The organism is Nonomuraea sp. NPDC050643 (assembly GCF_040654715.1).
Classification (GTDB): Bacteria; Actinomycetota; Actinomycetes; order Streptosporangiales; family Streptosporangiaceae; genus Nonomuraea.
In genome coordinates this window covers 1-56,451 of record NZ_JBFAIM010000027.1, presented here as the reverse complement: position 1 = coordinate 56,451, position 56,451 = coordinate 1, and the positions used below count along the sequence as shown (strand labels likewise).

Here is a 56,451-nt window from a genome sequence, read left to right as displayed (position 1 = left end):
GGGCAACGTCGTCGAACGGACGCGTACCGTGCCCGGGGAGGCCGCGCCGTTCGTGACCCGGTTCGCCTACGACCGGCTGGGGCGGGTGACCACGGTGACGTACCCGGACGGGCACGCCGTCGGCCACGACTACGGCTCCGGTTTCCTGGTGCGCCGGCTGCCCGGCTACGTCGACGACATCGACTACTCCCCGACCGGGGTGCGGACCGCGGTGGCCTATGCCAACGGCGTACGCACCGAGTACGGCTACGACGCGACGACCAGCCGCCTGAGCTCCATCCGCACCTGGCACCCGCAGTCCGGCCAGGTCCACCACCACACCGCCTACACCCTGTCGGTGGGCGGCAACGTCACCGCCATGGACGACCTGCGCGCCGCGCCGCCCCCGGGCTCGCCCGGCAGGACCCAGCGGTTCGGCTACGACTCGTTCGACCGCCTGGTGCGCGCCGAGGGCACCGCGGACGGCGGCGCCTACACCCACGAGCACTCCTACGACGCGGTCGGGAACATGCTGCGCAACCCGCTCGTGTCACCCCATCCGCTGGTCCACGCCCCGAACACCAACCAGCTCGTCGGGTACGACGACGGCGGCGGCACGACGGTGCTGTTCGGCCACGACGCCAACGGCAACCTCACCTCCATGCCGGGCCGTACGCTGGCGTTCAACCCGCGCGGGCAGCTCGAGTCGGTGACGCTGGCCGATGACACGGTCGTCCACTACACCTACGACCACCAGGGTTTCCTGGCCCGCAAGCGCGTCGTGCCGCCGTCGGGCCCGGCCCGGCGCGTGCTCTACTTCGAGCACGGCTTCGAGCTCGACGGCGCCGACGCCGTCCGGATGGTGCAGGCCGGCGGGCTGCTGGTGGCGATCGACCGCGGCGGCCAGCGGCTGTTCGCCCACGGCGACCACCTCGACAGCACCGTGGTGCTCACCACGACCGGCGGCGGTGTGGCGAGCGAGCTGGCCTACTTCCCGTTCGGCGCCATCGCCGCCGCGGCGGGCGCTCCGGGCACGCCGACGTTCGCCCGCCGCCGCCACGACCCCGACACCGGCCTGTACTACTTCCAAGCCCGCTGGTACGCCGCGGACCTCGGCCGGTTCGTCTCCCCCGACCCGCTCTACCTCCTTCATCCGGAACGGGGTTTCCAGCAGCCGCAGCGGCTCAACCCCTACGCCTACGCCGGCAACAACCCGCTGCGTTTCACCGACCCCAACGGCCTCGGCTTCTGGGACGTCCTCGGCGCCATCGCGATCGTCATCGTGATCGCCGCGGCCGTCGTGGTCACCGCCGGGCTCGCGGGCGCGGCCATCGCCGGGATCGGGCTGGGCAGCGCCCTGGCCTACGCGGGCGCCGCCGGGCTCGCCGGAGCCGTGATCGGCGCCATCGCCGGCGGGATCGCGTACGGGAGCTGGCAGGGCGCCCTGACCGGGGCGATGATCGGCTTCACCGCCGGGGCGAACGCCATGCTCGGCGGCATGATCTTCGGCCCGGTGGTCGGCGGCATCCTCGGCGTGCTCAACCTCCTCGCGCTGATCCCGCCCGTCGCCCGCAACGACGTCTTCCAGGGCTTCCTCGGCTGGTCCAGCTACCTGATGCCGATGAGCTGGCCCGGGCACGCCCTCGGGCTGCTCCTGTTCGTCGCCAACGTGGTGCCGTATCTGGTGACGTTCGGTCAGGTCGACGCGGTACGCATCCGTGACCTGCGCGTCGACTGGAAGACCGGGAACATCTTCACCGTCGGCGGCTGGATCGGGCAGATGCCGGCGCGGGCGTTCAACTTCGGCGCCTTCACCTTCGTCAACACCTCCCGCTACATCGGCGGCGAGATCGCGCCCGCGACGTTCGAGCACGAGTCCGGCCACATGCTCAACAACGCGGTGTTCGGCTTCTTCCAGGCGGCCCGCGTGTTCGAGGGGGACGGACTCAACTCCTACTGGGAGCGGCTGGCCGAGAGTAACGTGCCACCCGGCCTGCGCGGACTCGACCCCACCGAGCCCGAACCCGACCGGCCGAAGATCCCGCTGTGGAGCTCATGACGGAGGGAGTGAGAGGGCGCTTCAGATGGTGACGGCGAGCTTGCCGACGGTCCCGGCGGTGAAGTCGGAGATCGCGCGCGGGGCGTCGGCCAGCGGGTAGGAGCGGGCCACCGGCACCCGCAGGCGTCCTTCGGCCGCGTCGGCGGCCAGGCGGGTCAAGGTGGCCGGGCTCGGGTCGGCCATCACCGCCGTGGCCTCGATGGGGCGGCCGTCCTCGCCGGGCAGGTAGTGCAGGGTGGAGGCCAGCCGCCCGCCGTCGGCCACCAGGGCGGCGACGGCCGGGCCGTCGCCCGCCAGGTGCAGCGCGGCGGCCACGCCCCCGGGCGTGATGGCGCGCACCTGGGCCGCCAGTTCGGCGTGGTCGACCGCCCAGGTGGCGCCCAGGCCCGTGACGAAGGCGGCCTCGGTTCCCGGCCGCGCGGTGGCGATCACGCGGGCGCCGCGCGCGGCGGCCAGTTGGACGGCGAAGGCGCCGACGCCGCCGGTCGCGCCGGAGACCAGGACCGTCTCACCGCGGGCAGGGGCGATGGCGTCGACGGCGTTCAGCGCGGCCGTCCCCGCCAGGGCCAGCGCGGCCGCGCGGGTGTGGCCGAGCCCGCCGGGGATCGCGGCCAGGCCGTACGCGGCGCCGACCACCAGGTACTCGGCGAAGCCGCCCTGGCCCAGGGTCGGGCGGGTGACCACGCCGAACACCTCGTCCCCCGGCGTCCACCCGGTCACGTCCGGGCCGACGGCCGCGACGGTGCCGGCGAAGTCCTTGCCGAGCACGACCGGGAACTCGTAGTCGTACACGCCTTTGAGCCGGCCGCCGAGCACGCCCAGGTCGAACCCGTTGACCGAGGAGGCCAGCACCTTGACCAGCACCTCGCCGGGCCCCGGCTCCGGTACGGGCAGTTCGGTGGCCGCGAGGCCGGCGCCGAAGCCGGGAAAGGCCATGGCACGCATGATGATCACTCCGTTTCCGTGGCAGGTGAGGTGGCCGCCTGCTGCCACGAGGCACGCAGGACGGCGCGGGCGACGGCCAGTTCGGCCTCGTCGCGGGGGGCGTAGAGCATCACGATCGTGCCGGGCCATTCGGGGGGTGCAGGAACGCCTCCCAGGGCCCGGCGGGCTCGTGCAGCCGCAGAGCCAGGGACGCCGGCTCGGACACCTGGCTGGGTCCGGTGAACACGCCCGCCAGCGTCTGCGCCTCCGTCACCAGGGCGGCCCTGATGTGCGCCGGGGAGAACTGGTCGAGCTGGTCATGGGGGATCTCCAGGCCCGTCGTCCGCGGGCGGGGCCCCGGACGGGTCGGAGGATCGGTCAGGTCGAGATTCATCGCTACAGCACTTTCTGTGCGCTGGTTACTTCTTGTGCGTGTGGTCGAGTCTCGTCCAGAATGCCCCCATGGCGGAAGACGGCACTTTGACCAGCGCAAGGCACACCGATGTTCGCGAGGCGGTCACCGAGGACCACCCCATCTGCCAGTTGCGCGACGTCCTCGACCGCGTCGGGGACAAGTGGAGCGTGCTGGTGATGGACCTGCTCGGCGGCGGTCCCAAGCGCTACTCCGAGCTGCGGCGCGCCGTCGAGGGCATCTCCCAGCGCATGCTCACCCTGACCCTGCGCAGCCTGGAGCGCGACGGCCTGGTGGCGCGTACCGTCACCCCCACCTCGCCGCCCCGGGTGGACTACGCCCTGACCCCGGTCGGGCAGACGCTCTCGGCCGAGGTCTCGGGGCTCATCGCGTGGGCGGAGCGGCACCGCGACTACGTGGCCACCGCCCGCCTGCGCTACGACAGGTCCTGAGAGCGCGCGGTCACATCTCGGCGGGCGACGACAACATCACGGTGTGGTTCAGGAACAGCGCCGGAGCCATCGACTCTGAGCCCCGAGGCGCGGACCCGCCGGGCTCCAGCAGCTCGTCCTCTGCCGGTCGGTGACGCCCGCCGTCGTGCCCGTGGTCCGGGCCCTGAACGCGGACCAGGCCGTACGATCGGCCGCCTGCCGTGCCGGTAGCATGCGTGCATGCCACCGACCCGCGAGCACGCCGAGCTGAAGCTGCAGCCGTTGCCGCACGCGGGGCGTTCGCTGGCCGAGCAGGTGATCTCCGAGGTGCGCCGGGCGGTGCACACCGGCGCGATGGTCCCCGGCCGGCTCTACTCCGTCTACCAGGTGGCCGAGCAGCTCAACGTCTCCAGGAGCCCCGTGCGCGAGGCGCTGCTGCGGCTGGCGGAGGCGGGCCTGGTGCAGGTCGAGCGCAACCGCGGCTTCCGCGTCGTGCTGCCGCACCCACGGGAGATCGTCGAGATCTTCGGGGTGCGGCTGGCCCTGGAGCTGCCGGCCGTGCGCCGGGTCGCCGCCGGAGCCGCTGGAGCCACCGGAGCCGCCGCCGATCTGGGCGGTGCGCTGCGGGCCACCATGGACGAGATGGCGGCCGCCGTGGGCAAGGGCGACGAGGGGCTGTTCTTCCACCTCGACCAGGCGCTGCACGACCACATCCTGGTCGCGGCGGGCAACGGCCGGTCCCGCGCGATCGTCGGCGGCCTGCGCGACACCATGCGGATCCTCGGCACCTCCACCGACGACCACTCGCGCACGCTGCGGCAGGTGCACGAGGAGCACGAGCCGATCGTGGCCGCCGTCGCCGCGGCCGACCCCGAGGCCGCCGAGCGGGCGATGCGCTCCCACCTGACCAGCACCGGGCTCATCCTGGCCGGTCAGGCGGCCAGGATGCAGGGCGAGCCGGTCGACGTGGCCGCCCTGTGGGCGTCCATCGTCAACTGACCTCGCCGGGCGGGCCCAGCTCCGCGCGGACCTGGGCGAGGGAGTCCGCCTGGATGGCCGCGTACAGCCCGTACGCGTCGTGCAGCGGCCGGCCGAGCACGCCGGCCAGCGCCTCGGGGCCCAGCTCGGCGCCGGCCACGGTCATGTCCTTGGAGCCGTCGGAGGTCAGGTTCGACTGGAAGATGCCGGCGGCCGAGCGGGGCAGGAAGTCCTCGTACACGATGGGCCGGGCGGTGATCCAGCCCTCCGCGAGCAGGGCGGCCAGCTCGGCCGGGTCCACCGGGCGGAAGGCCGTCGAGACCACGGGCACCGAGCTGCCCGCGGCCTCGCGCAGGTCGTAGTAGCCGACCGGGTACATGCCCATGGCGCCGAAGATCCGCGCGACCTGCTCCAGCTCGGCCGGGGTGCCCACGCGGATGGCGCCGTGCCGCTCCGCCGTGACGCGTTCGATGGAGCCCAGCCGCTCGGCGTCGGTCCCCGGAGCGCGCGAGAACCTCGCGGTTCACCTCTTGGGCGACGTCGACCAGGGTGTTGTACGCGGGGACCTCGGTGCCCTACATCGTGGACAGCCGCTGGGCGAAAGCCGCCCGGAGTGCGGTGGAATCAACCATCTTTCTCCTCCATGGGTACCTTGGTAGCATGTTACATGCGAGGCTGGCGAGATCTCCGGGCCTTGAGGGGCCCGCACGTAGCATGTAACATGCTACGTATGGACCGTGTCACCTCCCTGGCCACCGACCTGCGCCGACGCGGGGTGACCGACGTGCTGACCGGCATGACCGCCCGCTCGGCCCACTCCTCCGACGCCTCCCTCTACCGGGTGCCGCCGCTGCTGATCGCCCGCCCCCGCGCGGCGGAGGACGTGGCGGCGGTGATCGAGCTGTGCGCGCGCCACGAGGTCCCGGTCACCGCGCGCGGCGGCGGCACCTCGGTCGCCGGCAACGCGGTGGGCCCCGGCCTGGTGCTGGACTTCAGCCGCCACCTGAACCAGGTGGTCGGCGTCGACCCCGGCACCGCGACGGCGGTGGTCCAGCCGGGGCTGATCCAGGCCGACCTGCAGCGGGCGGCGGCTCCGTACGGGCTGAGGTTCGGGCCCGATCCGTCCACGCACACCCGCTGCACGATCGGCGGGATGATCGGGAACAACGCGTGCGGATCCAGGACCCTGGGCTACGGCCGCACCTCGGACAACGTCGTCGCGCTCAAGGCCGTCACCGGCGCGGGCACGGCGCTCGACCTGACCTCGCCCCTCGGTGACCCAGAACAGGCGGGCGAGCCGGCCGAGCTCACCGCGCTGCGCCGGCTCGCCGCCGCCAACCTGGCCACGATCAGGACCGGGTTCGGCAGGTTCGGCCGCCAGGTCTCCGGTTACGCGCTTGAGCACCTGCTGCCCGAGCGGCGTTTCGACGTGGCCCGTCTCCTGGTGGGCAGCGAGGGCACCCTGGCGGTCCTCACCGAGGCCACCGTGCGGCTGGTGGGCGATCCCGCGTACCGTGTGCTCGTGGCGCTCGGCTACCCGGACATCGCCGCCGCCGGCGACGCCGCGCCCGCGCTGCTGGAGCACCGGCCCACCGCGTGCGAGGGCCTCGACGCCCGCATCGTGGACGTGGTGCGCGCGCGGCGCGGCCCCGGGGCGGTGCCGCCGCTGCCGCCCGGAGCGGCGTGGCTGTTCGTCGAGGTCGCGGGCGATGACGAGAGCGAGGTACGCGACCGCGCCGCCCGCGTGGCCGCCTGCGGCGCGAGCTCCTTCGTCGTCACCGACCCCGCCCAGGCGGCGGCGCTCTGGCGCATCAGGGAGGACGGCGCCGGCCTGTCCGGCCGCAGCCCGGCCGGCCGGCCCGCGCACGCCGGCTGGGAGGACACCGCCGTCCCGCCCGCGATGCTGGGCCGCTACCTGCGCGACTTCGAGGCCCTGATGGCCGGCTTCGGCGTGACAGGGCTGCCGTACGGGCACTTCGGCGACGGCTGCCTGCACATCCGGCTCGACGTGCCCCTCGACCGGCCCGGCGGGACCAAGGTGTTCCGCGACTTCCTGACCGCCGCCGCCGAGCTGGTCGCCGGATACGGCGGGTCGCTGTCCGGCGAGCACGGCGACGGGCGGGCCAGGAGCGAGCTGCTGCCGCTCATGTACCCGCAACCGGCGATCGACCTGTTCGCCCAGGTCAAAGGCATCTTCGATCCTGGCGACGTGCTCAATCCCGGGGTCCTGGTGCGCCCGCGGCCGTTCGACGCCGACCTGCGCGTGCCCGCCGCCCCGCCGGTGCGCGCCGGTCTCGCGCTGGCCTACCGGCACGACGGCGGCGACTTCTCCCAGGCCGTGCACCGCTGCACGGGCGTGGGCAAGTGCCGCGCCGACACCACCGCCGCCGGTGGCGTCATGTGCCCCTCCTACCTGGCGACCCGGGAGGAGAAGGACTCCACGCGCGGGCGGGCCAGGGTGCTGCAGGAAATGGTCAACGGCACGGCCGTCACGGGCGGGTGGCGCTCGCGGGAGGTGCACGAGGCGCTCGATCTGTGCCTGTCGTGTAAGGGGTGCGCGTCGGACTGCCCGACGGGGGTCGACATGGCGGCGTACAAGTCGGAGATGTTGTACCAGAGTTACCGGGGCCGGCCGCGTCCGCCCGCGCACTACTCGCTCGGCCGGTTGCCGCTCTGGGCGCGGCTGGCCGCCAGGATGCCCAGGGTCGTCAACGCGGCCCTGCGCGTGCCCGCCCTGCGCCGCCCGGCGCTGGCCATGGCCGGGGTGGACCGGCGGCGCACGCTGCCCGCGTTCGCGCCGCGCACGTTCCGCTCCTGGTTCGAGCGCGAGCACCGGACCGTCCCCGGCAGGCCGGTGGTGCTGTTCGTCGACACGTTCACCGACCACTTCGCGCCCGAGGTCGGCCGCGCCGCCGTGGCCGTGCTGGAGGCCGCGGGCTACGCGCCGCGGATCACCGCGCGCCGCCAGTGCTGCGCGCTCACCTGGATCTCCACCGGCCAGCTCGACGCGGCCAAGCGGATCCTCGGCCGCACGGTCGCGGACCTGGGGAGCAAGGATCTGGCCGGGGCGGACGTGCCCATCGTCGGGCTGGAGCCGTCGTGCACGGCGGTCCTGCGTTCCGACGCCCTGGAGCTGCTGGACGAGGCGGACGCCGCGCCCGTGGCGGCGCGCACCCGCACGCTGGCGGAGCTGCTGTCCGAGACCCCCGGCTGGCGGCCCCCGCCGCTCGGCGGCACGACGGTGGTCGCCCAGCCGCACTGCCACCACCACGCCGTCATGGGCTGGGACGCCGACGCCCGGCTGCTGCGCGAGGCCGGCGTGGACGTGCGAAGGCTCGGCGGCTGCTGCGGGCTGGCCGGCAACTTCGGCGTCGAGAAGGGCCACTACGAGATCTCCGTCGCGGTCGCCGAGCACCAGCTCCTGCCGGCGCTCCGGCAGGCGTCCCCGGACGGCGCCGTCCTCGCCGACGGCTTCTCCTGCCGCACGCAGATCGCCGACCTGTCACCGCGGCGCGGCGTGCACCTGGCCCAGCTCCTCGCGGAGCGGCTCCCCCCAGAGAAAGGATCGGGCCCATGACCCAGACCGGGCGCGAACTGCCCAGCCACGCCTCGGCCGTCATCATCGGCGGCGGCGCCATGGGTGTCAGCTCCGCCTACGCGCTGGCCGCGGCCGGGGTCGGCGACGTGGTGCTGATCGACAAGGGGCCGCTCGGCTCGGGCTCGACGTCGAAGGCCGCCGGGGGCGTGCGCGCGCAGTTCTCCGACCGGGTCAACATCGAGCTGGCCGTACGCAGCCTGGAGACGTTCGAGACGTTCGCCGACCGCTTCGGGCAGGAGATCGACCTGCACAAGGCGGGCTACCTGTTCCTGCTCGACTCACCGGGAGCCGTCGCCGAGTTCGAGAAGAGCGTCGCCGTCCAGAACGACCTCGGCGTGCCCAGCCGGATGATCTCGGTACGCGAGGCCGCCGCGCTCTCCCCGCTGATCGACACCGACGGCCTGCTCGCCGCCGCCTACTCCCCCGCCGACGGCCACTGCACCCCCGAGTCCGTCGTCCTCGGGTACGCGGGCGCGGCCCGGCGGCACGGCGCGCGGCTGGTGCCCAACTGCGCCGCCACCGGCATCGAGGTGGACGGCGGGCGCATCGTGGCGGTGCGCACCGAGGGCGGGCGCATCGAGACCGACACCGTCATCTGTGTCGCGGGCGCCTGGTCGCGCGCGGTCGGCGCGTGGGCGGGCGTGGACCTGCCGGTCGAGCCGCTGCGCCGCCAGGTCCTCGTCACCGAGCCGATCCCCGGCCTGCCGCCGACCACGTTCACCATCGACTTCGGCACCACGTTCTACTTCCACCGGGAGGGGCCCGGCCTGCTGCTCGGCATGTCCGACCCCGACGAGACCCCCGGATTCAAGCTCGAGCGCTCCGACGCCTGGCTGCCCAGGCTGGGCGAGGCGATGGCCCGCCGCGCCCCCGCCCTGATGGAGACCGGCATCGCCACCGGATGGGCCGGTCTGTACGAGGTGACCCCCGACCACAACGCCCTCATCGGCGTCGCCCCCGGCGTCGGCCGGTTCATCTACGCCACCGGCTTCTCCGGCCACGGCTTCCTGATGAGCCCGGCCGTCGGCGAGGTCGTCCGTGACCTCTACCTGGGCCGCGCGCCGTTCGTCGACGTCACTGGCTTCGACGCGGGCCGCTTCGCGCTGGCCGGGGGCCGCCCCGAGCTCAACATCGTCTGAACCCTGATCATCCTCCCGGAAGACCGGCCCGCCACGGCCGCTCGTTCCACGTCCGATGCCCGCCGAAGTCGGCGGTGAGGTGGGCGTGCCCCGTGCGGTGCCGCCGGGGTTCGTCGGGCTCGGGCTCCGCCGAGTGCCGGGCCGAGGCGTGGTCGCGGACGAGGCCGTGGAAGCGGTAGCGACCGGGGGCGGGCTCCCGCAGGAGGTGGGCGTCCGACAGCCGGTCCAGTGTCCGTCCCGCCCGTGTCGTGGTGGTGTTCAGCAGGGCGGCGGCCGTGTCCACGCCGAAGTCCGTGCGGACGCGCGCGCCCAGCAGCCGGTAGGCGCGCCGTTCCAGGGCCGGCAGCCGGTCGTAGGACAGGTCCAGGGCGGCGGTGACGCTGTGCCGTCCGATCGTCAGCTCGGCCAGCCGGTCGCCGGTCAGCCGGTCCAGCAGGTGCCGCACGCTCCAGGTGGGATGTGCCCGGAGCCGGGCGGCGGCGATGCGGAGGGCGAGGGGCAGCAGCCCGCAACGCCGTACGGCCTCGGCCAGGACGTCGGCCGGGGTGCCCGCGATCCGCTCCTGCCCGGCCATGACGGTGAACAGGGCGACCGCCTCCGCCACCGGCGGCAGGTCCAGCGACAGGCAGCGGGCGTCGTCCAGGCAGGTCAGGCGCCGGCGGCTGGTGACGATCACCCGGCTGTCCGGGCCGGCGGGCAGCAGCGGCCGGATCTGGCGTTCGTCGGCGGCGTCGTCCAGCACGATCAGGAGCCGGCGGCCGGCCACCACACTGCGGTACAGCGCGGCGCGGTCGTCGAGGTGCCCGGGGACCTCCGCGCCGGGGACGCCGAGGACGCGCAGCACGCGGCCGAGGGCCTCGCCGGGCTCGACCGGGGCCATCGCCTGGGCGTGGGCGTGCAGGTGCACGAAGATCTGCCCGTCGGGAAAGCGGGGGGCGAGCCTGTGGGCGGCGTGCACGGCCAGCGCCGTCTTGCCCGCCCCGGCCATGCCGTCGATGGAGAGGACCGTCACCGTGCCCGGGTTCCGGGGTCCCTCCAAGATCGCCAGCTCACGCTCCCGCCCCACCAGGGCCGCGACGTCGGCCGGCAACTGCCGGGGGACGGTGACGCCCGCCGGGGGCGGCCCGATCCCGTCCGGCTGATCGCCTCCGGCGGGCGCGGACAGGCCGCGAGCGGCGGCGGCCAGCATCGCCCGCTCCTCGCCGTCCAGGTCCAGCGCCTTCGCCAACCGCAGAATCGACGCGGTACGAGGCTGCCTGAGCCCACTCCTCTCCAGCCGCCGAACGGTCCGGACGTTGAGGCCGGCCTGTTCGGCGAGCTCCTCCTGGGTCAGCAATGCGCGCTCTCGCCACCCTCGCAACAGCTCCCTCAAGGATGGCTCGGCATCGGAAGAAAACCTCTGCGAGCTGATCGTCGACACCCCCGTGGTCATCGCCGTCCTGGTCGATGCGGACAGCACGTCCATCGAAACCGTGTTCGGGCCGTTCAAGCCACTGGTCGGACGACATCGCACGGAATCGGACGGCACGCGACGGGCCGACCGGCGTCAACGGGCGTTGCCTTCCGGATCACGGCGAGCCGGGTTTCCAGGCGGAAACGCCATTGATGGGCATGGCCGCGATTAGCCAGAATGAACGCCATGGGCGAGCTGGACGGGGGCGGCCATCGCCGGCCGCGGTCACAGGCGCAGCCGGAGGCTCCGGCGGACCTCCGGCCGCTCCGGAGCCACCTCGCCCGGCTGCCCGCGGGCCGTGCCGACGAGGTGTCCCCCTACCAGGGTCTGGTTCCGTTCGAGACGGGCAGATCCGCGCTGTTCTTCGGGCGCACGCGGGCGACGCACAACCTCCTCGACCGCCTGGCCCGCCGCCTGACGGAGGACGGATCCATCCTGCTGGTGTCGGGCGCCTCGGGGGTGGGCAAGTCGTCGCTGCTGCGCGCGGGGCTGATGCCGGCACTGGCGACGGGCCTGCTGCCGGTCGACGGGTCACAGCGGTGGCCGCGCGTGCTCGTCACGCCGACCGCGAAGCCGTTCCACGCGCTCGCCGCGGGGTGGGCGCAGACGTTCGGCGTGGGCGCCGACACGGTGGACGAGCGGCTGCGGGACGATCCGCGGCGGGCACTGTCCGAGGCCCTCCCGGCGGGCGGCCGTCTCGTCCTGGTGGTCGACCAGTTCGAAGAGCTGTTCACCCTGGTGACCGACGAGCAGGAGCGCCAGGCGTTCGTGCGCGCCCTGCACTCCCTGGCCGAGGGCCCCGACGGCGCCGCGGTGATCGTCGGCGTGCGCGCCGACTACTGGGACCGCTGCGCCGCCTACCCCTCCTTCGCCGAGGCCATCCAGGACGGCCAGGTCATCGTCGAGCCGATGACGCAGTCGGACCTGCGGCTGGCCATCACCGGCCCGGCGGCCTCGGTGGGCCTGGGGATCGAGCCCGGCCTGGTGGAGACCATCCTCGCCGAGCTGGGCGCCGGCGACCGCTACGAGGCCGGCGCCCTGCCCCTGCTCTCGCAGGCCCTGCGCAACACCTGGGAACGACGGGAGAACGGCACCCTGACCGTCCGGGGTTACGAGGAATCGGGCAGGGTCCGCGACTCCGTGCGCCGTACGGCCGACGAGGTCCTCGGGCGGCTGTCGTCCGAGGATCGCAAGAGCGCGCTGCGGATCTTCCGGCGGATGACCCTGATCACCGCGGGCGGGCAGGTGGCGCGGCGCCGGGCGACGCTGGCCGAGGTCCACGCCGCCGCGTCCGCCCGCTCGGCGGTGGAGCGCGAGCGGGTCGAGGCGCTGCTGTCGGCCTTCGCCGGCCGGCGCCTGCTCACCCTCCACGAGGACACCGCGGAGATCGCCCACGACGCGCTCCTGACCGCCTGGCCAACGCTGCGGCAGTGGCTCGAGCCCGACCTCGCCGCGCAGGCCGTCTACGACCAACTCCTCGAGGCCGCCGCGCAGTGGGCCGAGCACCACCGCGACCCCGCCTTCCTCTACCGGGGCGCCCGGCTGCTGGCCGTCGAGGACAACCGGCCCCGCTGGGAGCGCGACCCCGACAGCTTTCCGCCGCCCGGCCCCACCGTCGAGGGCTTCGTGGCGGCCTCCACCCGGGAGGCGCGGCGGGCGGGCCGCCGCCGCCGGCTCGTCATGGCCGGCCTCGCGGTGCTGTCGGCGCTCGCCCTCGTCGCGGCCGGCACCGCCGTCAACGCGGCCAACGACGCCGACGCGCAGCGCAAGGTGGCGACCTCCCGTCAGCTCGCGGCGCAGAGCGAGGTCACCGGCGACACCGCCCTGTCCTCGATGCTGGCCGTGGCGGCGTGGCGGATCGCCGACACCGACGAGGCCCGCAACCGCGTGCTGTCCGCGGCGACCCGCACCGGCCGGGGCAGGCTCACCGGGCACACGAGGGGCGTCATGGACGCGGCGTTCAGCCCCGACGGTTCGATGATCGCGACGGGGAGCGACGACGGCACCGCGCGGTTCTGGGACCTGGCGACGCGGCGGCAGATCGGCGCACCGATCAGCCGGCCGAAATTCGAGTGCTCCAGCGTCCGCGTGGCCTTCAGTCCCAACGGCCGGACGCTGGCCACGGCGTGCGTCAGCACCGTCCGGTTCTGGGACGTGGCCACGCGGCGGCAGATCGGCGCCCCGATCGAGCTCAGGGAGGTCGTGTCGGCGATCGCGTACAACCCCGACGGGAAGACCTTCGTGACGGGAGACTTCAGGGGTCTCGTCCGGCAGTGGGACGCGGCCACGCACCGTCCGCACGGGGCTCCCATGGGCCGCTTCGACGACGGGGTGCAGCTCAAGAGCATGGTCCGGCGGGTGGTGTTCAGCCGGGACGGGAAGACGCTGGTCGCGGCCATGGGCGACACCGTACGGCTCTGGGACGTCGCCACGTCCCGCCGGCTCGGCGCCCCCTTCGCGGGGGACAAGGGGGACATTCTCGACGTCGCCCTGAGCGCCGACGGCAGCACCCTCGCGACCGTGGGCTACGAGCGCGCCGCCCGCCTGTGGGACGTGGCCACGCGCAGGCAGACGGGTTCGCTCAAGGACAGCGTCTACGGTTTCAGCTCGGTCGCCTTCAGCCCCGACGGCACCCGCGTCGTCACCGGCGGCAGCGGCGGCCGTACCGTCCTGTGGGACACGGCCAGCCGGCAACAGGTGCTCTCGCTCCGCGACAACTACGCCGGCGTCGAGCGCGTGGTGTTCAGCCCCGACGGGAGGCTGCTGGCCGCCGCCAGCGACGACGGCGTCGTACGGCTGGCCGACCCGCAGACCCACCTGCAGCTCGGAACCCTCATGCGCGCGCAGGGGACCGTCGCGCTGAGCCCCAACGGACGGACCCTGGCCGCCGGCGTGCGCGACCCGCTGGATCCCGCGATCCAGCTCTGGGACGTGGCCACACAGCGGCCCGTCGGCCCCCCGCTGGTCCCCAAGGGGGCGCGCCGCTCCGTGACCATGATCGCCTTCACCCCCGACGGGCGCACGCTGCTGACCTCCCACCTCGACGGCCTGCGGCTCTGGGACATCGCGAGCCGCCGCGAGATCGCCCGCGACAACACCCTCAAGGGCGTGGCCGCACTCAGCGCCGACGGCACGTTCGCGGCCGTCGAGCAGGACGAGGCCATCGCGTTCTGGGACGTCGCGAGCCGCCGCGAGATCGGGCCGCGCCTGCGCGTCCCCGGGCACACCGACATCATCACGGCGATGGCGATCAGCCCGGACGGCTCGATCCTGGCGACCACCGGCTTCGACAACCGGGTGCGGCTCTTCGACGTGGCCACCCGCCGCGAGATCCCGGGGCCGTCGTCCATGGCCGACGGCGGGTTCATCAACGACCTCGCCTTCAGCCCCAACGGCAGGAGGCTGGCCTTCACGGCGGCCGATCACACCATCCGGCTGTGGGACGTGCCGCAGCGCCGCGCGATCGGCGTCGCCCTGATCATCCCGGGCACCGCGACGAGCGCGCTCGAGTTCAGCCCCGACAGCGAGATTCTCGCCACCGGCTCCATCGACGACAATGTGCGGCTGTGGGATCTGCGGACCTACCGGCAGTTCGGCGCTCCGATGACCGGCCACACCAAGGGCGTGACCGCGCTCGCCTACGGCCGCGACGGCACGACCGTCGTCACGGCCTCGGGCGATGGCACCGCGCGGCTGTGGAACGTCCGCGCGCCCGCCGATCTGGTGGCCGCGGCCTGCGCCAACGCGGGCCGCTCCCTCACCCGCGAGGAATGGAGGATCTACGTGCGACAGGAGGAATACCGCCAGACGTGTCCATGACCGCTGCCCCACCACGGAGAGAGCGAGCATGTTCCTGCGAGGTCTACGGCGACGGACCGGCCGGCCCGTCCCGGAACTGGTCACGCTGTTCCGTTCGATCGTCGACGGCGGGCGCGAGTTCCACCCGATCGCGTCCGACTTCCTCGAACACTTCATGGACGGCGCGGGCGCCTCCAGGACGATGTCACCCCGGTGGCTGCGCTCGTTCAAAGTGATCAAGAAGGCCGAACGCAAGAACCAGCGCCGGTTCGAGCGGCAGCTCGCCCGGGAGGCGGGGCTGGTGCGCGACGGGGAGTCGAGCTGGCTGCGCGACTACTGGGACGCGCGGATCAACGCCTTCATCGGTACGGAGCTGTTCTACGTCAGCAGGATGAGCCTGCTGCGCTCGCAGGGCTCGTTCGTGCTGACCCGGGAAGGACCGGAGGTGCGGGTGTCCGGCACGATCCGCCATCGGTGGTTCGATCCCTACGACTGGGATCGCGGCCGATGGGTCTACATCCCCCGGCACGGCTTCGTGCCCATCGCGGTGGGCCGGGAGCTGGTCGAGGCCGACGAGGCGCGCAACTTCCTGATGGAGTCACGTCACGTCCAGACGCTGGAGGGCGTGTGCTCGGACGGCCGCTGGCCGCAACGCGCCAAGGGAAGGTACACGTGGTCGCTGGTGAGGACGGGACGTCGATGACCGAAGAGCGTCCCCGTCCACCCGATCCCGCCGCGGCGCGCAGCCCGGCGGACTTCGTCGCGTCGCTGGTCCGGCTCAAGCAGTGGGCGGGCGAGCCGTCCCTGAGCAGGCTGCGCTCACTCGCCGGCCAGACGGTGACCTCCGACGGGGTCACGGTCGACGCGCTGCCGAAGAGCACGACGTCGCACGTCCTGCGGCAGACCGACCGGCTGCCGCGGTGGGATTTCGTGCGCGCCTTCGTCACCGCCTGCCTGCGCTACTGCGACCATCCGGCCGAGCTCATCCCGGGCGAGCTCGAACGCTGGCGGGCCGCCAGGGCGGCCCTGGCGGAACCGGGGAGCGGCGCCGCGGCCCCGGCCGATGCCGACGCCGATGCCGACGCCGGCGAGCACACCGCACCGGAGCCCGCGGTGCCGGCCGTGGAGAGCACGGACCTTCCCGGGCCGGATCACGTGCTCGAGCTGCTGTCGCGGCGCGTGGTCCGGGAGGAGGACAGGGCGCGCAGGGGGCTGCTCGGCGGCTACAGCCTCGCGCCCGTCTCCTTCCAGGTGCACGCCGGCTCGGTCCGCCGCGACGACATCCCCGGCGACTCGCCGGACGATCTGCACTCGATCGGCCGGTTCTTCAGCGGCCTGCGCCCGCAGCGCCTGCTGGTCGTGGGCGAGTCGGGGGCCGGCAAGACGGTGCTCGCCATCGAGCTGGTGCTGCAGCTCCTCGACCCCCTGCTGACCGCCGACGGCCGCCCCGGTCACCGGCACGGTCACCGGCAGGTCGTGCCGGTGCGCCTGAACGCCGCCCGCTGGACCCTGGGCAGGCCGTTCGAACCCTGGCTGGCCGAGCAGCTCGCCCACGACTTCGGGCTCGCGCTCAAGGACGCGCTGTGGCTGGTGCGGGACCGCCGGGTGCTGCCGGTGGTGGACGGCCTCGACGAGCTCGACCCCGAGCCGTCGACGGGGCCGCCGCGCCGGGCGATCGGACTGCTGAGCGAGCTCAACCGCTACAGCGACCTGTCCGGGCGGCGCCCGGGGGCGGTCGTCGTGACCTGCCGCGCCGACCGCCACGCCGAGCTGCGCGAAGCCGGGGCCGGGCTCGACAACGCCGCCCGGATCCATCTGCGCAACCTGACCACCGACCAGATCACGACCTACCTGCGCGCCCGCTGGCCGGACGGTCATCGGTGCGCGCCCCGGCGCGACGGCATCCGCGCGGCGCTGTCCGGGCCGGCGGGGCAGGCCGTGCACACCGCCCTCGCCACACCGTGGCGGCTGCTGCTGACCGCGACCGCCGTGGAGTCCGGCGCCGACCCCGGCGAGCTGCTGCGCGCCGACCCGGACGCCGGTCCCCGCGACGGCGCGGCGCGCATCGCCAGGCGGCTGCTGGAGGCGTACGTCCCGGCGGCGACCGATCTCACGCCCCGCACCGCCCACGGCACTCGCTACCAGCCCGCCCAGGTGCGGTCGTGGCTCGTGCACCTGGCGGCCCACCTGCGCTGGCAGGCCGCCCACACCGCCGAGTCGGACCGGCCGCCGCCCGGCCTGACGGCGATCGACATCGTCCCCCACCTGCTGTGGCCGATCGGCGGGCGGCGCCGGGTGCGGGTGCTGCACTGCCTGTGCTGCGTGCTCCTCGCGGTGATCGCCATGCTGGCGTTCTGGACGGGGTCGGCGGTCGACGGTCCCGGCGACCTGCGTGCCGGGCTCGGCTCGGAACAGGCGCTCACCCTGGCGCTCATGGCGGGCTGGGTGAGCATCGCCACCGGCCTGGCGCTGTCGCCGTGGCCGGCCGCCGCCGGCGGGCGGACCAACGTCCCCCGGGAGCGGCGGGTGATGGGCGGCCTGCTGGGCGCCCTGGCCGGGCTCCCCGTCGGGGTGCTCGGCGGCCTGGCCGGGCTCGTCCTGACCGAGGGGAGGGTCTTCGGCCCCGCCTTCGCCGTCGTCGCGGGCGGGATCGGCGGGCTGGTGCTCGGCGCGGTCATCGGGTTGACCGCCGCCGGCCGGCGGGGCGCCGAGCGCGTGATCGTGTCCGAGGCGATCCGCGCCGACCCCGTCACCCCGCTGGGCTTCGGGCTGTGCGGCGCGCTCACCGGCCTGCCACCGCTGCGGCTGGCCCACGTCGGCCCGGCGCCGCTGGCCGTGGGGGTCGCCGGGGCCTTCGCCCTGGCCTTCGCGCTCGGGGTCCTCTTCAAGATCACCACAGGGGGCTGGAGCAAGGACGCGGAGCTGGCCCACCCGCGCGAGGCCCTGCACCGCAACCCGACGATCGGGCTGGCCTTCGGCCTCACCGGCGGTGTCGCCGCCTTCCTGGTGTTCGTGATCAACCAGGACGTGGTCACGTCACTGGTGTGCGCGCTCATCGGCGGCGTGACCTTCGGGTTCGCCTTCGGCGCGATCGCCTGGGCCCGTACCATGATCGGCCTGGTCGTCGCGGCCCGGCGCGGCCTGCTCCCGCTGCGGCTGTGGACCTTCCTCGACTGGGCCTGCGAGGCGCGGCTGCTGCGGGTCAGCGGGGCCACGTACCAGTTCCGGCACCGCGAGCTCCAGGATTTCCTGACGCCGCCCGAACGCCCCGGTGACCAGGGCGGCCCCTCCGGGGACGAGGAGCGGCGTTCGCCCCACCCGCTCCGGCTGTGAGAGCGGGCCGGCATGGTCTCCAAGCCGGGTGCCGGAGCCGGCCTTCCCGTCAGGCGTGGGCGGGAACGGGGGCCGGGGAGGTCCGGCCGGCGAGGGGCGCGAAGGAGATGAGCAGGAGGATGGCTCCGAGCGGCATGAGGTCCTTCTCGACGAACGGCACGACGCAGTCGAGCAGGACCAGGATCGGCGTCCAGACCCTGACGAGACGCTGGGCGGCGAGCTGGGTGACGAGCGCGATCTGGCCGACGAAGAAGAGGAGCGGGCCGCCCTCGTAGACGACGAGGGAGAGCCCGGGAACGGCCTGGACCTGGTCGAAGAGGGCGCCCAGCGCGGCGTGGTCGGCGGCCATGAAGCCGAGCACCACATCGATGCCGAACTGGGCGAGCAGAGTGAGGATGCCGGCGATGCCCAGCCCCGTCCACACCGTGGACAGGGTGTTCCGGCCGGCCATCCGGCGCATCTGCACGAAGGTCGAGGCGAAGAGGACCAGGGCCGCCATGAAGGCGAGATGGCCGGTGGTCCAGGCGAGGCCGGGGCCGCGGGCGCCGTCGAGCCCGTCGAGGATGCGGATCACTCCGTAGGCCAGGACGAGCAGCGGGGCGGCGATGAAGGCGATACGGGGGTTCATGAGGCTCCTCGGAGGTTTGTCTGGCCTCAATCCTTATTTTCGCCGGTCCGGAAGTAATCGCCGGAGAGAGCGATCTTGGCCCTCCCTCTCACGAGTGAGTGCGTGCGGATCAGGCAGGCGCGCGCGGCTCCTGCGGTTCGCCGGTGACCCAGTTCCAGCCGGTGATCGTGGTGCGCATCAGGCGGGCTGCGCTCGAGAGCCGACTGTCGGCGCCCCACAGCAGGGTGAGCGTACGGCGGCAGTCGGGGCTGTCGACGGCGACCCAGGCGACGAGGGAGCGGGTGGAGGCGCGTTGGGCGATGTCGGGGGTGAGACCGATGCCGAGCCCGGCGCTGACCAGGGCATGGATGGCGGCCGGCTCGTCGCCCTCACAGACGATCTTCGGGGTGAGGCCCCTTCCGGTGAAGAGCAGATCGAGCAGCCGGCGTTGCCAGTGCCCCTTGCGGGTGGTGAGGAAGGGCTCGTCGGCGAGCTCGTCGATGCTCACCGAGGCGCGGCCGGCCAGCGGATGATCGAGCGGCGCGGCCACCCACACCGGCTCGTCGAACAGGTGCACCGCTTCCAGGCCCTCGGCGGGGACCGGCTGTGAGGCGACGCAGAGGTCGATGTCCTGGGCGCGCAGATGGCGGGCCATCTCCTCGGCCGGCATCTGGTGGAGCTCGACCTCGACGGAGGGATGGGCCAGCTTGTACGCCGCGAGCGGCCCGGTGAGGGTGAGGAAGGTCTCCGACGCCAGCCTCACGGTGCCGTACCCCTCGGCGGCGGTCTCGGCGACGGCCCGCCGGCCCGCGTCGAGCTCACCGAGAGAGCGTTCGACGTGATCGCGGAAGAGTTTCCCGGCGTCGTTCAGCCGGAGCCGGCCGGCCCGGTCGAACAGCGAGGTGCCGAGTTCGCTCTCCAGCCTGGCGATGGTGCGGCTCAGCGACGGCTGGGCGACGTGAAGCTCGTCGGCTGCGCGGCTGAGGTGCTCCAGCCGTGCCACCACGAGGAACTGCCTGAGCGTGTGGAGATCCATGCGGCGGTACGCCTCACTGACAGGGGTCATGCCGGCCACGACATAACGACATAGCGATATTGATCTTAGACAAGATAACTCACCGATCATAACCTCGGAGACGCCTTCCAACCGGGAGCAGAGTGAGGAGGACGTCTCATGGTCTCCGCGAGTCCCATCGGGTGGGTGCTGCGGGCCGTCGTCAGCGCGCACACGGTGGCGATCGTCGCTCAGCCGGTGTTCGCCGGGGTCTATCTGAGCGGTGACTACGACGGCCTGCGCTGGCATGTGGCCGGCGCCGACGTGGTCACCTCCATCGGCCTGGCGCAGGTGGTCGTGGCGATCGTGGTCTGGGTCCGGCTGCGCCGGGTCTGGCCGTTGCTCGCCACGTCGGCGGTGGTGGCCGCCGAGACGGTGCAGTACTTCGCGGGCCTGGACGGCGCGCTGTGGTTGCACCTCCCGCTGGGGGTCATGACCGTCGCCGCGCTCGTCGTGCTGTTCATCGCCGTGTGGTGCCGGCCCCTGCGGCGGCGACCGGAGCGGCGGGAGGCCGGCGATGCGTGAGCACCAGGACGAGCGATCCGGCGGCGCCCATGGCCTGGGCAGGCGGCGGGTGCTGGGGATCGGCGGGGCGCTCGGGCTGATGGCGGCCACCGGGCTGTCGGCCTCGGCCGCGCTGGCCCGCCGCCCGCCGTTCACCGGTGCCGAACTGCGCAGCGCCGTGCCGCTGCCGCCGCCGTTCCAGGTGCCGTTGCCCATCCCCGCCGTGCTGGCGCCGGTCGGCGCCTCGGGCGGTGCCGACCGTTACGAGATCACCCAGCGCGAGGCGAGCGCGGAGATCCTGCCCGGGATCCGGACGCCGCTGTGGACGTACGAGGGCACCTTCCCGGGGCCGACGATCGAGTCGCGCCGGGGCCGGCCGATCATCGTGACGCATCGCAACGACCTGCCCGTACCGACCGTCGTGCACCTGCACGGCGGCCGCACCCCGGCGGCGTCCGACGGCTACCCGACCGACCTCGTCCTGCCCGAAGCCTGGCCAGGACACGACGGCGCGGGACACGCAGGGACGGTACACGCAGGGGCGGTACACGGCATGCGTGATCCGCGGGCGGTGCGGACCGAGCTGACCCGGGACTACACGTTCCCGCTGGACCAGCGGGCGGCGCTGCTCTGGTATCACGACCACCGGATGGACTTCACCGCCCCCGCGATCTGGCGGGGCCTGGCCGGGATGCAGATCGTCCGCGACGACGCCGAGGACGCGCTCGGCCTGCCCGCGGGCCCGCGGGAGCTCCCCCTCATGATCACCGACCGGGCGTTCACCGCCGACGGCGGTCTCGGCTACCCCTCCCTCGACCCCGCCCTGCGCGAGCGGCCGGGCGTCCGCGAGCCCTATCTCGCCGGCGTCCTCGGCGACGTGATCCTGGTCAACGGCGCCCCCTGGCCCGTCCACGAGGCCGAGGCGGCCCGCTACCGGCTGCGCCTCCTCAACGCCTCCAACGCCCGCCACTACGAACTCGAAGCGGTCACCGACGACGGACGCCGGCTGGACCTCGTCCAGATCGGCGCCGACCAGGGGCTGCTCGCGGCGCCGGTCACCCACCGGCTCCTGCCGATCGCCCCCGCCGAACGCCACGACGTGATCATCGACTTCTCGGCCGTCCCCGTCGGCGGACGCGTCACCCTCGTCAACCGGCTGGGCTCCGGGCGCACCCGCGACGTGATGGCCTTCCGCATCGCCCGCGCCGCCGGCGACGACAGCCGCGTGCCCGCCACCCTGGCCACCGACCTGCCGGCCTGGCGCCGGTCCGACGCGGTCAGGGTGCGCGACTTCGCCTTCCGCACCGGGCGCATGCGCGGCGAGCACGGATGGCTGATCGGCGGGCTCCCGTTCGACCCGGCCCGCACCGACGTCACCGTCCGCCTCGGCGACGTCGAAGTGTGGCGGCTGATCGCCGACGTCCACCACCCCGTCCACCTCCACCTGGCCGCCTTCCGCGTGCTCACCCGCGGCGGCCGGCCGCCCCTCCCCCACGACGCCGGCCTCAAGGACACCATCTCCCTGCGGCCCGGCGAGTCGGCGGAGATCATCACCCGCTTCGACGGCTACCGCGGCCGCTATCTCTTCCACTGCCACAACGCCGAGCACGAGGACATGGGCATGATGGCCAACCTCGAGATCATCTGATCCCGGTCAGCCGATCGGTGGATCCGGCTCGGCCGCCCGGTGGGGTGATGATTCAGCCCCCGTCCCAGGTGATCGGCCGATGTGCGCCCGGCCCGGGTGCTGGGACGGTGAGAACGCCCGGTCGTCAGGGAACCGGAGTCGGAAGGATCGCGATGAGTCGGTCAGAGCGCAACCAGGTGAGTCGTCGTGCGCTGCTCGCCAGTGCGGGTGCCGTGGCGGGAGGCACGTTGGGGGCCGGACTGTCCGGTCCGGCGGCGGCCGCGGAGCCGGCGGTGTTCGGGCCGGTGCGGATCCGGCCGGATGACCCGCGGTACGACGGCCTGCTGCGGGGCAACAACTTCCGCTTCGCGGGACGGCCGGACGAGATCCGCGTGGCCGGCTCGACCGATCAGGTGGTGCGCGCGGTGGCCGAGGCGGTGCGGGCCGGGCGACGCGTCGCGGTGCGCAGCGGCGGCCACTGCTTCGAGAACTTCACCGCCGACCCGGCGGTGGGGACGCTGATCGACCTCTCCCCGATGGACGAGGTCGGCTACGACCCCGCGATGCGGGCGTTCGCGGTGCAGCCGGGGGCCACGCTCGGTCAGGTGTACAAGACGCTGTTCAAGGGCTGGGGCGTGACGATCCCCGCGGGCAGTTGCCCGGGGGTGGGCGCCGGCGGGCACTTCGCGGGCGGCGGGTACGGCGCCCTGTCACGCCGGTACGGCTCGGTGGTCGACCACCTGTACGCCGTGGAGGTCGTGGTGGTGGACCGGGACGGCACCGCCCGCGCGGTGGTCGCCACCCGTGAGCCGGACGACCCGCACCACGACCTGTGGTGGGCGCACACCGGCGGTGGCGGCGGCAACTTCGGGGTGGTCACCCGCTACTGGCTGCGCTCGCCCGGCGCCACCGGCACCGACCCGTCCCGGCTGCTGCCGGCCTCGCCGCGGGAGATGCTCGAATGCGTGCTGGCCTGGTCCTGGGAGGGCATGACCGAGCAGGCGTTCACCAGGCTGGTGCGCAACTTCGGCACCTGGCACGAGCGCAACAGCGCGCCCGGCTCGCGGTCCGCCGGCCTGTACGCGATCTTCCTCCTGAGCCACCGCAACGCCAGCTACTTCTCGCTGGCCGCGCAGATCGACGCCGGCCTGCCCGGCGCGCAGGGCCTGGTGACCGATTTCGTGTCCGAGCTGACCGCCGGCACCGGCGTCGAACCGATCGTCGACACCCGGCGGACGATGCCGTGGCTGCACATGATGACCTGGCCGGGCACGGGTGAGGCCGGCGACGCGATCGCCCGCCGGTACAAGATCAAGGCCGGCTACCTGCGCCGCTCGCTGACCGGCGAGCAGATCGCCGCCGTCCACCGCAACCTGACGAACTCCACCGGCCACCAGGACTCCGGCATGCTGCTCATCGGCTACGGCGGCCAGGTGCGCGCGGTGCCGCCGGGGGCCACCGCGCTCGCCCAGCGTGACGTGGTCATGAAGGCGGTCTACCAGACGACCTGGACGGACGCGGCCGACGACGCGGCCAACCTCGCCTGGGTCCGCGCCCTCTACCGCGACGTGTACGCCGGCACCGGCGGTGTGCCGGTGCCCGGCGAGGTCAGCGACGGCTCCTACATCAACTATCCCGACACCGACCTGGTCGATCCGGCCTGGAACACCTCCGGCGTGCCGGGCCGAACGCTCTACTACAAGGACAACTACCCCCGTCTCCAGCAGGTCAAGGCCCGCTGGGACCCGCGCGGCGTCTTCCGGCACGCCCTGGCCGTCGAACCGCCCGCCTGACAGCCCGCCTGACGGCCCGCCTGATCGGGCGACCGTGAACGCGCCGGCCGTGGCTAGATTGTCCACGGGGAAGCACGAGCCATGGAGGAGCGGGCGGATGGACGGTGCCGCGCCGCGCCGGTCGCCGGCGGTGACCGGCGTCGTCCCGTACACCCTGCTGGCGAGCCTGGCCGTCGTCACGGTGGCCATCAGGGACGCACAAGGCCGGTCCCCGCTCATCGACCTGGCCCTGTGCGCGCTGGCGGCCGTGTGGATGCTGGGGGTCTTCACGCTGCGGCCCGCCTGGCGGGAGCGCCCGCCGGTGATGGCGGCGTTCGTCGCCGTGCTGATCGTGATCATGGCGGTCCTGGTGGTCAGGGCCCCATGGTTCGGGTTCTTCACGCCCGCCGGCTACATCTACGCGTTCCGGGTCCTCCCCTGGCCGTGGCGGCAGGCGGGCGTCGGCGGGGTGGCGGTGGTGGCGGGCACGGCGCAGGCGTACGCCGTGGACCTGGGCACGCCCATGGGGCTGGTCACGTACGCCGCGGTCGTGGCCGCGAACGTGATCCCCATGTGCGGATTCGCCTGGTACGCCCGGCGCAGCGACGAGCAGAACGAGGAGCGCGTGCGGGCGCTCGACGAGACGCGCGAGGCGAACCGCAGGCTGGAGGAGACGCTGGCGGAGAACGCGGCCCTGCACGAGCAGCTCGTGGCCCAGGCCAGGGAGGCCGGCGTGCACGACGAGCGGCAGCGGATGGCACGCGAGATCCACGACACCCTGGCGCAGGGTTTCACCGGCATCATCAGCCAGCTCCGCGCGGCCGAGCAGGCCGAGGACGATCCGGCGCGGTGGCGCCGGCACCTCGCCGCCGCGACCGGGCTGGCCAGGGAGAGCCTGTCGGAGGCGCGGCGGTCGGTGGACGCGCTGCGTCCCGAGCCGCTGCGGACGGCGCGGCTGGGCGAGGCGCTGGCGGACGTGGCCGGCCGCTGGGCGGCGCTGCACGAGATCCCGGTCCAGGTCACGACGACCGGCACGGCGCGGCCGATGCGGCCGGAGGCCGAGGTCGCGCTGCTCAGGGCCGCGCAGGAGGCGCTGGCCAACGTGGCCAAGCATGCGCGGGCGACCCGGGTGGGGGTGACGCTGTCGTACCTGGAACACGAGGTGGCGCTGGACGTGCGCGACGACGGCGGCGGCTTCGACCCGGCCCGGCTGGGGAGCGGCGCCGCTCGCCCCGGGTTCGGGCTGGTCGCGATGCGGCAGCGGATCGAGGGCCTGTCGGGAACGCTGGAGATCGAGTCGGAGCCCGGCGCCGGCACGGGCATCTCGGCCCGCGTCCCCGCGGCGGTGGAGCCGCCCGGTCACCTCCGGTAGGGCACGGCTCGCGGCGCCGTGAGCCGTGCCCGGCGCTAGTCCGCTCCGGTCCGTTCCCACATCGTCTTCATCTCGGCGAATCCCTGCTCCATGATCCCCACCATGGCCTCCCGGGCCCGCTCGCCGTCGCGCCGCTGGATCGCCTGGGCCACGTCGGTGTGCAGTTGCAGCGCCCGCTCGTCCGGGTAGTGCGGCATCAGGTGGTAGTGGTGCCGGCCGGCCAGCACCTCGGCGACGATCAGTTGCAGCTTCGTGAACATCTCGTTGCCGGAGGCGGCCAGCACCCGCCGGTGGAAGTCGATGTCCAGGTCGAGGAAGCGGGCCTCGTCGCCGGCCTTCCCGGCGGCCCACATCTTGGCCGCGAGCCCCACTAATTCGCTCGCCTCGTCGTCGTTGATCCGCTCGGCGGCCAGCCAGGCGGCGTGCGGCTCGATCGCGGTCCGCAGCTCGGTGATCGAGCGCATCTGCGCCATCCGCCCGTCCGAGGCGAGCCGCCAGCGGATCATCTGCGGATCGAACACGCTCCACGCCTCGGGGGGCTGGATCATGATGCCGACCCGGCGGCGGGTCTCGATGAGGCCCATGGACGCGAGCACCCGCAGCACCTCGCGGATCACCGAGCGGGAGACCTGATAGCGGTCGACCAGGTCGTCGATGCTCAGGACGGAGCCGGCGGCCACGTCGCCGTTGCAGATGGCGGTGCCGAGGTGGTCGAGGACGCGTGCGTGCAGCCCGGACTCGGCAGGGGCGTGCTGGGTGGGTGCACCCTCTGGAGAGGACCGATTCACGACATAAAGCATATCAGTTGGAGGTCTACTCTTGAATAAATCAGCTTTATTGTCCTAGCATCCCGGCATTAAGCAGATGTTACGAGAGTGTGGCGCCCTTCCGGGGGGCGGCGGCCATGACAGAAAGGCGAGATGACGTGCGACGTCGATCAATATTCGGTACATCTCTGGCCGTGGTTGCCGCCATGGGCCTGTCCGCCTGTGGCGGTGGCGGTGGCGGCGACGACGCGTCCAAGACGGTCCGGGTCACCCTGGCCAACCACGTGTGGACGGAGAACGTCAAGCAGGCACTGCCCGCGTTCGAGAAGCAGACCGGGCTCAAGGTCGAGATCACCCAGCTCGGCGAGGACCAGCTCTCCGACCAGTACAACGTCAAGCTGAACGCCGGCTCGTCCGACATCGACGTGATGATGTACCGCCCTCTTCAGGAGGGCAAGCTCTTCGCCAAGAACAAGTACCTGGCCGACCTGTCGGAGCAGGTGAAGTCCCAGGCCTTCGACTTCGGTGACTTCCAGGCCGGACCGGTCGAGGCCACCGCGTACGAGGGCAAGCCGGTCGGTGTCCCGATCATCACCGAGCAGGAGGTCCTCTACTACCGCAAGGACCTGCTCGCCAAGGCCGGCCTGAGCGCCCCGCCGAAGACCCTCGACGAGCTGAAGGCCGCCGCCGCCAAGGTCAAGGAGGCCGACCCGAGTGTCGCCGGCTTCGTCGCGCGCACCGGCAAGTCGGCGGCGGTCACCCAGTTCTCCAGCTTCCTGTACAGCTTCGGCGGCGACTTCGTCGACGGCGGCGGCAAGGCCGCGGTCAACAGCGAGGCGGCCAAGCAGGCGTACGCCTACTACGGCGGCCTGATCAAGGACTCCGGCCCGGCGAACGTCAGCACCGACATGGGCTGGCCCGAGGCGATGGCCATCTTCACCCAGGGCAAGGCCGCCTTCTACACCGAGGCGAACTCGCTCTACAAGAACGCCACCGACCCGGCCAAGTCCAAGATCTCGGGCAAGGTCGGCTTCGCGCCGTTCCCGGCCGGCCCGGGCGGCTCGAAGCCGTACAACATCCCGTCGTGGGCGCTGGGCATCAACTCCGCCTCCGAGAACACCGGCAACGCCTGGAAGTTCATCGAGTGGGCCACCAGCAAGGAGCAGACGCTCGCCCAGCAGAAGTCCGGTGTGCCGGGCGCCCGCACCTCCGTCTGGGACAACCCGGAGGGCACCTCGACCTTCCCGAAGGACCTGGCGGAGGCCATCGCGGCCAGCACCAAGGCCGGGGTGGGTCATGACCGGCCGCTGGTCGTGAAGGTCGCCGAGGCGCGCGAGATCGTCGGTCAGCCGCTCGTCGACGCGATCACCGGCAAGGACGCCGCGACGGCCGCCGACACGGCCAACGCCGCGTTCCAGAAGTTCCTGGACGACGAGGCCAAGTAGGCCGCGCACGCGGGCGGGGGGGCCGAGCGCCCCGCCGCCCGCGTCCCCGCCGGCCCGGCCCACCCCTGGAGACCTCATGGCAACGATCACCACCAAGACGCCGCGCAGCGCCCCCGCCGCCGCCCCGGACACGCCCGGCTGGGCGCGCTGGGCCAACGACCACCGCAAATGGCTCTTCGCCGCGCCCGCGATGGCCTTCGTCGCCGCGCTGATCGTGTTCCCGCTGGCCTGGACCGGCTACCTCAGCCTGACCGACGCCGAGGGCTCCGTCCGCGCGGAGAGCGAGTTCGTGGGCCTCCAGAACTATCTCGACGTCTTCTCGGACACCGAGCGGTTCTGGCCCGCCGTCGGACGGACCGCCACGTTCACCGTCGTCGCGCTGCTGTTCGAGGTGGTCCTCGGGATGGCGGTCGCGCTGCTGCTCTGGCGGCCGTTCAAGGGGCAGCGCTGGGTCCGGGTCGCCATCCTGATGCCGCTCGTCGCCACCCCGGTCGCGGTCGGCATGATGTGGCGGCTCATCTTCGACCCGAACATCGGCCTGGCCAACCAGGTGCTCGGCTGGGTCGGCATCGGCCCGCAGCCGTGGCTCGCCGGCCAGCACACGGCCCTGCCCACCACGATCTTCATCGACGTGTGGCAGTGGACGCCGATGGTGGTGCTGATCCTGCTCGCCGGGCTCACCTCATTGTCGGAGGAGCCGCAGGAGGCGGCGCGCATCGACGGCGCCAGCACCTGGCAGCGCTTCCGGCACGTCACCCTGCCGCTGCTGATGCCCACGCTGACGGTGGCGATCCTGCTGCGCGGCATCGACGCGCTGAAGACCTTCGACATCCTCTACGCCACGAAGGGCCGCGGTGGCGGGTCTTTCCACGAGGTCGAGACCCTCAACGTGTACGCCTACGGCCTCAGCTTCGACTACAACGAGTACGGCGTCTCCTCCACCGTCCTCATCCTCTTCTTCCTGATCATCATCGGGGCGATGTGGGCCCTGACCGCCCGGCGCAAGGAGGCCAAGCGATGAAGCCCCGACCCGCGTACCAGGTGTTCCGGGTGGCGGCGCTCACCTTCGTGGTGCTCGCGCTGCTCGCCCCGCTGGTCTGGATGATCGCCGCGTCGTTCAAGACCAACGTCGACATCTACGACCCGGGCAAGGCGCTGTCCTTCGCGCCCACCGTGGACAACTACGCCAAGGTGCTCCAGCAGGCGAACTACGTCGAGTTCATCGTCAACAGCCTCTGGGTGGCGTTCGCCGCCACCGTGGCGTCGCTGGTCCTCGGGCTGCCGGCGGCGTACTCGATGAGCCGGTTCAACATGAAGAAGTCCGCGCTGGTGGTGCTGATGGCCCGGGTCATCCCCGGTGTCTCGCTCCTGGTGCCCTGGTACTACGTCTTCTCCAACCTGAAGATGGTCGGGGGCTTCGGGGTGCTGATCATCAGCCACATGTTCGTCTCGCTGCCGCTGGTGGTCTACATCATGATGGGCTACTTCGACAGCCTGCCCGAGGAGCTGGAGGAGGCGGCGCTGGTCGACGGGCTGACCCACATCGGCGCGTTCCGGCGCATCACCCTGCCGCTGTCGGTGCCGGGCATCGCCACCGCCGGGATCCTGTCCTTCATCTTCTCCTGGAACAACTTCATGTTCGCGCTCGTGCTCTCCGACGCCGACACCAAGACCCTGCCCGTGGCGATCTTCGACTTCGTCGGCTACGCCAGCATCGACTGGGGCGGCCTGATGGCCGCGACCACCGTGGTCACCCTGCCGATCATGGTGATCGCCCTGTTCGTGCAGAAGTACGTGGTCTCGGGGCTCACCGCCGGCGCGACGAAGGGCTGACCGACATGACGACCATCGCGCGCATCGAGACCTTCCTCGTCGCCCCCCGCTGGCTCTTCGTCCGGGTGGAGACCGAGTCCGGGATCGTCGGCTGGGGCGAGGCCACCTGCGAGGGGCGCTCCGAGACCGTCCGCACCGCCGTGCACCAGCTCGCGGAGCTGCTGGTCGGCCGGGACGCGCTGCGCATCGAGGACCACTGGCAGGTGCTGACCAAGGGCTCGTTCTACCGGGGCGGTCCGATCCTGGCCAGTGCCGTGGCGGGCCTCGACCAGGCCCTCTGGGACATCGCCGGCAAGCACTTCGGCGCCCCGGTGCACCAACTGCTCGGCGGCCCGGTCCGTGACCGGATCCGGGTGTACGGCTGGGTCGGCGGTGACGAGCCCGGCGAGGTCCGCGACCACGTCGCCGCCCAGGTCGAGGCCGGGCTCACCGCGGTCAAGATGAACGCCTCCGGCAGGATGAGCCCGGTCGCGTCGGTCGCCGAGCTGGACGGCGTGGTCGCCCGGGTGGCCGCCGCGCGGGAGGTGCTCGGCGACGACCGTGACGTCGCCGTCGACTTCCACGGGCGGTTCACGCTGGCCAACGCCCGCCGGGTGGCGCCGCTGCTGGAGCCGTACCGGCCGCTGTTCCTGGAGGAGCCGGTCGTCCCGGAGAACTCGCACCTCATCGGCGAGTTCGTCCGCTCGACCACCGTCCCGGTGTCGACCGGGGAGCGGCTCTACAGCCGGCAGGAGTTCCTGCCCGTCTTCCAGGCCGGCATCGCGGTCGCCCAGCCGGACCTCTCGCACGCCGGCGGCATCACCGAGGTACGCAAGATCGCCTCGCTCGCCGAGGTGTACGACGTGCAGCTCGCCCCGCACTGCCCGCTCGGCCCGATCGCCCTCGCGGCCTGCCTGCAGGTCGGCTTCGCCACGCCGAACTACCTGATCCAGGAGCAGAGCATCGGCATCCACTACAACCTGGGCGCCGAGGTGCTCGACTACTGCCTCGACAAGACCCCGCTGACCTTCGTGGCCGGACACGTCGAGCGGCTCACCGCGCCCGGCCTGGGCATCGAGATCGACGAGCAGGCGGTCCGCTCCGCCGACAAGAGAGGGCACGCCTGGCGCGGCCCCATCTGGCGGCACCCGGACGGCTCCTTCGCGGAATGGTGACCATGACCTGCGACCTCACCGAGACCCTGACCACCACCCGGCTCCTGGCCATCATCCGGGGCACGGACACCGCCGCCGCCATCGCCACCGGCACCGCGCTGCTCGCCGAGGGCGTGCGCGTCCTGGAGGTGGCGCTGACCACGTCCGGCGCGCTCGACGCCATCGCGGCGATCCGGGCGGACGCGCCGGCGGGCTCGCTGGTCGGCGCCGGCACCGTGCTCACCGAGGCCGACGTCGCCGACGTGGTCGCGGCCGGTGCGCAGTTCGTCGTCACCCCCGGGGTCGTCGACTCCATCGGTGCGGCGGTCCGCCGGGGGCTCGCGGTCGCCGCCGGGGCGCTCACCCCGACCGAGGCGTACGCCGCGGTCCGGCAGGGCGCGACCGCGGTGAAGCTCTTCCCGGCCTCGCTGGGCGGGCCGGCGTACCTGAAGGCGCTGCGCGACCCGTTCCCGGACCTTCCGTTCGTCGCGGTCGGCGGGGTGGGCCTGGCCGAGTCGCCCGGCTACCTCGCCGCGGGCGCGATCGCCGTCGGCGTCGGGGGGCCGCTGATCGGCGACGCGGCGTCCGGCGGTGACCTGGACGCCCTGCGGGAGCGGGCCCGTGCCTACCTGGCCACGACGTCATGAACCCCGGTCAGCCCGATGACCGGCGCCCCGCGCCCGTACCATTCGTGAGAAAGGCACCCACGTGAAGATCGTCGCTGCGGACGTCATCGTCACCAGCCCCGACCGCAACTTCGTCACCCTCAAGATCACGACAGACGAGGGCATCACCGGGCTGGGCGACGGCACCCTCAACGGGCGGGAGCTGTCGGTCGTGTCATACCTGGCCGACCACGTCGTCCCCCTGCTGATCGGGCGGGACCCGCATCGGATCGAGGACACCTGGCAGTTCCTCTACCGCTCGGCGTACTGGCGGCGCGGGCCCGTGACCATGGCCGCCATCGCGGCCGTGGACGTGGCGCTGTGGGACATCAAGGCCAAGGCCGCCGGAATGCCGCTCTACCAGTTGCTCGGCGGCGCCTCCCGGACCGGGATCATGGCGTACGGGCACGCCTCGGGCCGCGACCTGCCCGAGCTGTTCGACTCGATCCGCCGGCACCTGGAGCTGGGCTACCGCTCGATCCGGGTGCAGACCTCCGTGCCGGGCATCAACGCCGTGTACGGCGTGGCCGCCCAGCCCAGCGCCGACGGCAAGCGGTACGACTACGAGCCGGCCCAGCGCACCGCGCTGCCCGCCGAAGAGGACTGGGACACCCGCGCCTACCTGCGCCACCTGCCCGGGGTCTTCGAGGCGGTCCGCAACGAGTTCGGCCCCGAGCTGCCGCTGCTGCACGACGGGCACCACCGGATGACCCCCATCCAGGCCGCCAGGCTCGGCAAGGCGCTGGAGCCGTACGACCTGTTCTGGCTGGAGGACTGCACTCCGGCGGAGAACCAGGAGGCGCTGCGCCTGGTCCGCCGGCACACCACCACGCCGCTGGCCATCGGCGAGGTCTTCAACACCGTGTGGGACTACCAGACCCTGATCCGCGAGCAGCTCATCGACTACGTCAGGTCCGCCGTCACCCACACCGGCGGGATCACGGCCATGCGGAAGCTGCTCGACTACGCCGCCCAGTACCAGATCAAGTCCGGCATCCACGGCCCGACCGACATCTCGCCGGTCGGCATGGCCGCCGCCCTGCACCTGGACCTGGCGATCCACAACTTCGGCATCCAGGAGTACATGCAGCACGGGCCGGCGACCAACGAGATGTTCCGGCAGTCGTTCACCTTCTCCGAAGGCTACCTGCACCCCGGTGAGCTGCCCGGGCTCGGTGTGGAGCTCGACGAGCAGGCCGCGGCGCGGTTCCCGTACCAGCCGGCGTACCTGCCGTTCAACCGGCTCAAGGACGGCACCGTCCATGACTGGTGAGCCCGGGACCACCCGGCACGTCGTGGTGATGGGCGTGTCGGGCGCGGGCAAGACGACCGTGGCCCGCGGGATCGGCGAGCTGACCGGCCTGCGGTTCGCGGAGGCGGACGAGTTCCACCCGGAGGCCAATGTGGCGCGGATGCGCGCCGGCATCCCGCTGGACGACGCGGACCGCTGGCCGTGGCTGCGTGACCTGGCCTCCTGGATGGCCGCCCGGCACGCCGAGGGCGTCTCCACGGTGCTGGCCTGCTCGGCGCTCAAGCGCTCCTACCGGGACGTGCTCCGCCAGGGCCCGCCCGGCGTCGAGTTCGTCCACCTCAGCGGGTCCGCGGAGCTGATCAGGGACCGGATGACCCGCCGCACCGACCACTACATGTCGGCCGGCCTGCTCGACTCGCAGCGGGCCATCCTGGAGCCCCTCGGCGCGGATGAGTCCGGGCTGGTGCTGGAGGTGACGCTGCCGCCGGACGAGCTGGTGGCGGCGGTGGTCACCCGGCTCGGCCTGCCCACGGCCACGGAGCCGACCCGTTGACCGTCCCCTGTCCGCCTGTCAGTCGAGGACGGCGTACGCCTCGACCTCCACGAGCACGTCAGGCTCGAAGAGGTAGTCGACGCCGATGAGCGACACCGGCGGCAGGGGTTGGGGTATTCCGAGCTCCTCGGCGACCCGCTCGATGCCCGCCATGAAGTCGTCCATCTTCTCCGGGCTCCAGTGCGTGACGAAGAACCGCAGGCGCACGACGTCGGCGAAGCCCGCCCCGGCGCCGGCCAGCCCGAGCGCGGTGTTGCGCAGGGCCTGCTCGACCTGACCGGTGAGGTCACCGGTCGCGACCGGGTTCGCCTCCGCGTCGCGCGCGATCTGGCCGGCCACGTGCACCTGGCGGGTGCCCGTGGCGATCGAGACGTGCTGGTAGGGCACGGGCCGCATCATGCCCTCAGGGGTCAGCAACCGCACGGTCATGGGATGTCCCTTCACTTGCCTTTCAGTGGTATCCCACGTATACCTGGTACACGAAAGGAACCTCAACGAGACCAGGTGTCATGCTGGAAACCTCCCACGACGCGTCCGAGAGCCTGGCGATCACCGCGCCACACCGTGAGCTGCTCGACCAGGTGCTCGACAAATGGTCGCTCCAGGTGCTCGACAAGCTGTGCGAGCGGCCCTCGCGCTTCAACGAGCTGCGCCGCGCGATCCCCGTCGTGACACAGAAGTCGCTGACGGTGACGCTGCGGCGCCTCGAGCGCAACGGGATGGTCGAGCGGGTCATCGTGAGCTCACGGCCCATCGCCGTCGAATACCGCATCACGCCGCTGGGGACCACGCTCCAGGAGCTGATCGACGCGCTCCTGTGCTGGACCACCGTCAACATGCCGAGCGTCGAGCGCGCCCGCGCGAGGTTCGACGCCGAGGAATGACGCGGGCGCGTCCGGCGGCCCCTCCGCCGCCGGGAGGACCGGCTCCCGGAGGCGGAACGGTCGCGGTCAGGCGAGGTCGGCGAGGTCCTCATCGGTGAGGGCGATCGACCGGGCGGCCAGGTTCTCCTCCAGGTGGGCCACGGAGCCGGTGCCCGGGATAGCCAGGGTGACCGGCGACAGGGCCAGCAGCCAGGCCAGGGCGACCTGGTGGACCGTGGCGCCGTACCGTTCGGCGACCTTGACCAGGCCGGGGTCGTTGATGTCGGCCCTGCCGCCGCCGAGGGGGAAGAAGGGGACGAAGGCGATGCCGGCCTGCGCGCAGGCGTCCAGGACGGCCGTCTCGTCCCGGTTGGCGATGTGGAAGTTGTTCTGGACGGCCGCGACAGGGGCGATCGCGCGGGCCTCGGCGAGATGGCCGGCATCGACGTTGCTGACGCCCAGGTGGCGGATCAGGCCCTCCTCGCGCAGCGCGGCGAGCACCTCGAAGCGCTCGGCGAGCGACTCCCCGTGCGGGGGCTCCATGGCGCCGATGCGCAGGTAGACCAGGTCGAGTCGGTCCAGGCCCAGGCTTTCGAGGTTGGCTTCGACCTGGGGCCGGAGATCGGCGGCGGTGCCCTGGCCGGGGCCGTTGGGACCGAAGACCGGGCCGACCTTGGTGGCGATGACGAGGTCGTCCGCGTAGGGGGCCAGAACCTCGCGGATCAGGGTGTTGGCGCGTACCGTGCCGTCCCCGCTGCGGTAGAACTCGGCGGTGTCGATGTGGCCGACGCCGAGCTCGACGGCGCGGCGCAGGACGGCGCGGCCGGACTCGGGGTCGCGGGCGGGCCCGCCCGGGCCACCTGCGGGCAGGCGCATGGCGCCGAAGCCGAGCCGGTCGATCGTCAGGTCGCCGCCGAGGCGGAACTGGTCGGTCATGTCTCTCCTCATGATGTGATGGCCTCGATCGCCGGCTCTCGGCCGGCGGTCGAAGCGGAACTCCCCCGGGTGCGGTTACCGGCCTCCGACGAACGTGACCGTCTCTTCGAGCGGCGCGCGGCCCGTACGGGGGTGATGCACCGCGACGTCCTCGAACCCGATCGACATGCCGCAGAAGAGGATGAGCCCTTCCGGCGGTGACACGATCTCCGCGACGGTCTTGCGATAGACCGACCACGCCATCTGGGGGCAACTGTGCAGCCCTTCGGCGCGGAGCAGCAGCATGACGGTCTGCAGATACATGCCGGCGTCGGCCCATTGGGGCCGGCCCAAGTCACGGTCGATGTAGCAGAACAGCGCGGCCGGCGCGCCGAAGCACTGCCAGTTGCCGCTGGCGGCCCGCTGGCGCGCCTCCCAGTCCTCGCGCTCGACACCGAGCGCGCTGTAGCGCTCCTTGCCGAAGGCGGCCCGGCGCTCGTGGTACGGGGACTTCAGCACGGACGGGTACATCTCGTACTCCCGCTCATCCCAGGGATCGCCTGCGGCGACGCGCGCACCGGCGCGCCTCTTGAGCTCGGCCAGCGGTTCGCCGGTCACCACGAAGACGCGCCACGACTGGAGGTTCGATCCGGACGGTGCCCAGGCCGCGGCGGCCAGCACGCGATCCAGCACCTCCTTCGGGACCGGCCGGTCGGCGAAGCCCCGTACGGCATGTCGGCTCTTGACCGCCTCGTAGACGTCCAAGGTCGCCCATCTCCCAACAGCTCAACGTGTCGATTCTCGTTGCACTCACGACAGTATCATTCAATACCTTTTAATGAGGCAAAGAAGTCGCCACGCCCTGGGGAAGGTGATTTGACCGGCGAGCGCCCCGAAGGCCGGCGTCTACGCCCCGCCGCCCGCGGGATCGGCGAAGCGGGTGAGCAGCTCCATCAGCCGCTCGGGCTCGCCGGGCTCCAGGTCGGCGACCAGCCGCTCGGCCAGGGGCGCCGCCGCCACATGGGCCGCGTCGAAGAGCTCGACACCCTGAGGCGTGATCTCCACCGCCCGCACCCGCCGGTCCCCCGGAACGGTCTTGCGCACGGCCAGCCCCCTGCGCTCCAGGTCGTCCACGACCCGCATGATCCCCGCCTTGTCCGACCCCGTCGCCGCCGCCAGGTCGCGCTGCACCGTGGGGCCGCGGTCGACCAGCACGATCAGCACGGCGAAGTGCCGCAGCTCGATGCCGAGCGGCCGAAGCGCCTCCGCCATCACCGTGGCCGCGTGCCAGTGGGCCCGGCGCAGCAGCAGGCCGAGGGCGAAAGGCGAGGCATCACCGGGACGGCCGGTCGCCCGCGGAGCGGGGGCCGTGTGCGGAACGTCGGCGGTCATGGGGGCACATTAGCAGCCACCCGTTCATTCGATACCGTATCATGTGATATTAAATGTGGGCCGGACTCCGGTGGGTCGAGGCCGCGGAGCGGTCCCGGTGTCTAGGGTTGCTGGTCACGATCTGTCCGTCGGTCAGCGCTACCGGATCAGGCTGGCCTGCCTGCTCGGTGCCGGGCATGACCTGCTGCTGGACGAGCCCACCAACCATCTCGACGCCGGCGGCCTGGAGCACCTGACCGCCCGGCTCCGGGCGCATCCGGGCGGGGTGGTGCTGGTCAGCCACGACCGCGCGCTGCTCGCGGCGCGGCCGCACGTCGTCCTGCTCGACGAGCCGACCAACCACCTGTCGATGACCCTGGTGGAGGAGCTGACACAGGCGCTGGCCACCACGGGGGCCGCCGTGGTGCTGGCCACCCATGACCGGCAGCTCCTGCGCGACACCGAGACCTGGCCCCGGCTCAACCTCTGAGGGGTGCGCGGGACCGCTGTTCGCGCCGAGCCTGGAGATCTCGGGACTGAGAGGTCCACTGGGACCGGAGACCCTTTTCGCTCAGCGCATGGTGGAGGAGCCCGTGGCTCAGCATGGTCTGGTCGCCCGCATGATGGCGGCGATGGTGCTGCTGGTTCTCGTCTATGCCATGGCGATCGGCCTGGCGCTGCTGATCGGCGTCGCCCCGCCCGTCGTGGCGGCGACGGTGGCGCTGGTGGTCCTGCCGCAGTGGTGGTCGACCGAGTGGATGGCGCGCAGGCTGGCCCGGGCGCGGATCGCGGGACCGGACGAGCTCACCGTGGCCATGGCGCACGAGGTCGCGCACATCCGTCATCGTGACGTGGCGGTGATGACGCTGGCCGGCTCGCTGGCGGTCGCCATGGCCTGGGGCGCGAGAGTCGCCACCACGTATGTGCGCAAGCACTCCAAGCCCGTGCCGTTCGGACAGCGGTTGCGTGACCTGCCGATCGTGTTCCTGCTGGTGGCGTTCGGCGGGTGGATCGTCCTGATGGGGCTGGTCAGCGTGCTGGCCCAACTGCCCCTGCGGACGCTCAGCCGCTACCGTGAGCTGGCCGCCGACCACGACGCGGCCCTGCAGACCGGGCAGCCCGCGCTGCTGGCCGCCACCCTGCTCAAGATCGGCGGGTGCGACGCCGTCCCCGACCTGCGCACCGCCGTACGGGTCCCCGTGCCGGGCCTGGTGGCCGCCAGGCCCGGCAGGTACGCCTGGTGGTCGACCCACCCGGCGATCGCCGAGCGCGTCGACCGGCTCACCTGACCGGGAGCCGTGCGGCCGGGCCGGTGCGGCAGCGTCCCGGCGGGTGCGGACGGCGGCTCCCGCCTGGCCGGCGGGATCGACCTGGACGGAAGTCGTACGCGGCGTGCGACCGCCGTCGCACGCGGAGATCATCACGAGTGGGGAGGAGGACGGCCACCGGTGCCTCCAGGCTGGAGATCGATCCCAGTCCTCCACCGGAAGGAAACACCCATGTCGCCAGCGAACGGCCGCCGCGTCGCGGCCGCGGCACTCATCGCCGCGTCGCTCCTGGCCCCGTCACCGGCCTTCGCGCAGCCCCGGCACGAGGACCCCGCCGGGGTCCGGCAGGCCCTGGAAGCGACCGTGGCCGCCGGCGCGCCCGGCGTCCTGGCCAGGATCGACGACGACCACGGGACCTGGATCGCCACCAGCGGGACCGCCGACCTGGAGACGCGGGCACCGGTGCCGCGCGAGGCCCGCTTCCGCGTCGCCAGCCTCACCAAGAGCATGGTGGCCGCGACCGTCCTGCAGCTCGTCCAGGAGGGAAGGGTACGGCTGGACGAGCCGATCGGCGACCGGCTGCCCGGCCACGTCGCCGGCGGCGACCGGATCACCGTACGCGAGCTGCTGAACCACACGGGCGGCCTGGCCGACTACGCCAGAGCCCCGGAGTTCGCCGACCCCGGGCACTACGGCAGGCGCACCTACACCCCCGAACGGCTCATCGCCGAGGCCGAGCGGCTGCCGCGCCCCGAGCGGGGCCGCTTCGCCTACTCCAACACGGGTTACATCCTGCTCGGCCTGCTGGTGGAGAAGGTGACGGGCCGCGACCTGAGCGCCGAGCTCGACCGGAGGATCTTCCGCCCGGCCGGGATGACCCGCTCCTACCTGCCCGCGACCTCGGACGTCATCCGCGGCCCGCACGCCACCGGCTACCACCTCCCCCAGGGCGCCGACCCGGCGGCGCCCGGCGCGCTCAAGCCCGTCACCCGGCTGAACCCGTCCTTCGCCTGGGCCGCCTACGGCGTGGTGTCGGACGCCCGTGACGTCAACCGCTTCTACCAGGCGCTCTTCGGCGGCAGGCTGGTCGGCCGGGACCTGCTGGCGCAGATGCGCACCGGCGTCGCCACGCCGCAGGCCCCGTTCTTCCCGCAGTACGGCCTCGGCCTGGAGTCGGTGGGGCTCACCTGCGGCCAGATGTGGGGCGCGACCGGCTCGATCCCCGGCTACCAGACCTTCGGCTTCGCCGACGCCGCGGGCACGCGCCGGATGACGCTGTCGGTCAATGTGCAGCGCAACGATCCGGGGGTGGCGACGATGCTGCTGTCCGTCATCGACGCGCTGAACCGCTATTTCTGCGGTGAGCCGTACCGGCTGCCCGCGCAGGGGATCGACCGCCTCACCCGCCGACCATGATCACGGGCCGATCGAACCGGTGTGGGCGATCATGCGTATCCCGTGCCGTACGGAGGTGCATGGCCTGACTCCAGCAGTGCGTCATCGCCATCACCCCCCTGTCCAGGGTCGTCGCTGTGCCCGTTTGTTAGCAACGAGCGAGAAGAGAGTCACGACATGCCTGAAGCCACATTTGCCACGCGGATCGCGATCAACGATGTGACCCCGGACGTCTCCAACGCGATGAGCGCCCTGCACGAGGCCGCCCTGGCCGCGGCGGAGGCCGCGGAGATCGAGCCGGAGCTGCTTCAGCTGATCAGGATTCGAACGTCCCAGATCAACGGTTGCTCCCTCTCTCTCGTCCAGCACACCCGGGACGCGCGCGACATGGGCCAGAGTGAGCAGCGCATCCGCGACGTGCGGTCCTGGCGCAACAGCAAGGTGCTCACCCGCAGGGAGCGGGCCGCGCTGTCGCTGACGGAGGCGATCACCCTGGTCTTCGCGGGTCAGGTCCCGAACTCGGTGTACGCCGAGGCGGCGAGCGTCTTCGACGAGACCCAGCTCGCGGCGTTGATCTGGGCCGTGACGGTGATCAACACGCACAACCGCATCGCGATCACCACCCGCCTGGAGGGCAGCGGCGCACCACCGATCGCGGCCGCCGGCTGAGCCCGGCCGGCGACGCTGAGCCCCGGCCCGGCGGCCTTCAGGCGGTGGCTCAGGGAGCGACCCGCTCCGGCAGCAGGGCGTCGCCGAGCATGCGCCAGTAGGGCATCGCGGACCGGCCCGGCTCGATCCCGATCACCTGCACCGCGACGTGGTCGGCGCCCGCCGCGAGGTGGGTGTGCAGCTTGCCGGCGATGGTGTCCAGGTCACCCCAGAACACGAGGTCGTCGACCAGCCGGTCACTGCCGCCGCCCGCGATCTCCTCCTCCGCGTAGCCCAGCCGGCGGAACTTGGCGATGTTGTACGGCGAGGCCAGGTAGGGCCGCAGGTGCTCACGCGCGATCGCCCGCGCCCTGCCGGGGTCGGACTCGAACAGCACCGGATGCTCGACGCCCAGGAACGCGTCCGGGCCGATGATCTCCCGCGCCTGCGCGGTGTGGGCCACGTTCACGTGGTAGGTCTGGGCTCCGGCGGCGCGGTCGCGTGCCAGCTCCAGCATCTTGGGCCCGTACGCGGCCAGGATGCGGCGGATCGGCGTCGCCGGACCGGGATTGACCGTCTCGAGCCCGTCCATCTCGTCCAGATACGCGGCCATGGCCGCCAGCGGCTTGGCCCCCGGGCGCGGCTCGCCGCCGAATCCCAGGCCGAGCACGTGCCGGCCGGGATAGGCGTCGGCCAGCAGGAGGGCGGCACCGTGCGCCCATCGGGCCCCGCGCGACCAGATCTGGGCGATGCCGTTGATGACGTGCATCCGCTCGGTGGCGGCGAGCAGGTAGCCCGCGTGCGTGAACGCCTCACGCCCGAGCAGCTCGGGAATCCAGAACGCCGGCCAGCCCTGCTCCTCGAGCTCCTGGACCGACTCGCGCATCCGCGCGGCCGGCAGGTGCTCGAAGTCAAAGGTGTAGACGCCGAACCGGCCCAGGTCCAGACCTTGAATGCCACCCATCGAACTTCTCCTCATACGCGTGGACGGGTCAGTCGCATCAACATATCGCATAATGTCGATATGTAACGCCCGGCGGCGGGCCGGGGCTCGCCCGCGGCGGCTCTAGAGGGTTCGCCCGAGCGCGGCCACCAGCTCGGCGACGCGCCGCTCATCGCGCTTGTAGTGGGTCCACTTGCCCACGCGCGTCGCCCGCACCAGGCCCGCCCGCTGCAGCTCGGCCATGTACGCCGAAACCGTCGACTGCGCCAGCCCCACCTTGGCCTGGATGTGGCTCACGCACACCCCCACCTCGACCGGATCGGCGATCGCCCCTTCCAGGGAGAAGTGACGCTCTGGCTCACGCAACCAGGCCAGCAACTGCAGCCGCGTCGGGTTGGCCAACGCGCGCAACGCGTCGACCAACTGGGGATCCGGCGAGGACACAGGCTCCGTCATGGGTCAGATCATAGGCGCTCACCGACGATTCGGAGTACCTCGATATGAGTGGTGACATGGAGGATTTTCTCCCGCGACGGGATCGGTGTCTCAACGGCTGGACTGTTGGCCGTTTGCCGCCATTCCTGAGGTCGTGTGGCATAGTCTCCCAGTCTGATCCGGACTGCTGATCGCGGGAGTTGTGTTCATGCCGTCAGGAGCGCTCGACGATGTCGAGGAGGGCCCTTCCACGGGGAGACCCCCGCTGGGCGCGTTGCTGCGGGCCTGGCGAGAGCGGGCGCTGCTGACCCAGGAGCAGCTCGCGACGCAGGCGGGGCTCAGCGTGCGTACCGTTCGCCGGCTGGAGTCGGGTGAGCTGCGACGGCCGCGCAGCACGTCGATGCGGTTGCTGGGTGAGGCGCTGGGCCTGGACGCCACGGAGTTGTCCGTCCTGATCGGCGCGGCGGGCGACGTCCCGCGCGGCCCCCGCCCGACGCGGACGACGCCGCGGCAGTTGCCGGCCGACGTGGCGTTCGTCGGCCGGGCGCAGGAGCTGGCCCTGCTCGACGAGACCGGCGGCGCGGCCACGGTGCTGATCACCGCCATCGACGGCATGGCGGGGGTCGGCAAGACCGCGCTCGCCGTCCATGCCGCCCACCAGCTCGCCGACCGCTTCCCCGACGGTGACCTCTTCGTCGACCTGCACGGCTACACCCAGGGCATGACCCCGGCCGACCCGGCCGACACGCTCGCCCGCGTGCTGGGACTGCTGGGCGTTCCCGGCGAGTCCATCCCCCAGCACGTCGACGATCGGGCGGCGCTCTACCGCACCCTGCTGGCCGAGCGCCGGATGCTGATCGTGCTGGACAACGCCGCCGACGAGGCACAGGTGGAGCCGCTGCTGCCGGGTGCGGGTGGCTGCCTGGTGCTCATCACGAGCAGACGGCGGCTGGTCGGCCTGGACGGCTTCCGCACGGTGTCGGTGGACGTCCTGCCGGTCGGGGACGCGATCACGCTGTTCACGGACACCGCCGGCCGGGAGCGGGTGGCGGGCGTGCCGCGGGAGGCGCTGGCCGAGATGGTACGGCGGTGCGGGCTGCTGCCGCTGGCGATCCGGCTGGCCGCGGCCCGGCTGAAGGCCCATCCGTCCTGGAGCGTGGAGCACCTGCTGGAGCGGCTGGAGGAGCACCAGAGCCTGCTGAGCGAGCTGCACGCGGGGCAGCGCAGCGTCACCGCCGCGCTCGACCTGTCGTACCGGGAGCTGAGCGCGGCCGAGCGGCGCGCGTACCGGCTGCTGGGCTCGTACGTCGGCCTGGACCTGGCGGCCGAGGCGGCCGCCGTGCTGCTGGCCACCACCCCGGAGCCGGCCGTACGCCTGCTGGACCGGTTGATGGAGGCCCATCTGCTGCAGGAGCCGGCCGTCGGCCGCTACCGCCTGCACGACCTGATCCGCGCCCATGCCGCCGCGATGGCCGCCCGCGAAGAGCCGGAAGCCGAGCGGCGCGCCGCCCTGACCCGGCTGCTCGACCACTACGGCCAGGCCGCATCGGCCGCGATGGACCGCCTCTATCCCTATGACGCGGACATGCGGCCCCACCTGCCGGCCGACACCGTCTCCATGCCCGATGAGCCGAGCGCCACCGCGTGGCTGGAGGCGGAGCTGGGCAACCTGCTCGCCCTCGCCCAGCACGCCGCCGGGCACGGCTTTCCCGAGCACATCCGGCACCTGTCGGCCACGCTGCACCGATGCCTGCGCACCCGCGGCCGCTACGCCGAGGCCGAGGCCCTGCACCGGCGGGCGCTGTCCGCCGCCCGCGCCACCGCGGACCGGCCGGGCGAGATGGAGGCCCTCCTGGGGCTGGGCGAGATCCACTGCGTACGGAGCCGGTACGAGACGGCGCTCGAGGACACCATGCGCGCCCTTGACCTCGCCCGCGCCACCGGTCACCAGGCCGGCGAGCTGCGTGCGCTGCATAGCCTGGGCACGATCCGGGCCTATCAAGGGCAGTTCCCCCCGGCCGCCGAGGCCTTCACCGAGTCGCTCGGCATCGCCCGGGCGATCGGCCACCGTACCGGCGAGCTGGACGCGCTGATCGATTCCGGCCAGGTCTACCGGCTGATGGAACGCTACGAGGCCGCCGCCGACCACCTGACGCGAGCCCTCGAACTCGCCAGGACGATCGATCACCGCACCTGCGAGTCGCGGGCGCTGATGGGCCTCGGCCACACCCACCTCAGGCGCGGGCGGCTCGGGCCGGCCGAAGAGTGCTTCTCGCAGGCCCTGAGCCTGGCCCGCAGCGCCGGGCACCGGCTCGGCGAGCTCACCAACCTCAACGGCCTGGGTCATCTCTACCGCGAACAGGGGCTGCGCGAACGGGCCCTCGACTGCTACGAGCAGGCCATCGACATCGCGCGCGAGATCGGCAACCGCAACTGGCACTTCGAGGCCGTCCACGGCGCGGGCCGGCTGCAGTACGACTCCGGGCACGCCGACGAGGCGCTCGAAAGCCACCGCGAGGCCCTCGACCTGGCCTCGGGCCTCGACCAGCCGAGCGACCAGGCCCGTGCCCACGACGGCCTCGCCCACGCCCACGCCGCCCTCGGCCGGCCCGCCCAGGCCCGCCACCACTGGACGCAGGCCCTGGCCATCATGGCCGCCCTCGGCGTCGACCGGACCGAGGAGCGGGGGGTGGACGTCGAGAGCATTCGCGCCCACCTCGCCCGCCTCGCGCCGGCGGCCGCCACGGACGAACCCTGATCCGCCCGCCTCCCACTCCGCAGGGCGATGCGTACGTCCGTACATGTGATGTGGCCGCGGCGCGCGACCCGGCCCGGCGAGCGGTCACGCCGGCCTGGAGGGCGCGCAGCCGACGGGCGCTGGAGCGCCACTTCGACGCCACCACGGCCCGGGAGCTCGACGCGCTCATCGAAGGGCTCGCGCAGCGCCCTGTCGACCGACCCGATGACCTCCGAGCAGCTCCGCCACGCCATCCATCGCCACCTGCGCCGAACCCCTCCCCGCGCCCTGGTGCACCGCACTCGCGCCTGAGCCGCGGCAGGTTCCTGACCGCGCGGGTCAGATTTGGGTCTTGTTCTCGGTAGACATCCGATCTACGCTTCCCACATTCGTTAGTAAGGTTTCCTAATGAATGAGGAGAGGAGCTCACCCCCCATGTTCAGATCCGCGCGCCTCGCCGTCCTGGCCGCGATCGTCGCCGCCTCCTTGCAGGCCGTTCCAGCCCAGGCCGCGACCACGTACGAGGCCGAGAACGCCACCGTCTCCCAAGGCGCGGTCGAATCGAACCACGCCGGTTACAGCGGCTCCGGGTTCGTCAACTACGACAACATCACCGGCTCGTACGTCGAGTTCGCCATCGACGCGGCCACCGCCGGCCAGGCCACCCTCACTCTCAGGTACGCCAACGGCACCACCACCAACCGCCCGATGTCCATAGCCGTGAACGGCGCCACGTCCACCCGGGACTTCCCGGGCACCGGAGCCTGGACCACCTGGCAGGAGGCCACGCTCACCACCACGCTCAACGCCGGCGTCAACACCGTGCGCGCCACCGCCACCACCGCCAACGGCGGCCCGAACCTCGACCGCCTGGTCCTCGGCACGCCCTCCACCGGCACGCCCGTGCAGGCCAACGGCCAGTTGCGCGTGTGCGGCGTCCGGCTCTGCAACGAGCAGGGCAAGCAGATCCAGTTGCGCGGCATGAGCTCACACGGCCTGCAGTGGTACTACCAGTGCCTCAACACCGCCTCCCTGGACGCGCTGGCCGGCGACTGGAAGGCCGACGTGCTGCGCATCTCGATGTACATCCAGGAGGACGGCTACGAGACCAACCCCCGCCTGTTCACCGACCGCGTCCACAACCTGATCGAACAGGCCACCGCCAGAGGCATGTACGCCATCGTCGACTGGCACATGCTCAGCCCGGGGAACCCCGCGTACAACCTGGCACGGGCCAAGACCTTCTTCACCGAGATCGCCCAGCGCCACAACGGCAAGAACAACCTGCTGTACGAGATCGCCAACGAGCCCAACGGCGTCTCCTGGTCCACCATCAGGACCTACGCCCACGACCTCATCCCGGTGATCCGGCAGTACGACCCCGACACCCCGATCCTGGTCGGCACCCGCGCCTGGTCCTCGCTCGGCGTCTCCGACGGCGCCACCGAGGCAGAGATCGTGAGCAGCCCGGTCAACGCGACCAACATCATGTACACCTTCCACTTCTACGCCGCCTCCCACGGCACCGAATACCTCAACACCCTGTCCAGGGCCGCCGACCGGATCCCCGTCTTCGTCACCGAGTTCGGCACCCAGACGTCCTCCGGCGACGGGTCGAACAACTTCACCAGGTCGCAGCAGTACCTCGACCTGATGGCGCAGAAGAAGATCAGTTGGGTCAACTGGAACTACTCCGACGACGAACGCAGCGGCGCCGTCTTCACCCAGGGCACCTGCCCGGGCGGCCCCTTCGCGGGCACCTCGCGGCTCAAGCCCGCCGGCGTCTGGATCCGCGACCGCGTCCGTACCCCTGACGACTTCTGACGCTCCCGGCTCTAACCGCGACGCACGGACGACGCGGGCGCGCTGAGGTCTCGCCGCCCGCGTTCGTGCTCCACCACGGCGCCGCGGGTGCGGGAGCAGGGTCTAGGTGTCGGCCCGCCTCTCCAGCCGGCTGCCGCGCGGCAGGGTGACGGCCAGGATGTTGCTGGGGATGTCCAGCTCGATGCGGTGCCATCGTCCGCGCGGGACGATGGCGGCGGTGCCGGCCACCAGCCTGATCTCTTCCTCCTCCTGCCCCGGCCGCTCCGGACGGAGGTAGAGGCGGATCTTCCCGATGAGGCAGGACACGATCTCCTCGGCCTCGGGGTGGACCTCCCAGTGATCGGCGTGGACGTCGGCGTCGGTCTTCGCGTGGAAGGCCGTCAACTGCCAGCCGTCCTGGTCGGAGTCCATCGCCGCTCTCCCGGCGTGGATCTCGCCGCCTTCGTGAAAGCGGAGAAGGGACGCGAAGAGATCGATCGGGGTAACCGTCATGCCGGGACCGCCTACTCGGCCAGGGCGCGGCGCAGGGCGGCGCCGAGCGCGGCGATCTGACGCTGCGACACCTCGGCGGACAGGACCGCCTGCGACCCGTGGAACGTGCCCGCCCACTGGTGCAGCTCGACCGACACGCCCGCCTGCAGCAGGCGCAGCGCGTAGCCGATGACCTCATCGCGAACCGGGTCGAACTCGGCCGTGGCGAGGTAGGCGGGCGGCAGGCCGGACAGGTCGCCGGCCCGCGCCGGGGCGGCGAACGGCGTCGCGGGCGCGGAGCCCAGGTAGTGCCGCCACGCCGCCGCGAGCTTCTCGCGGTACAGCCAGGGCGTGTCGGTGAAGGTCCGTGCCGACCAGGTCTCCAGCCGGTCGTCGAGCCCGGGTTCGTTGAGCAACTGGAAGCGGATCGGCGGCCCCTGCTCGTCGCGTGCCCGCAGCGCCACCGCGGCCGCGAGCCCCGCGCCGGCGCTGTGACCGCCGACCGCGATCCGGGCCCGGTCTATGCCGAGTTCGGCCGCGTGTTCGGCCGTCCAGGTCAGCACCGCGTAGACGTCGTCCAACGCGGCCGGGAACGGATGTTCTGGGGCCAGGCGGTAGTTCACCGAGATCACCACCGCGCCGGAGTCGGCGGCGATCCGCGCGGCCCACGGATGCTCGGTGTCCAGGTCGCCCATGACGAAGCCGCCGCCGTGCAGCCAGACGATGGCCCCCCGCGCCTGACGCGGGCGATAGATCCGCACCCGCACATCCGGATCGGCGGGCACCGTGCGGTCCTCGACCTCCATGCCCGAGGTGTCCGGCGCCGGCCTCGCGGCGGCCCGCTCGGCATAGTTCTCACGCGTGGTGACCGGGTCGCTCAGGTCGTCCTTGGGGAACAGCGGGAGGAAGGCTTCCAGTTCGGGATCCATGCCGACCATCCTGCTGCTTGCCGCCCCGGAGACCATCCGCCATCCGTCGGGCATCCGGCCCCGATCGCGCACCGATCGGCGCAGTCGATCGGCGCTGCCCACCGGCGCACTCCACCGGCGCTGCCCACCGGCCGGGAGCCCTATCCTCCTCCCATGGAGGCACTGGCCGAGCGGCTGTCGCAACTGGACGCGCACGTCGAGGGCGCGATCCGCCTGCTGGACCGGCTCACCATCGCCACCGCCGCCCCCCTCGCCGGCACCGGCGCCATCCTGGCCACCACCATCGACCCCACCCACCTGCACCACAGCAGCGTCGCCCGCCGCCTCGACCACCTCAGCCGCGCCCTCGGCATCGACCCCACCGACCCCACCGGCCTCATCCGGGCCAGACTCGCCCTCACCACCTGGCGGCTGCTCAACGACTGAACAGGCGCCACCCGAGGGCGAGCCCGATCCGGCGCGGTCAGTGGAAGTCGGTGATGCGGAACACGGCGATCATGTCCGTCCCGCGGGCGGCGCCGATCGAGAAGGAGGCCTCCGCCCCGACCCAGCCACGGAAGGCTCCGCTGTCGTCGATGATCTGCATGAGCGGTTTGACGTGGGAGTTGCCGGTGTAGCAGAACTCGTCCCGCTCCATCGCCAGGCAGGTGCACCAGTGCCACAGCGTGTCGCGGCGGTCGGTGTTGGAGATCTTCGTGAGGTAGTACTGGATGGAGCTGACGTTGGCGGCCGTTCCGCCGCCGTACTTGGGGCAGCCGCCTTCCTTCTGGCAGGCGCCCTTCGAGGACGGCTGCAGGTAGGTCAGGCATGAGGTGGTGGTGGCGCAGGCGCGGAAGGAGGACAGGCCGAACGGCTGGTTGTCCGACTTGACGATCTTGCCGTGCGCCCAGCTCGTCAGGTCCTGCCTGAGCGCGCCCGGGAACGCCTTCACCGAGCTCATCGCGCGCCGGGTGCCGACCGCGGCGTTGCTGCCGTAGCCGTAGCCGTGCGTGGCCAGCGAGCTCTGCTTGAGGTCGAGGCGGGCCAGCTTCCCGTCGGGGGAAGGCCGCACGTACCACTGCTCCGTCCACGTCTGGGCGATCTTCCAGCGGATGCTCAGCACGTCGCCCGACAGGGTGTAGGTCCCGGTGCGCTTCTCGTCGGGAGCGCCGGTGAAGCCACCGGCGGTGAGGACCTCGCAGGTGCGGGGGCGCGGGTTGGACCCGCCGGCCTTGGTGGTGCAGCCCGAGTCGGGGACCATGCCGGTGCGCTGCCTGGCCGTGGGGTTACGTTGCCACCACAGGTACAGGGACGAGGTCACCGTGCCGTTCGCGGCGAAGCTGTAGCTGCCCAGCCGTACCCAGTTCTGCTGGGAGGCGGCCTTGAGATGGCCCTGCGAGACGACGTAGGTGGCCTTTCCTCCCGGCAGCGACAGGGCGGAACCCGCGGCGTTGGCCGGTTGGGATGGCACAAGGGCGATAGCGAGAAGGAAGGAGAGGATTGCCGCTGCGGTACGCATGAAACTCCCGGAGGCTTACGGGCTTGACCGATCGTCCACGACACACCGTATTCGGTCTGTACCAAAATGTCTCCGGAACGGCCTCCCGGCCGCCAACTTCGGTCCGAGCGCGTCCGTGACCAGCAAATAGCATGGATCTGCTATAAAGGCGGCATGCCGAAGGTGGTCGATCCAGTGGCCCGCAGGGACGAGGTCGTGGACGCGGTGTTCCGCGTCGTACGCCGCGCGGGCTTCGAACACGCGTCCCTGCGCAACGTCGCCGAGGAGGCCGGGCTGGCCATCGGCTCGGTGCGGCACTACTTCGACAGCCACACCGACCTGATGGTGTTCGCGATGCGGGCCTCGATCGAGCGGGTGGCCGCGCGGCTGATGGAGCGGATCGGCCCGCTGCCGGCCGCGCAGGACCGCGCCGCCAGGGCGGAAGGGGTCGAGGAGATGCTGTCGGAGCTGTTGCCGCTGGACGAGCGGCGGCGCGACGAGACCACGGTGTGGCTGGCGTTCACGACGGCCGCCCGCACCCGCCCCGAGCTGCAGCCGCTGACGCGGGAGGCCTACGACGGCATGCGCATGCTGGTGCGGCGGATCGTGGACGGCATCGCCCGGCACCGGGCGCTGAAGGGGCTGCCCGAGCTGGAGGCCGACCTCGAGACCGAGCGGCTGTGCGCGCTCATCGACGGCCTGACGCTGGAGGGCGTGCTCCACCCCGAACGGATGACGCCCGAGCTGATGGTGCGCACCCTGCGCCGCCACCTCGAGACGCTCGCCGGGCCCGCCGCTCACGCCTGAGCCCGCGCGCTGCCGTACCGGCCGAAAGTACCGTCGCGGAGCGCGGGATCCCGACCCGCGGTCGATGTCCGCGCCGGGCCGCATCCGCAGGATGAGGCCCATGTCCTCCAGAGATCACGGAAAGCCGACGGCCCCGGCGGCCGCGCCGAACTCCCCCGGCCGGCCGCGTATCGCGGCGCTGGACGTCCTGCGCGGGTTCACGCTGTGCGAGATCCTGCTCGCCAACATCCAGCTCATCGCCAACGACCGCACCGCCGTCGTGGCGCAGCCCATGGGCGACTGGGACCCCTGGCTCGGGCTCCCGATCTTCTCCCTGCTGTTCGGCATCGGGTTCTCGCTGCTGCTGGACTCCGCCGCGAGCCGCGCGCCCCGCCCACGGCTGGTCCTGCTGCGCCGGCTGCTGGCGCTGCTCGCGATCGGCCTCGTGCACACGCTGCTGTGGCCGGGCGAGATCCTCACCAAGTACGCCATCGTCGGCATGCTGGTGCTGCTCCCCTCGACCTGGCTGCCGCGGTGGGCCGTGGCCGGCCTCGCCGCCGTGCTCGTCCCCGTGGCGCTGTTCGCCGGCGGCGGCCCCCTGCTGATCGCCGGGCTGTTCCTGCTGGGCTCGGCACTGGTCCGGTACGGGGTGATCGAGCACATCGACCGCTCCACCCGGGGGCCGCTCCTGCTGGGCCTGACCTTCGCGGCGGGGACGGCCGGCGCGCTGTGGGTGCGGGCCGGCGTACAGACCGGGACGGACACGACGCAGCCGTCCTTCATCTCCGGCCTGGCCGATCTGCTGCTCGCCGGCGTCTACGTGTGCGTCCTGCTGCTCCTGCTCAGAACGCCGCTGCGCCCGGCGCTGCGGGCCGTCTTCGCGCCGCTGGGCCGGATGGCGCTGACCGGCTATCTGAGCGCCACGGTCCTCGTCCTGGCGGCCGCTCACCTTCTCGGCCTGCCGATCGGAGGGGACCTGACGGTGGCGTACCTGTCCGCGGGAGCCATCCTCCTGGCCCAGTGGCTGTTCTCCACCCTCTGGCTGCGCCGCTACCGCCAGGGCCCCCTGGAGTGGCTCTGGCGCTGGGCCACCTGGGCCCGGCGCTCGGCCCTGCGCCTTCCCGCGAGCTGAGCGCCGGGCCGCTCAGGCCCCCCGCATGCGGTGCATCAGGAGCTCCAGCGGGCCCCGGTCGAACCGCCGCAGCCAGAGGGTGGCCGCCGCCACGTTGACGAGGGACACCACGGCCCACAGCACCGGAACCCACCACGGGCGGAATCCGGCCAGACGCTCGGCCAGCCCCAGCCCCCAGCCGTAGCACACGATGCCGGCCAGCAGGTTCTGCAGCACGTAGCACGACAGGGCGGTCCTGCCGACCGCGGTGAGCCCGCGGCGCGTGGGGCCGCCGCGCGCCCGCAGCGTCCACGTCGTGACGAGCGCGAGGAGGCCCAGGGCGATCAGCGGCGGGACCAGGTACCGCTCCACGAGGAAGAAGTCCGGGCCGGCGAGCCAGACCAGCACGTTCAGCGGCAGGCCGAGCCCGAGGCCCCAGAGCGTCAACCGGCGGCGGATGCGCGCCCCGGGCTCGCTGTCGCCGAACGCCCCGGCCCGCACCAGGCGCGACCCGATCAGGAACAGCACCACCGACGACGGCAGGATCATCAGCGTCTCCAGCCGATAGGCCCCGGCGTCGGTGAACCGGTGGACGACCTGGTCCACCCAGCTCGCCGTCGCCGCGGGATCGTACGGAGCGGTGCCGGTCTGCTCGGGCAGGGTGGTCAGCAACGCCGTGACCAGGGCGATGGACACGGCGGACAGCGTGCCGAGCACCCAGATCCAGGCCCGCACCGCCCGATCGCTCCGCCCGACCAGATACGCGACCAGCAGCGACGTGATCGCGTAGCTCATCAGCACGTCGCCCTCGAACACGAGCAGGTAGTGCACGAGCCCCTCGGCGAACAGGATCGCCGCGCGCACCGGATACCGCCCCGCCCACGGCGCGCCGCGCCGCCGGGCCGCCTGGTACTGCAGCTCGATCCCCACCCCGAACAGCACCGTCAGCATGGCCAGGAACTTGCCGTTCGCCAGGGCGAGCAGCCCGCTCTCGGCCCACTCGGCGGCCGAGGCCGCAGGCTTCAGCACGTCCGCGAACCAGGCGGCCGGCCCGCCCGGCTGCGCGAAGAGCCACACGTTGGTGCCGAACGTCCCCAGGATCGCGATGCCGCGCAGGACATCGAGTGCCGTGATGCGTTCGCGCGGCGGAGCCGCGACGTGTTCCTGCCGGGTTGGCGACGCCATACCGTTCCCCCTTTTTTTGGCGCGATCGTGCTAAAAAATATAGCACGGTCGCGCTAAAAAGGGCGGCGCGGGAAGTGATCGAGGCCATACGTGGTGGTCGGCGCGGTCAGGGGCACGAGGCCGGCGCGACCGTCAACAGCGAGGGCGGGCGGCTTCCAGCCGTTACGCCGGCCGCCGCACCGATCGGGAGCCTGCGCGCTCGGCCGCCGGGTGCGGGCCGCTGCCGTGCTGGAGGACCAGCAGCGCCACGTCGTCGGCGTTGTCGCGGGTGTGGGCGGCCTGGTCGAGCAGCAGGCCGGTGAGCCGCTGAGGATGTCCTTCGCCGGCGCAGGTCAGGTGGGCGGCGAGATCGTCGATGGCGTCGTCCAGGTCGATGCCGCGGGTCTCGACGAGGCCGTCGGTGTAGAGGGCGACGACGGCGCCGGGCGGGAACGGCGCCTCGATCGTCGGGTAGTCGGCGTCCGGGTCGATGCCGAGCACGACGCCGGGCGGGACGTCGATGACCTCGGCGGGCATACTGGGCGGGCGCAGCAGCGGCGGCGGGTGCCCGGCGTTGGCCGCGCGGAGGGTGCGCAACTGCAGGTCGAAGTGGATGAGCAGGCAACTCGTGAACAGGTCGGTGTCCAGGTCGATGAGCAGGCGGTTGGTGTGCTTGAGCACGTCGCCGGGGCTGGCGCCAGCGACGGTGTGGGCGTGGATGGCGGTACGCACCTGGCCCATGAGGGCGGCGGCCGTCATGTTGTGGCCCTGGACGTCGCCGATGACCGCCGCGGCCGTGGTGTCGTTCAGCCGGATCAGGTCGTAGAAGTCGCCGCCGACACCGACGCCGCGGGTGGCGGGCACGTAGCGGGCGGCCACCTCCAGGCCGGGGATCTCCGGCAGGGTACGCGGCAGCAGCGTGGTCTGCAGGCTGTGGGCCAGCCGGTCTTTGGTGTCATAGAGGAGGGCCCGGTCGAGCGCCTGGCCCATCAGCCCCGCCAGGGCGGTGAGAGTGGCGCGCTGGTCGTCAGGGAACGGGTGCGGCCGGTCGAAGGCGAGCACGCAGGTGCCGACGGTGTCGTCCGAGACCGTCAGCGGCAGGAACGCCCAGGCCGCCATCCCGTCATCGTGCCCGGCCCGCGGAAACCTCTGGCGCAGCTCGTCGCCATCGGTGAAGAACAGGGGCGCGCCGGTTCCCAGGACGTGCTCGGCGGGGGTGGGCGAGGCCACCGGCAGGCCGCCGAGGCGGTCGAGCGCGTCGGGCCGGTAGCCGTACGAGCCGGCGATCCGCATCTTGCCGCCCTCGGCGATCAGGATCGCCAGGGCCTGGGCCCCGAAGACGGGCATGACGTGGGCGGTGATGACATCGACGACCTCGCGCACATTGAGCGTCCGGGTCAGCGCCGCCGCCATGTGCAGGAAATTGTGGACGACGTCCGCGCGGGGCGGCCCGGCGGAGAACTCCGGCCGATCGATCGTGACAGAAGTGACAGGAGTGACAGGCGCGAGAGGTGTGATGCGCAGGCTGACTCCGGTGGGGTCCGGATCCAGCCGCAACACCAGTTCGCGGCCGTCCGGGTCCCGGACCGTGCAGGAGGTGGCCCGCCGGCCGATCACCGCGGCCCGCCAGCCGTCCTCGAACACCGGATCCGCCAGCCAGGCGGCGACCTCCCACAGCATCCGGCCCCGCAGTTCGGCCCCGCCGGCGCCGAGCAGGCCGGCCGCCGTGGCGCTGGCGAAGGTGATGACGCCGTCCAGATCGAGCGCGACACAGCCGTCGTGGAGCCGGTCGAGGTACCTGGCCGCGGCGTCGCCCGGGTCCACCGGCGGGGTCTGCGCCGGGGTCAGGACGCGGGGTTCGCCCGTGCAGCGCAGCGGATGCCCGCCGTCGGCCGCCCGCCGCAGCAGTGTGGCCAGGTCGTGGCTGGTGGCGTTGATGATCTTCAGTTCGCAGGGACTGAGTTCGGGCGCGCGGGGGGTGGGCCACAGCAGCACCCAGCCGCCCCACAGGTGGGAGCCGGTGTGCAGCGGAACGGCCGCGGTCGCGAACGAATACGGCAGGGCGAGCGCCGTCCCGGGGAAGCGGCGGGCCAGGTCCTGGTGATCGGGCACCCAGATCAGCCTGCGCCGGCGGACGGCCGCGGTCATCGGAGCGTCGGCGGCCATCCTGAGCCTGCTCCACGGCCTGACGATGTGGCCGGGCAGCCCGATCTCCGTCTCCATCAGCAGGACATCCGGATCGTCGGCCAGAAGGTAGATCATGCCAACATGCGCGCCGGTCTCACGGGCGGCCCGGACCAGAGCGTCGTCCACTCCGGACACGTACGGCCGGACCGCCTGATCGGCGTGGCCCCGCACGGTCTACCCCGCTCCAATCTGCGATGACCTGGGGGTCGAATGACGAAATTCAGCCATGAATCCACCTTAGGCACCCAACATGCCTGCCATCGGCGGCCGTTACCCGATGCTGGGGATCACATGGCGGGAACGTGGGCTTTCCCAGAGGAACACGTCACGCCGGCAGTACGCGGTGGCCGTGTGCTCACCCGTCGTACTCGACCACGGGGCGCACGTCGACACTGCCGTAACGGGCGGTGGGGATCCTCCGCGCCCACGAGGTGGCGGCGTTGATGTCGGCGACGTCGACGACGTAGAAACCGGCGACGACGGCGCCCGGCGCGGCGGTCACCCCGTCGTCGACGATCGTGGCGGCGTCGCGCACGCACACCGTCCGGGCGGCGCCGGCGTCGTGGAAGCCCGCCTCGTGGACCAGGACGCCGGCACCCCGCGCCTCCTTGTCGAGGTCGAGCCACTCCTGGAGCTCGTCCTCGGTCGGGCCGGCCACGGCGGGGTCGTACTGGTACATCAGGGCGAACTTCGGCATGGATCTACTCCCGTGCTCGGTGGGCGGGCCGTCTGCGGCATCGCGTCCACGGTAGGGAGGAGGTCACTGTCCGGTCTTGTACAGAAGCGACAGGGGTTCGTCCGGGTCCGGCCGCTGGAGTTGGGTCGCCGTGCGGCCCATGAAACGGGCGAGCGAGCGGGCGAGGTGCGGCTGGTCGTAATATCCCAGCCGGTGCACCACGTCCATCGGTGCGACGCCCTCGCCGAGCAGCATGGCCGCCTCCCGGGTGCGCTCGATCTGCCGGATCGCCCCCTGTGTCAGCCCGGTCGCGGCCACCACCCGGCGCTGCACCGAGCGGGCGCCCAGCCGCGGGGCGTCGTCGCCCGCGACGACGTCGGCCACCATCGGGTCGCGCACCAGGATGCCGGCGCGCACGAGCCGGTGCACGAAATCCTCGGCGTTGCCGAAGGTCGGCAGCTCGAACTCCTCCTTCCGGAGCACCAGAGCGGCCGGCGACACGTGCGGGGCCATCACCGCCGAGTCGACCAGCCGCGGGACCGGCAGGTGCGGCATGGACGCGCCGTGGGCGAAGATGATCCCGAACGAGAAGCCCTCGGGGATGTGGTCCACCGTGGTCGGCCCGGTCTCCGGGCCACGGACCGCGACGTGCACGCGCCCGTGATCCTCCCAGACCACCAGTTCCCAGTTCGAGTTCGCGACCGAGTGCATGCGCACCGCCGTGCTGACGCCCTCGCTGCGGTAGACGCGCTCGATGTACGGCGAGTCCGACAGCCGGTCCTCGTTCTCCAACGCCATGCCACCTCCCACACCAGTCTCATCATCCTCGCCACTGTCGACCACTCCTTTTTGAGTACTCATCCTTGCGTAGTGGATGGTAGTCGTGTTTGAGTACTCATGTGCGAGCAACTCGACTCTTCATTCTCGGCGCCCTGGCCGACGGCGGTCCCATGCACGGGCACAAGATCCGGGCCGCGGCCCAGATCGACCGGGTCGAGCTGTGGGCCGACATCAAGCCCGGATCGCTCTACGGCGCGCTGCGCCGGATGGCGGACGAGGGCGTCGTCGAGGTGGTCCGCACGGAGCAGGAGGGCAACCTGCCCGCCCGGACGGTCTACGGCATCACCGGCAAGGGCCGGGCCGAGCTGGTCTCGGTGATCAGGTCCGTTCTGTCCGACACCAGGTTCCGGCCGGACCCGATCCAGCTCGTGCTCCTGCACCACGGCGAGATCACCCCTGACGAGCTGCGCACGGCCGCCCGGCAGCGGCGCGACTCCTACGCCGCGCAGCTCGGCTTCTGGCGCAACCTGCGCGTCGAGGCCGACCCCTACCTGAGCAGGCTGGAGGCCGTCGCCTTCGACCACACCCTGATGCGGCTCGAGACGGAGGTCGCCTGGCACGACCGGCTCCTGGCCGAACTCGCGGACGGGGCCGGGCCAAGCTGACGGCACGGGCTCGCCCGGCGGGCGCGCCCTCGTACGGAAAGGCGGACATCCATGTCGCCTCGGCGTTTGGACGTCGCCGTGATCGGCGGCGGAATCGGCGGGCTCTGCCTGGCGCAGGGCCTGAGGCGGGCCGGCGTGCGCGTCACCGTGTACGAACGGGACCGCACGGCCGACTCGCGGCTCCAGGGCTTCCGGCTGAACATCGAGCCGGCCGGAAGCGTCGCCCTGCACGCCTGCCTGCCGCCCGCCCTCTGGGAGGTGCTGGTGGCCACCGCGGGCGATCCGGGCCCCGGGATCACCTTCCTCGACGAGCGGATGCGTCCGCTCGTCCTCATCGGCCAGGACGGCCCCCCTCACGACCCGCTCGACCCCGCCACCGGCGACCACGCGGTCAGCCGTGTCACGCTGCGCCGACTGCTGCTGGCCGGCCTGGACGACGTCGTCCACTTCGGCAAGGAGTTCACCGGTTTCGCCCGCGCGGACGACGGGACGGTCACGGCGAAGTTCGCCGACGGCGAGACCGCGACCGCCGACGTGCTCGTCGCGGCCGACGGCGCCGGCTCCCGGGTGTGGGCGCAGCTCCACCCGGAGGTAGGCCGCGCCACCCTGCCGGCGACGGCCGTCGCGGGCAAGCTGTTCCTCACCGAGGACAACCGCCGATGGCTGCCGGACCGGCTGCTCGCCGGCCGGAACGTCTTCTGGCCGCGCACGGACTTCCTGTTCACCGCGATCTTCCGCCGGCGCGAGGACCCCGCGGCCATCACCGCCAGGCTCGGTGACCGGGTGCGCGCGCTCGGGATCGACCCGGAGCGGCTGCTGGCCGACTCACAGGACGACGACTACGTCCTGTGGGCGTTCATCATGCACCGCGACGCCGTCCCGGCGGGCTTCACGCCGCAGGCTCACGACGACCCGGCCGCGGTACGGGACCTGCTGGCCGAGCGGACGGCCGGATGGCACCCCGACCTGCGCCGCCTCCTGACCGCCTCGACGCCGGACACCCTCTACCGGACCGGGTTCGGCGCCGCCGTGCTGCTGGACGAGCCGCTCACAGTCGTGGACCCGGCGCTGAAGTGGACGCTGCGCAGCAAGCTCAAGGAGATCCACCGCGACACCGG

At 72.4% G+C, this 56,451-nt stretch carries 50 protein-coding genes and 2 pseudogenes (1 of these 52 only partly in view); 32 read left to right on the top strand and 20 right to left on the bottom strand.

Translation table 11 applies throughout. The annotated features are described in order from the left end of the window. Positions 1–2,038, top strand: the 3' portion of a protein-coding gene (locus AB0I15_RS32370) for a toxin TcdB middle/N-terminal domain-containing protein (RefSeq protein ID WP_358103528.1). 3,905 nt of this gene lie to the left of the window's left edge; 2,038 of the gene's 5,943 nt are visible here — the last part of the coding sequence; its start codon lies beyond the left edge, outside the window; its stop codon occupies positions 2,036–2,038. Positions 2,039–2,059: 21 nt separating this feature from the next. Here AB0I15_RS32370 and AB0I15_RS32365 read toward each other — a convergent pair whose 3' ends face one another. Further along, positions 2,060–2,983 (bottom strand): NADP-dependent oxidoreductase, encoded by a 924-nt coding sequence (locus AB0I15_RS32365; RefSeq protein ID WP_358103525.1) that lies wholly within the window; start codon positions 2,981–2,983, stop codon positions 2,060–2,062. Positions 2,984–3,092: 109 nt separating this feature from the next. Further along, a complete protein-coding gene (locus AB0I15_RS32360) occupies positions 3,093–3,356 on the bottom strand; it encodes a hypothetical protein (RefSeq protein ID WP_358103522.1) in 264 nt (87 codons plus the stop codon). Between the two features lie 68 nt (positions 3,357–3,424). On the opposite strand from AB0I15_RS32360, the gene AB0I15_RS32355 reads away from it, so the two are divergent. After that, a complete protein-coding gene (locus AB0I15_RS32355) occupies positions 3,425–3,826 on the top strand; it encodes a helix-turn-helix domain-containing protein (protein WP_358103519.1) in 402 nt (133 codons plus the stop codon). A 219-nt stretch (positions 3,827–4,045) separates the two neighbouring features. Further along, positions 4,046–4,804 carry a GntR family transcriptional regulator gene (locus AB0I15_RS32350; protein ID WP_358103516.1) on the top strand — a complete coding sequence of 253 codons (759 nt, stop codon included), beginning with the start codon at positions 4,046–4,048 and terminating at the stop codon, positions 4,802–4,804. Here AB0I15_RS32350 and AB0I15_RS32345 read toward each other — a convergent pair. Further along, a complete protein-coding gene (locus AB0I15_RS32345; RefSeq protein ID WP_358103513.1) occupies positions 4,797–5,216 on the bottom strand; it encodes a DUF1338 family protein in 420 nt (139 codons plus the stop codon). The two genes, AB0I15_RS32350 and AB0I15_RS32345, sit on opposite strands and share 8 nt — an antisense overlap. A 297-nt stretch (positions 5,217–5,513) precedes the next feature. On the opposite strand from AB0I15_RS32345, the gene AB0I15_RS32340 reads away from it, so the two are divergent. Together AB0I15_RS32340 and AB0I15_RS32335 are read left to right on the top strand one after the other, a co-directional pair. Then, positions 5,514–8,360, top strand: a complete 2,847-nt coding sequence (locus tag AB0I15_RS32340) for an FAD-linked oxidase C-terminal domain-containing protein (protein ID WP_358103510.1) — start codon at positions 5,514–5,516, stop codon at positions 8,358–8,360. Next, complete coding sequence (locus AB0I15_RS32335) at positions 8,357–9,520, top strand: FAD-binding oxidoreductase (protein ID WP_358103507.1); 1,164 nt, start codon at positions 8,357–8,359, stop codon at positions 9,518–9,520. Before AB0I15_RS32340 ends, AB0I15_RS32335 begins: the two co-directional genes overlap by 4 nt. A 7-nt stretch (positions 9,521–9,527) precedes the next feature. On the opposite strand, the gene AB0I15_RS32330 is transcribed toward AB0I15_RS32335, so the two are convergent. Then, positions 9,528–10,952 (bottom strand): NB-ARC domain-containing protein, encoded by a 1,425-nt coding sequence (locus tag AB0I15_RS32330; protein WP_358103717.1) that lies wholly within the window; start codon positions 10,950–10,952, stop codon positions 9,528–9,530. Positions 10,953–11,159: 207 nt separating this feature from the next. On the opposite strand from AB0I15_RS32330, the gene AB0I15_RS32325 reads away from it, so the two are divergent. Genes AB0I15_RS32325 through AB0I15_RS32315 form a run of 3 tightly spaced genes read left to right on the top strand, consistent with a single transcriptional unit; the run spans position 11,160 to position 18,104 of the window. After that, entirely contained in the window at positions 11,160–14,792 is a 3,633-nt protein-coding gene (locus AB0I15_RS32325) for an AAA family ATPase (RefSeq protein WP_358103504.1), read from the top strand. Between the two features lie 28 nt (positions 14,793–14,820). Next, a complete protein-coding gene (locus AB0I15_RS32320; protein WP_358103501.1) occupies positions 14,821–15,474 on the top strand; it encodes a hypothetical protein in 654 nt (217 codons plus the stop codon). After that, positions 15,471–18,104, top strand: a complete 2,634-nt coding sequence (locus AB0I15_RS32315) for an NACHT domain-containing protein (protein WP_358103498.1) — start codon at positions 15,471–15,473, stop codon at positions 18,102–18,104. The genes AB0I15_RS32320 and AB0I15_RS32315 overlap by 4 nt, the downstream gene beginning before the upstream one ends. 49 nt (positions 18,105–18,153) lie before the next feature. On the opposite strand, the gene AB0I15_RS32310 is transcribed toward AB0I15_RS32315, so the two are convergent. After that, positions 18,154–18,732: a hypothetical protein gene (locus tag AB0I15_RS32310; RefSeq protein WP_358103495.1), complete on the bottom strand. Its 579-nt coding sequence runs from the start codon at positions 18,730–18,732 to the stop codon at positions 18,154–18,156. A gap of 109 nt (positions 18,733–18,841) precedes the next feature. Beyond that, positions 18,842–19,777 carry a LysR family transcriptional regulator gene (locus AB0I15_RS32305; protein WP_358103492.1) on the bottom strand — a complete coding sequence of 312 codons (936 nt, stop codon included), beginning with the start codon at positions 19,775–19,777 and terminating at the stop codon, positions 18,842–18,844. A 108-nt stretch (positions 19,778–19,885) separates the two neighbouring features. Here AB0I15_RS32305 and AB0I15_RS32300 point away from each other — a divergent pair, with 108 nt between their 5' ends. The 4 genes from AB0I15_RS32300 (at position 19,886) to AB0I15_RS32285 (ending at position 25,040) form a co-directional block, all read left to right on the top strand. Then, positions 19,886–20,290 (top strand): hypothetical protein, encoded by a 405-nt coding sequence (locus AB0I15_RS32300; protein WP_358103489.1) that lies wholly within the window; start codon positions 19,886–19,888, stop codon positions 20,288–20,290. Continuing rightward, on the top strand, positions 20,283–21,917 hold the full coding sequence (locus AB0I15_RS32295) for a multicopper oxidase family protein (RefSeq protein ID WP_358103486.1): 1,635 nt from the start codon (positions 20,283–20,285) through the stop codon (positions 21,915–21,917). The genes AB0I15_RS32300 and AB0I15_RS32295 overlap by 8 nt, the downstream gene beginning before the upstream one ends. 152 nt (positions 21,918–22,069) lie before the next feature. After that, positions 22,070–23,689 carry an FAD-binding protein gene (locus AB0I15_RS32290; protein WP_358103483.1) on the top strand — a complete coding sequence of 540 codons (1,620 nt, stop codon included), beginning with the start codon at positions 22,070–22,072 and terminating at the stop codon, positions 23,687–23,689. A 97-nt stretch (positions 23,690–23,786) separates the two neighbouring features. Continuing rightward, complete coding sequence (locus AB0I15_RS32285; RefSeq protein ID WP_358103480.1) at positions 23,787–25,040, top strand: sensor histidine kinase; 1,254 nt, start codon at positions 23,787–23,789, stop codon at positions 25,038–25,040. 35 nt (positions 25,041–25,075) lie between these two features. Here AB0I15_RS32285 and AB0I15_RS32280 read toward each other — a convergent pair whose 3' ends face one another. Further along, positions 25,076–25,828: an FCD domain-containing protein gene (locus AB0I15_RS32280; RefSeq protein ID WP_358103477.1), complete on the bottom strand. Its 753-nt coding sequence runs from the start codon at positions 25,826–25,828 to the stop codon at positions 25,076–25,078. A 173-nt stretch (positions 25,829–26,001) separates the two neighbouring features. On the opposite strand from AB0I15_RS32280, the gene AB0I15_RS32275 reads away from it, so the two are divergent. The 7 genes from AB0I15_RS32275 (at position 26,002) to AB0I15_RS32245 (ending at position 32,688) form a co-directional block, all read left to right on the top strand. Then, positions 26,002–27,252 carry a sugar ABC transporter substrate-binding protein gene (locus AB0I15_RS32275; protein ID WP_358103474.1) on the top strand — a complete coding sequence of 417 codons (1,251 nt, stop codon included), beginning with the start codon at positions 26,002–26,004 and terminating at the stop codon, positions 27,250–27,252. A gap of 76 nt (positions 27,253–27,328) precedes the next feature. After that, positions 27,329–28,273: a sugar ABC transporter permease gene (locus tag AB0I15_RS32270; RefSeq protein ID WP_358103471.1), complete on the top strand. Its 945-nt coding sequence runs from the start codon at positions 27,329–27,331 to the stop codon at positions 28,271–28,273. Further along, a complete protein-coding gene (locus AB0I15_RS32265; RefSeq protein WP_358103468.1) occupies positions 28,270–29,085 on the top strand; it encodes a carbohydrate ABC transporter permease in 816 nt (271 codons plus the stop codon). The genes AB0I15_RS32270 and AB0I15_RS32265 overlap by 4 nt, the downstream gene beginning before the upstream one ends. 5 nt (positions 29,086–29,090) lie before the next feature. Further along, on the top strand, positions 29,091–30,239 hold the full coding sequence (dgoD, locus tag AB0I15_RS32260; RefSeq protein ID WP_358103466.1) for a galactonate dehydratase: 1,149 nt from the start codon (positions 29,091–29,093) through the stop codon (positions 30,237–30,239). 2 nt (positions 30,240–30,241) lie between these two features. Further along, positions 30,242–30,865, top strand: a complete 624-nt coding sequence (locus AB0I15_RS32255; protein WP_358103463.1) for a bifunctional 4-hydroxy-2-oxoglutarate aldolase/2-dehydro-3-deoxy-phosphogluconate aldolase — start codon at positions 30,242–30,244, stop codon at positions 30,863–30,865. A gap of 61 nt (positions 30,866–30,926) precedes the next feature. Beyond that, positions 30,927–32,156 (top strand): D-mannonate dehydratase ManD, encoded by a 1,230-nt coding sequence (gene manD / locus AB0I15_RS32250; RefSeq protein ID WP_358103460.1) that lies wholly within the window; start codon positions 30,927–30,929, stop codon positions 32,154–32,156. After that, positions 32,146–32,688 carry a gluconokinase gene (locus AB0I15_RS32245; protein ID WP_358103457.1) on the top strand — a complete coding sequence of 181 codons (543 nt, stop codon included), beginning with the start codon at positions 32,146–32,148 and terminating at the stop codon, positions 32,686–32,688. Before manD ends, AB0I15_RS32245 begins: the two co-directional genes overlap by 11 nt. 18 nt (positions 32,689–32,706) lie before the next feature. On the opposite strand, the gene AB0I15_RS32240 is transcribed toward AB0I15_RS32245, so the two are convergent. Then, the gene (locus tag AB0I15_RS32240; RefSeq protein ID WP_358103454.1) at positions 32,707–33,117 is read right to left on the bottom strand and encodes a Rid family hydrolase; all 411 of its coding nucleotides are present in this window, start codon (positions 33,115–33,117) and stop codon (positions 32,707–32,709) included. Between the two features lie 80 nt (positions 33,118–33,197). Between AB0I15_RS32240 and AB0I15_RS32235 the strand changes: the two genes are divergently transcribed. Beyond that, entirely contained in the window at positions 33,198–33,572 is a 375-nt protein-coding gene (locus AB0I15_RS32235) for a helix-turn-helix domain-containing protein (protein WP_358103451.1), read from the top strand. Between the two features lie 66 nt (positions 33,573–33,638). On the opposite strand, the gene AB0I15_RS32230 is transcribed toward AB0I15_RS32235, so the two are convergent. The 3 genes from AB0I15_RS32230 to AB0I15_RS32220 all read right to left on the bottom strand — a co-directional run bounded on the left by AB0I15_RS32230 (position 33,639) and on the right by AB0I15_RS32220 (position 35,858). Then, positions 33,639–34,487 carry an aldo/keto reductase gene (locus AB0I15_RS32230; RefSeq protein ID WP_358103448.1) on the bottom strand — a complete coding sequence of 283 codons (849 nt, stop codon included), beginning with the start codon at positions 34,485–34,487 and terminating at the stop codon, positions 33,639–33,641. Positions 34,488–34,562: 75 nt separating this feature from the next. Continuing rightward, a complete protein-coding gene (locus AB0I15_RS32225) occupies positions 34,563–35,231 on the bottom strand; it encodes a nitroreductase (protein ID WP_358103445.1) in 669 nt (222 codons plus the stop codon). A gap of 141 nt (positions 35,232–35,372) precedes the next feature. Continuing rightward, entirely contained in the window at positions 35,373–35,858 is a 486-nt protein-coding gene (locus tag AB0I15_RS32220) for a MarR family winged helix-turn-helix transcriptional regulator (protein ID WP_358103442.1), read from the bottom strand. Between the two features lie 118 nt (positions 35,859–35,976). Between AB0I15_RS32220 and AB0I15_RS32215 the strand changes: the two are divergent. The 5 genes and pseudogenes from AB0I15_RS32215 to AB0I15_RS32195 all read left to right on the top strand — a co-directional run. Beyond that, a pseudogene (locus tag AB0I15_RS32215) lies at positions 35,977–36,159 on the top strand (ABC transporter ATP-binding protein); the annotation flags it as partial. After that, positions 36,151–36,327, top strand: a pseudogene (locus AB0I15_RS32210) (ABC transporter ATP-binding protein); the annotation flags it as partial. The pseudogenes AB0I15_RS32215 and AB0I15_RS32210, both read left to right, overlap by 9 nt. A 103-nt stretch (positions 36,328–36,430) precedes the next feature. After that, the gene (locus AB0I15_RS32205) at positions 36,431–37,126 is read left to right on the top strand and encodes a M48 family metalloprotease (RefSeq protein WP_358103439.1); all 696 of its coding nucleotides are present in this window, start codon (positions 36,431–36,433) and stop codon (positions 37,124–37,126) included. A 210-nt stretch (positions 37,127–37,336) separates the two neighbouring features. Further along, positions 37,337–38,521 carry a serine hydrolase domain-containing protein gene (locus AB0I15_RS32200; RefSeq protein WP_358103436.1) on the top strand — a complete coding sequence of 395 codons (1,185 nt, stop codon included), beginning with the start codon at positions 37,337–37,339 and terminating at the stop codon, positions 38,519–38,521. 156 nt (positions 38,522–38,677) lie between these two features. Further along, on the top strand, positions 38,678–39,169 hold the full coding sequence (locus AB0I15_RS32195; protein WP_358103433.1) for a carboxymuconolactone decarboxylase family protein: 492 nt from the start codon (positions 38,678–38,680) through the stop codon (positions 39,167–39,169). A gap of 49 nt (positions 39,170–39,218) precedes the next feature. Here the strand turns inward: AB0I15_RS32195 and AB0I15_RS32190 are convergent, their stop codons facing one another. Beyond that, a complete protein-coding gene (locus AB0I15_RS32190; RefSeq protein WP_358103430.1) occupies positions 39,219–40,112 on the bottom strand; it encodes a TIGR03620 family F420-dependent LLM class oxidoreductase in 894 nt (297 codons plus the stop codon). Between the two features lie 102 nt (positions 40,113–40,214). Continuing rightward, positions 40,215–40,547 carry a metalloregulator ArsR/SmtB family transcription factor gene (locus tag AB0I15_RS32185; RefSeq protein ID WP_358103427.1) on the bottom strand — a complete coding sequence of 111 codons (333 nt, stop codon included), beginning with the start codon at positions 40,545–40,547 and terminating at the stop codon, positions 40,215–40,217. A gap of 187 nt (positions 40,548–40,734) precedes the next feature. Between AB0I15_RS32185 and AB0I15_RS32180 the strand changes: the two genes are divergently transcribed. Both AB0I15_RS32180 and AB0I15_RS32175 read left to right on the top strand, forming a co-directional pair. Continuing rightward, entirely contained in the window at positions 40,735–43,284 is a 2,550-nt protein-coding gene (locus AB0I15_RS32180; protein ID WP_358103424.1) for a tetratricopeptide repeat protein, read from the top strand. 414 nt (positions 43,285–43,698) lie between these two features. Next, on the top strand, positions 43,699–45,087 hold the full coding sequence (locus tag AB0I15_RS32175) for a cellulase family glycosylhydrolase (RefSeq protein WP_358103421.1): 1,389 nt from the start codon (positions 43,699–43,701) through the stop codon (positions 45,085–45,087). A 102-nt stretch (positions 45,088–45,189) separates the two neighbouring features. On the opposite strand, the gene AB0I15_RS32170 is transcribed toward AB0I15_RS32175, so the two are convergent. Together AB0I15_RS32170 and AB0I15_RS32165 are read right to left on the bottom strand one after the other, a co-directional pair. Further along, complete coding sequence (locus tag AB0I15_RS32170; RefSeq protein ID WP_358103418.1) at positions 45,190–45,498, bottom strand: cupin; 309 nt, start codon at positions 45,496–45,498, stop codon at positions 45,190–45,192. A 92-nt stretch (positions 45,499–45,590) separates the two neighbouring features. Beyond that, positions 45,591–46,487, bottom strand: coding sequence for an alpha/beta hydrolase (locus AB0I15_RS32165; protein ID WP_358103415.1), 897 nt, complete (start codon positions 46,485–46,487; stop codon positions 45,591–45,593). Positions 46,488–46,640: 153 nt separating this feature from the next. Here AB0I15_RS32165 and AB0I15_RS32160 point away from each other — a divergent pair, with 153 nt between their 5' ends. Further along, positions 46,641–46,913, top strand: coding sequence for a hypothetical protein (locus AB0I15_RS32160; RefSeq protein ID WP_358103412.1), 273 nt, complete (start codon positions 46,641–46,643; stop codon positions 46,911–46,913). Between the two features lie 37 nt (positions 46,914–46,950). On the opposite strand, the gene AB0I15_RS32155 is transcribed toward AB0I15_RS32160, so the two are convergent. Then, a complete protein-coding gene (locus AB0I15_RS32155; RefSeq protein WP_358103409.1) occupies positions 46,951–47,937 on the bottom strand; it encodes a hypothetical protein in 987 nt (328 codons plus the stop codon). Positions 47,938–48,138: 201 nt separating this feature from the next. Here AB0I15_RS32155 and AB0I15_RS32150 point away from each other — a divergent pair, with 201 nt between their 5' ends. Together AB0I15_RS32150 and AB0I15_RS32145 are read left to right on the top strand one after the other, a co-directional pair. Then, complete coding sequence (locus AB0I15_RS32150; RefSeq protein WP_358103407.1) at positions 48,139–48,771, top strand: TetR family transcriptional regulator C-terminal domain-containing protein; 633 nt, start codon at positions 48,139–48,141, stop codon at positions 48,769–48,771. A 100-nt stretch (positions 48,772–48,871) separates the two neighbouring features. Then, a complete protein-coding gene (locus AB0I15_RS32145; protein ID WP_358103404.1) occupies positions 48,872–49,882 on the top strand; it encodes a DUF418 domain-containing protein in 1,011 nt (336 codons plus the stop codon). Between the two features lie 12 nt (positions 49,883–49,894). Here the strand turns inward: AB0I15_RS32145 and AB0I15_RS32140 are convergent, their stop codons facing one another. From AB0I15_RS32140 to AB0I15_RS32125, 4 genes are all read right to left on the bottom strand, one after another. Further along, positions 49,895–51,046, bottom strand: coding sequence for a DUF418 domain-containing protein (locus AB0I15_RS32140; RefSeq protein WP_358103401.1), 1,152 nt, complete (start codon positions 51,044–51,046; stop codon positions 49,895–49,897). 162 nt (positions 51,047–51,208) lie between these two features. Beyond that, the gene (locus AB0I15_RS32135) at positions 51,209–53,287 is read right to left on the bottom strand and encodes a SpoIIE family protein phosphatase (protein WP_358103398.1); all 2,079 of its coding nucleotides are present in this window, start codon (positions 53,285–53,287) and stop codon (positions 51,209–51,211) included. A gap of 280 nt (positions 53,288–53,567) precedes the next feature. Then, complete coding sequence (locus AB0I15_RS32130) at positions 53,568–53,909, bottom strand: YciI family protein (RefSeq protein WP_358103395.1); 342 nt, start codon at positions 53,907–53,909, stop codon at positions 53,568–53,570. Between the two features lie 63 nt (positions 53,910–53,972). Further along, a complete protein-coding gene (locus tag AB0I15_RS32125) occupies positions 53,973–54,686 on the bottom strand; it encodes a hypothetical protein (RefSeq protein ID WP_358103393.1) in 714 nt (237 codons plus the stop codon). Positions 54,687–54,787: 101 nt separating this feature from the next. Here AB0I15_RS32125 and AB0I15_RS32120 point away from each other — a divergent pair, with 101 nt between their 5' ends. Together AB0I15_RS32120 and AB0I15_RS32115 are read left to right on the top strand one after the other, a co-directional pair. Beyond that, complete coding sequence (locus AB0I15_RS32120) at positions 54,788–55,333, top strand: PadR family transcriptional regulator (protein ID WP_358103390.1); 546 nt, start codon at positions 54,788–54,790, stop codon at positions 55,331–55,333. A 51-nt stretch (positions 55,334–55,384) separates the two neighbouring features. Then, on the top strand, positions 55,385–56,451 hold a 1,067-nt coding region (locus tag AB0I15_RS32115; protein ID WP_358103387.1), incomplete at its 3' end, for an FAD-dependent monooxygenase.

Coding starts and splice junctions, on each gene's coding strand:
- AB0I15_RS32365 (WP_358103525.1), bottom strand. CDS start 2,983: ATGCGTGCCATGGCCTTTCCCGGCTTCGGCGCCGGCCTCGCGGCCACC.
- AB0I15_RS32360 (WP_358103522.1), bottom strand. CDS start 3,356: ATGAATCTCGACCTGACCGATCCTCCGACCCGTCCGGGGCCCCGCCCG.
- AB0I15_RS32355 (WP_358103519.1), top strand. CDS start 3,425: ATGGCGGAAGACGGCACTTTGACCAGCGCAAGGCACACCGATGTTCGC.
- AB0I15_RS32350 (WP_358103516.1), top strand. CDS start 4,046: ATGCCACCGACCCGCGAGCACGCCGAGCTGAAGCTGCAGCCGTTGCCG.
- AB0I15_RS32340 (WP_358103510.1), top strand. CDS start 5,514: ATGGACCGTGTCACCTCCCTGGCCACCGACCTGCGCCGACGCGGGGTG.
- AB0I15_RS32335 (WP_358103507.1), top strand. CDS start 8,357: ATGACCCAGACCGGGCGCGAACTGCCCAGCCACGCCTCGGCCGTCATC.
- AB0I15_RS32330 (WP_358103717.1), bottom strand. CDS start 10,952: ATGACCACGGGGGTGTCGACGATCAGCTCGCAGAGGTTTTCTTCCGAT.
- AB0I15_RS32325 (WP_358103504.1), top strand. CDS start 11,160: ATGGGCGAGCTGGACGGGGGCGGCCATCGCCGGCCGCGGTCACAGGCG.
- AB0I15_RS32320 (WP_358103501.1), top strand. CDS start 14,821: ATGTTCCTGCGAGGTCTACGGCGACGGACCGGCCGGCCCGTCCCGGAA.
- AB0I15_RS32315 (WP_358103498.1), top strand. CDS start 15,471: ATGACCGAAGAGCGTCCCCGTCCACCCGATCCCGCCGCGGCGCGCAGC.
- AB0I15_RS32310 (WP_358103495.1), bottom strand. CDS start 18,732: ATGAACCCCCGTATCGCCTTCATCGCCGCCCCGCTGCTCGTCCTGGCC.
- AB0I15_RS32305 (WP_358103492.1), bottom strand. CDS start 19,777: ATGACCCCTGTCAGTGAGGCGTACCGCCGCATGGATCTCCACACGCTC.
- AB0I15_RS32300 (WP_358103489.1), top strand. CDS start 19,886: ATGGTCTCCGCGAGTCCCATCGGGTGGGTGCTGCGGGCCGTCGTCAGC.
- AB0I15_RS32295 (WP_358103486.1), top strand. CDS start 20,283: ATGCGTGAGCACCAGGACGAGCGATCCGGCGGCGCCCATGGCCTGGGC.
- AB0I15_RS32290 (WP_358103483.1), top strand. CDS start 22,070: ATGAGTCGGTCAGAGCGCAACCAGGTGAGTCGTCGTGCGCTGCTCGCC.
- AB0I15_RS32285 (WP_358103480.1), top strand. CDS start 23,787: ATGGACGGTGCCGCGCCGCGCCGGTCGCCGGCGGTGACCGGCGTCGTC.
- AB0I15_RS32270 (WP_358103471.1), top strand. CDS start 27,329: ATGGCAACGATCACCACCAAGACGCCGCGCAGCGCCCCCGCCGCCGCC.
- AB0I15_RS32265 (WP_358103468.1), top strand. CDS start 28,270: ATGAAGCCCCGACCCGCGTACCAGGTGTTCCGGGTGGCGGCGCTCACC.
- dgoD (WP_358103466.1), top strand. CDS start 29,091: ATGACGACCATCGCGCGCATCGAGACCTTCCTCGTCGCCCCCCGCTGG.
- AB0I15_RS32255 (WP_358103463.1), top strand. CDS start 30,242: ATGACCTGCGACCTCACCGAGACCCTGACCACCACCCGGCTCCTGGCC.
- AB0I15_RS32245 (WP_358103457.1), top strand. CDS start 32,146: ATGACTGGTGAGCCCGGGACCACCCGGCACGTCGTGGTGATGGGCGTG.
- AB0I15_RS32240 (WP_358103454.1), bottom strand. CDS start 33,117: ATGACCGTGCGGTTGCTGACCCCTGAGGGCATGATGCGGCCCGTGCCC.
- AB0I15_RS32235 (WP_358103451.1), top strand. CDS start 33,198: ATGCTGGAAACCTCCCACGACGCGTCCGAGAGCCTGGCGATCACCGCG.
- AB0I15_RS32230 (WP_358103448.1), bottom strand. CDS start 34,487: ATGACCGACCAGTTCCGCCTCGGCGGCGACCTGACGATCGACCGGCTC.
- AB0I15_RS32220 (WP_358103442.1), bottom strand. CDS start 35,858: ATGACCGCCGACGTTCCGCACACGGCCCCCGCTCCGCGGGCGACCGGC.
- AB0I15_RS32200 (WP_358103436.1), top strand. CDS start 37,337: ATGTCGCCAGCGAACGGCCGCCGCGTCGCGGCCGCGGCACTCATCGCC.
- AB0I15_RS32195 (WP_358103433.1), top strand. CDS start 38,678: ATGCCTGAAGCCACATTTGCCACGCGGATCGCGATCAACGATGTGACC.
- AB0I15_RS32190 (WP_358103430.1), bottom strand. CDS start 40,112: ATGGGTGGCATTCAAGGTCTGGACCTGGGCCGGTTCGGCGTCTACACC.
- AB0I15_RS32185 (WP_358103427.1), bottom strand. CDS start 40,547: ATGACGGAGCCTGTGTCCTCGCCGGATCCCCAGTTGGTCGACGCGTTG.
- AB0I15_RS32180 (WP_358103424.1), top strand. CDS start 40,735: ATGCCGTCAGGAGCGCTCGACGATGTCGAGGAGGGCCCTTCCACGGGG.
- AB0I15_RS32175 (WP_358103421.1), top strand. CDS start 43,699: ATGTTCAGATCCGCGCGCCTCGCCGTCCTGGCCGCGATCGTCGCCGCC.
- AB0I15_RS32170 (WP_358103418.1), bottom strand. CDS start 45,498: ATGGACTCCGACCAGGACGGCTGGCAGTTGACGGCCTTCCACGCGAAG.
- AB0I15_RS32165 (WP_358103415.1), bottom strand. CDS start 46,487: ATGGATCCCGAACTGGAAGCCTTCCTCCCGCTGTTCCCCAAGGACGAC.
- AB0I15_RS32160 (WP_358103412.1), top strand. CDS start 46,641: ATGGAGGCACTGGCCGAGCGGCTGTCGCAACTGGACGCGCACGTCGAG.
- AB0I15_RS32150 (WP_358103407.1), top strand. CDS start 48,139: ATGCCGAAGGTGGTCGATCCAGTGGCCCGCAGGGACGAGGTCGTGGAC.
- AB0I15_RS32145 (WP_358103404.1), top strand. CDS start 48,872: ATGTCCTCCAGAGATCACGGAAAGCCGACGGCCCCGGCGGCCGCGCCG.
- AB0I15_RS32140 (WP_358103401.1), bottom strand. CDS start 51,046: ATGGCGTCGCCAACCCGGCAGGAACACGTCGCGGCTCCGCCGCGCGAA.
- AB0I15_RS32135 (WP_358103398.1), bottom strand. CDS start 53,287: ATGATCTACCTTCTGGCCGACGATCCGGATGTCCTGCTGATGGAGACG.
- AB0I15_RS32130 (WP_358103395.1), bottom strand. CDS start 53,909: ATGCCGAAGTTCGCCCTGATGTACCAGTACGACCCCGCCGTGGCCGGC.
- AB0I15_RS32125 (WP_358103393.1), bottom strand. CDS start 54,686: ATGGCGTTGGAGAACGAGGACCGGCTGTCGGACTCGCCGTACATCGAG.